This is a genomic window from Gilliamella sp. B14384G12, assembly GCF_016101825.1.
Taxonomy (GTDB): Bacteria; Pseudomonadota; Gammaproteobacteria; order Enterobacterales; family Orbaceae; genus Gilliamella; species Gilliamella apicola_N.
This window is the reverse complement of sequence record NZ_JACFPU010000015.1, coordinates 1-57,671: the sequence shown is the minus strand read 5'-3', so window position 1 is coordinate 57,671 and position 57,671 is coordinate 1. Positions and strand designations below refer to the sequence as shown.

Sequence of the window (57,671 nt, the reverse complement as noted above, 5' to 3'; positions counted from 1 at the left end):
CGGGATATATTTCCTTGGGAAAAAACCGATAAAGCAGCACTACTTCGCGATGCAGCAGGATTATAAACGCATACCAATTTATTTACATAATCAGGTAATGGCTTGTTTAAGAGGATACTTACTTCAAGCCAATCGCCTGCTACACACTGAATATAAAGAACCAAAAATTAGTTATAAATCAAAAGGCAGCATTGCAGGTAGTGCAGTATTAAATTGTTGGGAAATTCAACTTAACATCACAATGCTTTGTGAAAATGGGGAAAATTTTATTGAGGAGGTTGTTCCTCATGAATTAGCTCATCTTATTACCTTTCAAATCTATGGAAAAGTAAAACCTCATGGTAAAGAATGGCAATATATCATGTCAGAAATAATGAAGAAGCCCCCTAAAGTTACCCATAATTTTAATTTTAAACGTTACGAGTATGTATATATATGTGATTGCCAAGAACATTATTTATCACCAATAAGACATAATAAAATTAAAAAGAATAAAACTAGTTATCAATGTCGTAAATGCGGTACTATACTTAAACTTAAAAATATTATTTAATTATTAAAATAAATTATGCCTAAATTTGATACACACTTTTACAAAAGTTCTATGTTTATTGTGATTCTGAGCATTTTTCTATATATTACAGGTAACTTTTGGCTTCCGTTATACAATAACTTAACTGTTAGCTTAGTTGAACATTTACAGTCATTATTCTTATTATTTATGTGTTGTTACACATATCATTATGCTAAAAGCGTTAAGAATCATACAACCCTTTTTAAATTCTGGATTTGGACAATATTTTGGTGGTTTATGCTTTTTGGTCGAGGCATTAGCTGGGGACGGGATTTTTTCCCTGATGTTCCCCGTATTTATTATAAAATTATTGCCAGTATTATCATTGCAATCCCATTATTAACTATATTTTTGCCAACTATTCGTCAAGAAATAGTTCGTCGATATAAATATGAGACAATTCCCGTTTGGCATTTATTTTTTGCATTTCTTTTTTTAGGTATTGCTGACGTTGCTGAACATAGACGTTTAGGATATGAATTTTTAGTTTTAGAACCTACTCGAAAAGATCTAATTGAAGAGTTGATGGAAATACCATGTCTTTTAAGTTTAGCATTAACAACTTTCTATATGCAGAAAAATGAACAAAAGAGGTTAAATAAGTCATGTTAAGCTATCGGCATAGCTATCACGCAGGAAATCATGCAGATGTATTAAAACATATTGTATTAACATTATGCATCAACGCATTAAAAGAAAAAGAAAAACCTTTTTTATATTTAGATACACATTCTGGCGCTGGTAGATATTTGTTGAAAAGTGAGCATTCGGAAAAAACTGGAGAATATTTATCAGGGATTAATCTGCTATGGCAACAACCTAATATACCGGAATTGCTTAACACTTATCTATCTGTAATAAAAAGGTATAATCCTTTTAGTGAGTTAAAATATTATCCAGGATCACCTTTAATTGCTAAACAATTATTACGACAACAAGACAAGCTTAATTTAACAGAATTACATCCTACAGATTATCCATTATTACGTCAGGAATTTAGTAAAGATAAAAGAGCAAAAGTGTTACGTGAAGATGGTTTTGCACAATTAAAATCTAAGCTACCACATCAGTTTCGTCGTGGGATTATTTTAATTGATCCGTCTTATGAAATTAAAGACGATTATCAAATAATACCTAAAGCATTATTTGAAGCTTATAAACGTTTTGCAACGGGTGTTTATCTAATTTGGTATCCAGTTGTATCACGAACACAAACTCAAAAAATGATTGATAGTATTATTAAATTAGGAATTAGACGAATTTCACAATTTGAATTAGCAATAAAACCAGATAATAATCAGAAAGGTATGACTGCTTCAGGAATGCTAGTGATTAATCCACCATGGAAATTACATGAACAAATGCAAACAATATTACCATGGCTAAAAAATACCTTAGATGTTGAGAAAACTGGTAGTTTTATTGCGAAAGAGCTGGTTTCGGAATAATATCAATTTTATTAAAAATGCGAGTAACGATCTCGCATTTTTAATATGAATGTCTATAGTAAATTTACTTTTTGTCTAGATGTTTCAAGAAAACACCACGTTTAAGTAATATTAAGAGAAAAAATGACAAGAAAATAGATAAATCCATAAAATAACAGTCAATAACAGAGACATAAATACTGCCGCAGAACCATAGTCCTTTGCTCGTCCAGATAATTCATGTCTTTCGCTACCGATTCGATCGACAACGCATTCAATAGCACTGTTAAGTAATTCTACAATCATAACAAAACCTATTGAGCCAAGTAATAAAATTCGCTCATAGATGGTAAAATCAATTAACATAACTATAATATAAGCTACCAATAACAAAATTAATTCTTGTCGAAATGCCGTTTCATATTTAATTGCAGATTTAAAACCTTTTAGAGAATACTTTGTGGCATTAACAATGCGCTGTAATCCTGTCGATTTTTCCATTATAAATTATCTCACATAACCATAATTCATTAATCGTTGAAATCTTCTTTCAAGTAAAGCCGATAAATCCATATTTTCAAGTTCATCAAGATCACTAAGCAATTGTTTTTTTAATGATGCAGCTACTTTTGCATAATCACGATGCGCCCCACCAAGTGGCTCCGGTACAATTGCATCAATAAGATTTAGTTTAAGTAATTTATCAGCGGTCATGTTCATTGCTTCAGCCGCTACAGATGCTTTATCAGCACTTTTCCATAAAATAGATGCACAACCTTCAGGCGAAATAACTGAATAAGTACTATATTGCATCATATTAACTTTATCTGATACGCCAATAGCAAGTGCACCTCCAGACCCACCTTCACCAATAACAGTACAAATTGTAGGTACTTTAAGACGTGACATTTCTCGCAAATTTCTGGCAATAGCCTCAGCTTGGCCGCGTTCTTCCGCTCCAATTCCAGGATATGCGCCAGGAGTATCAATAAAAGTAATAATAGGTAATTTAAAACGCTCCGCTAATTGCATTAGCCTTAATGCTTTGCGATAACCTTCTGGAGCAGGCATACCAAAGTTACGATATATCTTCTGTTTGGTTTCTCGTCCCTTTTGATGTCCGATAACCATAACTGTACGTTCATCAATACGAGCGATACCACCAACTATTGCTTTATCATCGGCATATGCACGATCACCAGCCAACTCATCAAAATCAGTGAAAATCTCTTTTATGTAATCTAGTGTATAGGGTCTATTGGGGTGTCTAGCTAATTGTGCTACATCCCAGGGCGATAGGTTTGCAAATATTTTTTTTGTTAACTCACGGCTTTTTCGATTTAATTGTTTAATCTCTTTATCTAAATTTAGATCTAATTCAACTTGTTGAGAATCAATATTCTTTAAGGAATTAATTTTTGCTTCTAATTCCGCTATCGGCTTTTCAAATTCCAAAAAATTGTTCATAACGCTTATGATTGCCTCTTATTTTATTTGTATTTCCTAAAAAATACATCATTAACTACAGTATACTGACTATTTCTTAAGATAAAATTAAGTCAATTCTACTATGTAATACTTATTGAAGTCACCAATATTTATATCAATTTACTTCAATTATCTAAAAATAAAGTCACTAATTTTTAATAATAGTGACTTTAATTGATCTGATCTTTTAAATCAATAACACTCAATTGATAGGTAATTATTTAGTTATTATTTGTCAAACTCAAATTCAATGCGATCGTTACCAAGTAATGTTTTTAATTCTACAATTAAAGCATCTTCTGGTATTATTCGCCATGTAGTACCAAATTGAATACGAACTACAGAATCATCACGATGATAATATAAATTAACTGGTACACTTCCATGACGATAAGGTTCAAAAATTTGTTGTAATCGTTGTAATATTGAACGATTAGCTTCAATTTCAGTTAATGTAATAGCAAGACCTTTTACATATTTTGCTCGAGCATCTTTTAAATCTACAATATCTCGTACTGACATTTTGAGTCCACCATTAAAATCATCGTGACTAACTTGTCCTGACACAATGAGAATTTTATCTTTTACGAGTAGATGCCCGAATTTTTCCAAAGAATCGGCAAACAGCATGCCATCAATACGACCAGAACGGTCATCTAGAGTAAACAAACCAATCTTATTACCTTTTTTAGTTATCCTAACTCTAGCATCAGCAACTATACCTGCAAAAGTTGCAAGTTTTCCCCAACCAGTAGGAGAAGCCTCGCTTATTCGTAACCCTCCGGAATAACGATTCAATTCCTTTAAATACTGAGTTACTGGATGGCCTGTTAAATATAGTCCTAATGCTTCTCGCTCACCATCTAATAATACTTGAGCAGGTAATTCGGGAACTGCAGCATAAGCATGTTCAACTTGCTCTGGCTCCTCGGCTAAAACACCGAACATATCTTCTTGTCCGATATCTTGGGCTTTGGCATATTGATCTGCGGCTTGCATCGCATCATTAATACTATGTAAAATTGCTGCTCGATGTGGTCCTAATTTGTCAAAAGCACCAGCCATAGTTAGCTTTTCAAGTATCCGGCGATTGATTTTCTTCATGTCTGTTCTGGCACAAAGTTCAAAGATATTTTTAAAATATCCTCCACTGTTACGAGCTTCAACAATAGCTTCAATTGGTCCTTCACCAACCCCTTTTATAGCACCTATACCGTAAACAATCTCACCCTTATCATTCACATGAAAATGGTAAAGACCACTATTAATATCAGGAGGATTAACTTTTAATCCCATTCTTAAACATTCATCAACTAAACCAACGATTTTGTCAGTATTATCCATATCAGCCGTCATCACTGCTGCCATAAATTCAGCCGGATAGTGTGTTTTTAACCACAATGTTTGATAAGAAACAAGTGCATAAGCAGCAGAATGAGATTTATTAAATCCATAACCAGCAAACTTTTCAACTAAATCGAATATACGCATCGCAAGTTCGCCATCAACACCTTGTTTTTCTGCTCCTTCTTTGAACACAGAGCGCTGTTTTGCCATTTCTTCAGGTTTTTTCTTACCCATAGCTCGACGCAATAAATCGGCCCCACCTAACGTGTAACCAGATAAGGTTTGAGCGATCTGCATAACTTGTTCTTGATATAAAATAATACCATAGGTTGGATCTAATATTGGTTTTAATGACTCATGTTGGTATTTTATATCGGGATAAGAAACATCTTCCCGACCGTGTTTACGATCGATAAAATTATCTACCATGCCAGATTGTAGTGGACCAGGACGAAACAGTGCTACTAACGCTATCATATCCTCAAAACAGTCTGGTTTTAAACGCCGAATCAAATCTTTCATTCCTCTAGATTCCAGCTGGAATACAGCTGTTGTTTCGGCTTTTAACAACAACTCAAAAGAATCTTTATCATCAAGTTCTATACGATTGATATCAACTGGCGGCTGACCATTTCTCAACTGACGTTCATTAATCATTTTAATTGCCCAATTAATAATGGTTAATGTACGTAGTCCTAAAAAGTCAAACTTTACCAGTCCAGCATATTCAACATCATTTTTATCAAACTGAGTTACAGGATGATTTCCCTCTGGATCACAATAAATTGGTGCGAAATCCGTAATCTTAGTCGGTGAAATCACCACCCCACCAGCATGTTTACCCGCATTTCGTGTGACCCCTTCTAATTGACGTGCAATGTCAATTAATGATTTAATCTCTTCATTATTATCGTATAAATCTTGGAGTTGAGGTTCAACTTCAAAAGCTTTTGCTAGAGTCATTCCTGGATCAAGTGGAATTAATTTAGAAATACGATCAACAAATCCATAAGGATGTCCTAGTACTCGACCGACATCACGTATTACCGCTTTAGCTGCCATCGTACCAAAAGTGATAATTTGTGAAACAGCATCCCGACCGTACATATCAGCAACATGGTCGATAACCAGATCGCGTTTTTCCATACAAAAGTCGACATCAAAGTCAGGCATTGAAACACGTTCGGGATTCAAGAAACGTTCAAACAGCAAATCAAAAGCTAACGGATCTAAATCAGTAATTTTTAAAGCATAAGCAACGAGAGAGCCCGCACCAGATCCACGTCCAGGTCCGACAGGAATATCATTATCCTTTGACCATTGAATAAACTCCATAACTATCAGGAAATAGCCAGGAAAGCCCATCTGATTAATGACGTTTAATTCTGTTTCCAAGCGTTCGTCATATTCCGATCTTCTTTGTTTTCTTGTTTCAGGATCGGGAAATAAAAATTCAAGTCTTTCTTCTAAACCGATTTTTGATTTATATACTAAAAAATCTTCAGTTGACATATCTCCAGTTGGAAATTTAGGTAAAAAGTATTCACCAAGTCGAATTGTAACATTACATCGTTTTGCTATTTCAACGCTATTTGCCAAAGCTTCAGGAATATCCGAAAATAGGTCACACATTTCTTGTTCACTACGAAGATACTGTTGAGACGAGTAGTTTTTAGGGCGATTAGGATCTTCAAGTGTATTACCATCATGAATGGCCACACGAATTTCATGAGCTTCAAAATCTGAGGATTTTAAAAATCTAACATCATTGGTAGCAACAACAGGTAATTGATGTTGTTCGGCAAGTTTTACGGCCGTATGAATGAATAATTCTTCATTAGTACGACCCGTTCGTACCAGTTCAAAATAAAAATGATTAGGAAAATTTTCAAAATAAAAATTAATTCCATTATCAATTATTGCCTGATTATTACGAGTAATGCCAATACCAATATCACTTTCTCTTCCAGCTAAAACAATTAATCCTGCTCTATGCTCAACCAGCCATTGTTGATCTACTACAGGCATATCACCAATATAGCCACGCTGATAAGCTTTAGAAATTAATAAAGTAAGATTTTGATATCCCTCATTTGTTGCAGCTAATAATGTTAACTGATAGATATCATCTGATAGTTGAGGATTTTTAATAACTAAATCGGCACCAATAATAGGTTTAATTCCTTTGGACATTGCAGAACCATAAAATTTAACCAGTCCGCAAAGATTTGTAAAATCAGTGATCGCAAAAGCTGGCATCTGTAATTTGCTCACTTCACTAACTAATGTACCGACTTTAGCAATTCCATCAATCATGGAAAAATCGCTATGTAGATGAAGATGAATAAATTTGGGTTCTGCCATAATTACCAGAAATAAAAATGATATAAAAATTGGTTTGCATTATAACACAAGCAAGATGAATATTCTTATTCTGTTTACATGCACAAATTTATATAAAGTCGTAATAATAGAAATTCCCGTACGCAATATCAACGAGAACTTTTTAACTGTAGATAACATAATCTAAATAGAGTTTTTAATGTTTTTTACGACGTAATCGTTCTGCATTTAATACTTTTATTGCGGAAAATACTTTTTTTGGGTTAACTTCAGCAGGTGAGTTATAGATCGATTCACCTTCAGCACAAGATAATAAAACTGCTTTTATCAAGTCATCATAATTAACATCAATTAAATCTATTTCTGAAAGAGTTGTTGGTAATCCAACTGATTCACAAAATGTATAAACAGTATCAATCATATCTGGATCGCTGTCTATCAACATTAAAATTGCTAAGGTACCTATCGCGATTTTTTCACCATGCCAATAATCACGCGTTGATTCTAATGCAGTAAAACCATTATGGATTGCATGAGCCTCAGATAGCCTATACTTTCAAATCTAAAGCCAGAAAATATTTTAAAATTAGACACATTGACCTTTTTATCTAGATAATTTTAACCATTATTAAGCAGTAATATAGAAAGGAATTTCTCACTCCCATCACTTTTTATAGTGATGGGAAAGCAAAATAGAATTACATTTTTTTAAATAACACTGAACCATTGGTTCCACCGAAACCAAAGGAGTTACAAAGTGCATATTCTAAATTCTTAACTTGACGAGCGGTATGAGGTACATAATCAAGATCACAACCGTCAGCTGGGTTATCCAGATTAATAGTTGGTGGAATAGATTGATCATGTAATGCCTGCACAGTAAAAATTGACTCAACAGCACCTGCTGCACCAAGTAAATGACCAATCATTGACTTAGTTGAGCTAACCATTACTTTATTAGCATTTTCTTTAAAAATACTTTTAACCGCTTGCGTTTCAGCTATATCACCAGCTGGTGTAGATGTACCATGAGCATTAATATATCCCACTTGTTCAGGAGTTATTCCTGCATCACGAAGTGCGCATTTCATAGCTAACGCCGCACCACTGCCATCTGGTGGTGGTGAGGTCATATGATATGCATCACTACTCATACCAAATCCAACTAATTCAGCGTAAATTTTAGCGCCACGTTTTTTTGCATGTTCATATTCTTCTAAGAACATAATACCCGCACCATCACCAAGCACAAAACCATCTCGATCTTTGTCCCATGGTCGACTTGCACCTTTAGGATTATCATTATTTGTAGATAATGCACGAGCCGCGCCAAACCCGCCAATACCAAGTGGAGTACTTCCTTTTTCTGCACCACCAGCTAGCATTGCATCAGCATCACCATAAGCAATCATGCGCGCAGCATTCCCTATATTATGAACACCTGAAGAACAAGCTGTAGCAATAGCAATACTTGGTCCTTTTAATCCATAAATAATGGATAGATGTCCTGCAATCATATTAACAATTGTAGATGGCACAAAAAACGGGCTAATTTTCCTTGGTCCACCATTAACTAATGCACTGTGATTTTCTTCAATTAATCCAAGTCCACCAATACCAGAACCAATAGCACAACCAATACGTTCTGCATTTTCTTCCGTTATTTCAATACCAGCATCTTGCATTGCTTGTATACCTGCGGCAATACCATATTGGATAAAATAATCCATTTTACGCGCATCTTTACGTGAAATATTATAATTTTCGCCATCAAAGTTCTTAACCATAGCGGCGAAGTGCGTTGCGAAAGGGGCAGTATCAAAGTGTTCTATGAGTTCAACACCACTTTGACCAGCTAGAAGTGCTTGCCAAGTGGATTCAACTGTATTACCGACTGGAGATATCATGCCCATTCCTGTGACAACAACTCTGCGTTTAGACACATTGTCCTCCAGAAAAGGATTGAAATGAAATTTGAATCATTGAAAATTTATTTTAAGTTTTCGTTCAATATTCTCAAATTATAAAATTAAAGATAAGTATACGAACTAGGCGATCACTTGACCGCCTATTAAAAAACTCTGCAACCTTACTGATTTGCAGTAATATAATCAATTGCTGATTGTACAGTTGTAATTTTTTCAGCTTCTTCATCAGGAATTTCAGTATCAAATTCTTCTTCCAAAGCCATAACTAGCTCAACTGTATCAAGTGAGTCAGCACCAAGATCTTCAACGAAAGAAGATTCATTTTTAACTTCTTCCTCTTTCACACCAAGTTGCTCAACAATAATTTTCTTAACTCGCTCTTCAATAGTACTCATACTCTTTTTTTTCCTATAAAAATCGCCAAAGTGGCGGTGAATGTAAGTTTATAAAATGTTGAAAAAGATGCAAATCATTTTTCAACCCAATTGCTTATTTTTTAAGCTTAATGTTAAAATATTGGCTTATTTTACACTATTCTAATCAATTACACCATATACATGCCACCATTGACATGTAAAGTTTCACCAGTAATATAAGATGCTTCATCTGATGCTAAAAATGCTACTGCATTTGCAATTTCAGTTGGTTCACCTAAACGCCCTGCTGGAACTTGTGCCAATGTTAATGCTTTTTGTTCATCTGTTAAAGCTGCTGTCATATCTGTTGCAATAAAGCCGGGCGCAACAACATTAACGGTAATACCTCTTGAAGCTACCTCACGGGCAAGTGATTTACTAAAGCCAATTAGTCCAGCTTTAGCTGCGGCATAATTAGCCTGCCCTGCATTACCCATAGTACCAACTACTGAACCAATAGTTATAATTCTGCCATAACGCTTTTTCATCATTGTACGCATTAATACTTTAGATAAACGGAAAACAGAAGTTAAATTTGTATCTAAAATATCCTGCCATTCATCATTTTTCATTCGCATTAACAAATTATCACGAGTAATGCCAGCATTATTAACCAAAATATCAATATCACCAAATTCAGCTTTGATTGTACTAATTACCGATTCAATTGATGCTTCATCAGTAACATTTAAGGCTAATCCTTTACCATTTTGGCCTAAGTATTGGCTAATAGCCTCAGCACCATTTTCTGTTGTCGCTGTTCCAATGACTGTTGCGCCACAGGCAACAAGTTTTTCTGCAATTGCTTTACCAATGCCACGACTAGCGCCAGTGACTAAAGCAATTTTTCCTGATAGGTTCATATTTACCTCTTTTTATCTTTTATTTAGTAATTTCCAATGCGGCATCTAATGAAGCTTTATCATTGACAGCACAACCAGACAGCGTGTCGACAATACGTTTAGTTAGACCTGTTAATACTTTACCAGGCCCCATTTCCACTAACAATGTTACACCTTGATTAGCCATTTCTTCAACTGTTTCAGTCCAGCGTACTGGGCTATAAAGCTGAGCAATTAAAGCTCCTTTAATATTGTCAGCTGCAGATTCAACTTTGACATTAACGTTGTTAATTACGGCAAATTTTGGTGCGTTAAACGTGATGCTATTTAGGGTTGATGCTAATTTATCCGCCGCAGGCTTCATTAAAGCACAGTGTGAAGGTACGCTCACTGCAAGAGGTAATGCTCGTTTAGCTCCCGCCTCTTTACATAAAGCACCTGCTCGCTCAACCGCTTCTTTATTACCTGCAATAACAACTTGACCAGGAGAATTAAAATTCACCGGTGCAACAACTTGTCCGTGCGCCGCTTGTTCGCATGCAAGACGAATTGAGTCATTATCTAATCCAATAATTGCATACATAGCACCTGTACCATTTGGTACGGCTTCTTGCATTAATTTTCCCCGCAACTCAACAAGTTTAATCGCATCTTTAAAATCAATCACACCCGCACAAACTAAAGCTGAATACTCACCTAAACTGTGTCCTGCCATAAAATCGGGTTCAGAACCATTTTCGCTTTGCCATACTCTATATATAGCTACAGATGAGGCAAGTAATGCTGGTTGCGTTTGCCATGTTTTATTTAATTCTTCTGCCGGGCCAGTTTGTATTAAGGCCCATAAATCATAACCGAGTACTTCAGAGGCTTCCGCAAAAGTTGATTTCACAATTGGATAATTATCAGCAAGATCTTTTAACATGCCGACAGTTTGTGAACCTTGTCCTGGAAATACCATTGCAAATTTGGTCATTATTAAATCCTTGATCATTAAAAATAGAGCATAAATTAAAATCTAATTAGTGCAGAACCCCAAACAAAGCCACCACCAAAAGCTTCTAACAGAATTAGTTGACCTCGTTGAATTCGCCCATCTCGCACACCTGTATCTAAAGCACAAGGAACAGAAGCAGCGGAAGTATTACCCTGTTTATCTAATGTGACAATAACTTTACTCATATCCATATCTAAACGTTTAGCTGTTGCTGAAATAATTCTTAAATTAGCTTGATGTGGCACCAGCCAATCTAGATCTGCTTTATTAAATGAGTTTTCCATTAAAAGCTCATCAACTAAATTTGAAAGTTCTTTAACAGCAACTTTAAACACTTCGTTACCATGCATAGTCATATAAACAGGATCATTCATATTACGACGATCAACATATGGATACTTCAACAAGTCACCATAACGCCCATCAGCATGAAGATGTGAAGCAATAATACCAGGTTCATCTGATGCCCCAACAACAACCGCACCTGCACCATCACCAAAAATTATAATAGTACCACGGTCATTTGGATCAACACCTCGTGTTAACATATCTGAACCAACGACTAATGCATATTTAACAGCACCACTTTTAATGTATTTATCTGCGATATCAAGCGCATAAACAAATCCTGAGCAGGCAGCCGACACATCAAACGCAACGACATCATCAATATCTAGTTTAGCTTGTAATTCTGTTGCAGAACTAGGAAAAGCATTGGCTGAAGTTGCTGTTGCAACAATAATCATGCCAATATCATTTTTGTTGATATTTGCCATATCTATTGCATTTATAGCTGCCTCATAAGCCATACTTGTAACAGTTTCGTTTGGTTCAGCAATGCGTCTTTCCTTGATACCTGTTCGCGTTGTAATCCATTCATCGCTAGTATCGACCATTTTTTCAAGATCAGTATTAGTTCTTATCTGTTTTGGAAGATAACTCCCTGTTCCTAAAATCTTTGTATACATCTAATTATTCGCTCTTGGGTAATGCGGAAGAAAGGCTCATTGCAATCTTCTCTGGTATATTTGTTTGTATTGCCAAAATAGCTTGTTCAATTGCTGCAAAAAATGATTTTTGATTGGCACTACCGTGACTTTTAATCACAATACTTCGGAGTCCAAGCAAACAAGCTCCATTATAACGCCCAGGATCTAAATAACCAAAATTTTTTGTAATCATCCTTTGTAGCCATTTGCTTAATAATTTTATGAAAAATGAATGGCGACCTAAAGATAATTTAAATGAAGACATAAAAATTTTAATTAATCCTTCAACAGTTTTCAGTGTCACATTACCGACAAAACCATCACATACTAATACATCTGTTTTACCAGTTAAAAGTTCATTACCTTCCAAATAACCAATATAATTAATTTGATCATTAGATTTTAAGACCTCTGCTGCTGCTCGGATTTTATCCAAACCTTTAATATCTTCTTCACCAATATTAAGTAATGCAACTCGAGGATGTTCTATCTTAAGCACAGTTTTTGCTAGGATTTCGCCCATTATTGCAAATTGTACCAACATATCACTATCACACTGAGCATTAGCACCGAGATCTAATACTACGGTATTTTGATTATTTAAAGCGGGAATTGTAGCCACTAAAGCAGGACGATCAATTCCTGTTAATGAGTGTAATAACAGCTTTGATAGTCCCATTAATGCCCCTGTATTACCTGCACTCACACATGCTTGAGCCTTGTTATCTTTCACCAATTCAAGCGCTATTCGCATTGATGAGCCTTGGCTATGACGAATTGCATAAGAAGGTTTTATGTCATTAGCAATTACTGAACTTGATTCAATCAAATTTAATCTACTCTTTGATTGATATTGAGTGACAAGTTGGGAATTTTCTTTAGACAAAAAGAAATTGATTTCTGTTGGATCGCCGACCAGAAATAAAGAAAGGTTAGGATAACAATTTAGTGCTTGTATTGCTGCAGGTACAACAATACGAGGACCGAAGTCCCCGCTCATAGCATCTAACGCAATGGTTAGATTATCCAAAATGTCACCTGAAGATTTCTAATTAAATAGTTATTATTTAGAAATCACTTTACGACCACGATAATAACCATCAGCGGTTACGTGATGACGCAAATGAGTTTTACCTGATTCATCAACTGAGATATTAGAAACAGTTAATGCATCATGAGAACGACGCATACCACGTTTTGCACGAGTTTTACGATTCTGTTGAACAGCCATGGATTTACCCCTTATTCTTTAAACTAACTAAAATTGCAAATGGATTTGGTTTTTCATTCTCAGCAGGAATTTCACCAAATACCATATCTGCCTCAGACACTTCGCAGTGTTTACTATCATGTACCGGCGCAATTGGCAACGAAAGAATAATTTCGTCCTCAAGTAACGCTAATATCTCTACTTCGCCGAACTCGTTCATCAGAACAGGCTCATAATGTTCCGGTAGAGTCTCTGCTTGAGCATCGCTCTTAACAGGACTGAATTTATTCATCACATGAACTTCAGTGATAAAAGGTTTAAAACAACGTTGACAAATCAACTCTAACGTCATTTTTGCATCAATTGTGATAACACAAAGTTTTTGCTCATCATAATCAAAAGATAAGCTACATGTAATATCACTTTTTGGACAATCAACCCTAGTTATAGCTTGAATAGGATAATATCCAACATAATCAAGCCGTTTTTGCGCTGCTTTAATCGGGTCAATTGTTAATGGCAATTTATTTAGCATAAGATATGTTTATCTACCTTAAAATTTTATTCAGTATAGTTAAAAACTACACAATGCCGTAAGGCGCGCATATTACCTTTAAATCATGATTTCGTCAATGGGCGTAAACAAGATAATTTGTTTTAGTTATTGATTATTACCTTAATATTTATTCTGATTATATAATTTAGTTCATAACAAAAATATAATCGCTAAATTTGATTTTATATTAAATATCAAATTTACGTTAACTATTATTTATCCAAAAAATAGAATATAGGAAGGAAAAACTTGATTACTGTTAAAAACGAATAATAAGAATTAATTAAAAAATAAGGCAAATAAAACATCCCATTTATTATTACCAACCTCCGGATGCTCCACCACCGCCACTGCGTCCGCCACCTCCGCCACCAAAACCGCCGAATGAACCTCCACCAAAACCACCACCTTTACCACCACCTTTACCACCACCGAAACCACCTCCTCGACCTCGACCACTGCTACTACTCATAGTTAAAATTCCACTTAAAATTGTACTAGCCACAAATGCTAAAAATATTAATGGCAAGACAATATGTAATGAATAACCATTGAACAAAGTAAAACTGCCAACGGATATCCCATTTAACAAACCAGTGCCTAAACTTCTGGTGGCTCTACGTTTAGTGGAACTAATCGAAAATAAGCTTGCAGCAGCAAAACATATAAAAAAGGATGCTAACCCATAGTTAAATAAATTAGCACCAAATTCACTAGCAAGTACCGTTTTGAGATCAGTATCATTATTAGTTTCTGGTACTTGTTGAGGATCATTCAATTTACTAATTAAAACTGAAAGCGCATCATGTATACCTTGATAATAGTTATTTTTCTTAAATTGTGGAGCTAATTGTTCACGAATAATATGGCTGGCAATTAAGTCAGTAATAGTTCCTTCAAACCCATAACCAACTTCAATTCGCATCAATTTATCATCTTTAACAATTAATAATAAAATGCCATTATCTTGCTCTTTTTTACCTATTTTCCACTGAATAAACACCCGATCGGCATACTGCTCAATCGTTTCATTATCGAGTTTATTAATCATCAATACAGCGATCTGTGCACCATCAGTTCTCGTCTTTTCAAAATCAATCAAGTTTGATTCTAAATCATCTATTTGCGAAGATTCTAAAGTATGTGATGTATCAATAACACGATGATCAAATGTTGGAATTTCAGTTAATGCATAGCTTACAATACTAAAAAACAGTAAACAAAAGATCAGATAATATTTTTTCATTATGCTTATTGCCCAAAATTGACAGATGGAGCATTAGATATCTGTTGTTCATTTTCAACAGTAAATTGTTGTTTTGGTTGTTGCCCTATTATGTCAGCAACCCATTTAGTCGGTAATTTGCGAATATAACTATTAAAACTCTGGACGGTTTGAATGTATCTTCCCCTCGCCACAGTAATACGATTTTCCGTACCTTCAAGTTGGCTCATTAAATCTTGATAAAGGGTATTAGCTTTAAGATCAGGATAGTTTTCACTCACTGCTATTAATCGGCTTAATGCAGAACTTAATTCAGATTGTGCTTGTTGGAATTTAGAAAATAAAGCAGGATCACTAAGTTGATCTGCATTAATTTGAATTGAACCGACTTTAGCTCTAGCATCGGTGACTTGAGTTAATACGTCTTTTTCATGAGAAGCATAACCTTTTACGGTATTGACTAAATTAGGAACCAAATCAGCTCGACGTTTATATTGATTAACAACTTCAGACCATGAAGCGGCTACAGCTTCATCTTGGTTTTGAATATTGTTATAGTCTTTAAAAAAGATAAAAGCCCCAATAATAAGTAATACAATAATAATTAATAAAGATTTTGATTTCATTGTAAGTCCCTATATAATTGAATTAATCGATAACTCAACAAATTATGAACAGTAAATAAAATAACCTATTTGAAAACTATATATCCCGCCGTTTTACTTAGTATTAAAACTTGCTTTTAAAACAACAAACAAATACAGCCTAGTATGGAAAAATAATAAGGATAGCGAAAAATTGTAAAGAAAAGACTTCAAGAAAAAGTAATTTTGCGTTAACTATTTAAGTAAATCGGATAATGTTATTTACTAACTAAATCTACATTACTTAACATAGTTTATAAATATTATATCTTTTTTTATCAAATTTGCGAAGTATAATCCTAATTACTTATAAAATATACATCGCAATATCATTTATTATTACTTACAAAATTTATTAACAAAAATTCAGATAAATTGGTTAACTTATTTTATCTTTTATAATTATTTTGATTATAGAATTGTTTCAAAACACTCTAATTGTGCTGGTTCAAAATAAATATCTTTATTATTTGATCGATTGTTAGTGTTACGATGGGTATGTTGAAAATATTCGGAATTAACCCAAGCGTCAAAATCTGCTTTAGATTCCCACTCAGTATACGATGAGAATAGCGTGTATTCTTCCTCACTTTTTCCACGTAATAAATAAAAACGATTAAATCCGTTCATGTCTTTTAAATGACTATCTCGGTTACGCCATATTTCAATAAATGTATCTTCACTCCCACATTTAATCTTAAAACGATTCATTACTATATACATCCAAATCTCCTTTTGTATTTCAAGTAGTTGACAAAAAAATAGCACGCATATGCGTGCTATTTATATTCTAGCCTTTTTACAGGCTATTGTTGTTGTTCTTCTGCTGAGTTAAGTAATTCAGCTAAGTTAGCTGTTGCTTCTTCTGCAGAAATTGTTGTTTGAATATCATCCGTCGATGGCATTGCTCGTTTACGCATACGCTCTTTATGGTAAGCATAACCTGTACCTGCTGGAATTAATCGACCAACAATTACGTTTTCTTTTAAACCACGTAATTCGTCATTTTTACCAGCAACTGCTGCTTCGGTTAATACGCGTGTTGTTTCTTGGAACGACGCTGCAGATATAAACGATTCAGTAGTTAGTGATGCTTTAGTAATACCAAGCAGATCATGTAAGTAAACAATAGGTTCTTTACCTTGCGCTTCAAGTTCACGGTTAATAATCTTCAAGCGTGAAACCTCAAGTTGTTCTCCATCAAGTAGACGAGAACTACCTGGATGAATAACCGTTGCTTTACGTAACATTTGACGAACGATGACTTCAATGTGTTTATCGTTGATTTTTACACCTTGTAAACGATAAACTTCTTGAACTTCGTTAACAATGTAACGTGTTACCGCATTTACACCACGTAGACGTAAAATATCGTGCGCCGATTCAGGACCATCCGAAATCACATCACCGCGACCAACTTGTTCCCCTTCAAATACGTTAAGCTGACGCCATTTAGGGATCATCTCTTCGTATGGTTCACTACCATCTAATGGTGTGATAATTAAGCGACGTTTACCTTTAGTTTCTTTACCGAATGAGATAATACCATCAATTTCAGCAAGTATAGCTGGTTCTTTCGGTTTACGAGCTTCAAACAAGTCAGCAACTCGTGGTAAACCACCTGTAATATCTTTGGTACCAACAGATGCCTGTGGAATACGAGCAAGTGTGTCACCAATATTGATTTCAGCACCATCTTCTAATTGAACTAAAGCTTTACCTGGTAAGAAGTATTGCGCAAGCATTTCTGTACCAGCGACATAAATATCATCGCCTTTAGCATCCACAATTTTGATTGCTGGACGCAAATCTTTACCTACACCAGTACGCTCAGCTACATCTAATATCGCGATAGATGATAAACCGGTTAACTCATCAGTTTGACGAGTAATGGTTTGACCATCAACCATATCAACAAAACGTACAAAACCTTTTGCTTCAGAGATAACTGGCATAGTATGCGGATCCCAGTTAGCAATCGTTTCACCAGCTTCAACCGCTGAACCATTACCTTTAGCTAGAATCGAACCGTAAGGAACTTTGTAGGTTTCTTTCATTCGACCTAATTCATCGATAATTGTTAATTCAGCATTACGTGAAGTAATTACTAATTTCTTATCTGGGTTAGTTACAAACTTCGCATTTGTTAATTTAATGCTACCCTTATTTTTAACTTGAACGCTTGATTCTGCTGCTGCTCGCGATGCAGCACCACCGATGTGGAATGTACGCATGGTTAACTGTGTACCCGGTTCACCGATTGACTGAGCCGCGATAACACCAATTGCTTCACCCTTGTTAACTAAGTGACCACGAGCTAGGTCACGACCATAACATTTTGCACACACACCGAAATCAGTATCACATGAAACCACAGAACGTACTTTCACGCTATCAACAGATTCAGCTTCTAACAAATCACAGTAGCTTTCATCAAGTAGTGTATTACGAGGAATTAAAATATCCGCGCTACCTGGTTTTAATACATCTTCAGCTGTTACACGACCTAGTACACGTTCACGTAGTGGCTCTTTAACATCACCACCCTCAATTACTGGTGTCATTACTACACCTTCTAACGTGCCACAATCATCTTCAATAACAACTAGGTCTTGAGCTACGTCAACTAAACGACGAGTTAAGTAACCTGAGTTCGCAGTTTTCAAGGCAGTATCAGCAAGACCTTTACGCGCACCATGGGTAGAAATAAAGTACTGAAGTACGTTTAATCCTTCACGGAAGTTTGCAGTAATTGGTGTTTCAATAATTGAACCATCTGGTTTTGCCATCAAACCACGCATACCCGCTAACTGACGAATCTGTGCTGCGGAACCACGAGCACCAGAGTCAGCCATCATATAGATACTATTGAAAGAAGATTGAACCTCTTCTTCACCATCACGGTTGATGACTTTTTCAGTTGATAAGTTATCCATCATTGCTTTAGCAACACGCTCATTAGCTGCGGCCCAGATATCGATAACTTTGTTATAACGTTCACCAGCAGTAACTAAACCTGATTGGAACTGTTCTTGAATTTCAGCAACTTCAATTTCAGCTTCGTTGATGATTTGTAATTTCTTCGCAGGAATTTCCATATCATCAATACCAACTGAAACACCAGAACGAGCTGCATAAGCAAAACCGGTATACATCACTTGGTCAGCTAAAATAACAGTTTCTTTCATACCTAATTGGCGATAACAAATATTTAAAATTCGTGAAATCGCTTTTTTACCGAGTGGTTGATTAATTACTGAGAAGCTCATACCTTTAGGCATAATTAACCACAAAATAGCACGACCAACAGTTGTATCTACAACTGATGTACTATCTTCCCACTCTCCAACACTATTACGCTGACTTTCAGTGATACGTACTTTCACTTTTGCATGTAATTCTACCAGCCCTAAGCGATACAGTTTTTCTGCCTCTTTAGGACCAGTTAATATCATGCCTTCGCCCTTAGCATTCACTTTATCACGAGTCATGTAATAAAGACCTAATACCACGTCCTGAGAAGGAACGATGATAGGTTCACCACTTGCCGGTGAAAGGATGTTGTTGGTTGACATCATCAACGCACGAGCTTCTAACTGTGCTTCTAGTGTTAAAGGAACATGAACAGCCATTTGGTCACCATCGAAGTCAGCATTGAATGCCGCACAAACTAATGGATGTAACTGAATCGCTTTACCTTCAATTAAGATAGGTTCAAATGCTTGAATACCTAATCTATGCAATGTAGGTGCACGGTTTAGTAATACTGGGTGTTCACGAATAACTTCATCTAAGATATCCCAAACAATTGCATCTTCACGCTCAACCATTTTCTTGGCTGCTTTAATGGTAGTGGCATAACCACGGCGTTCTAGTTTTCCGTAAATAAATGGTTTAAATAATTCAAGTGCCATTTTTTTCGGTAAACCACATTGATGTAAACGTAAGTATGGACCTACAGTAATTACTGAACGGCCTGAATAGTCAACACGTTTACCTAATAGGTTTTGACGGAAACGACCTTGCTTACCTTTAATCATATCAGCAAGTGATTTTAAAGGACGTTTGTTTGAACCTGTAATTGCACGACCACGACGACCATTATCTAATAATGCATCAACCGATTCTTGTAGCATACGTTTTTCGTTTCGTACGATAATATCTGGCGCAGCTAAATCTAATAAACGTTTTAAACGGTTATTACGGTTAATTACACGACGATAAAGATCATTTAAATCTGATGTTGCAAAACGTCCGCCATCAAGTGGTACTAGTGGGCGTAAATCAGGTGGCAATACTGGTAATACATTTAAAATCATCCATTCAGGTTTATTTTCTGATTGGATAAATGCTTCAATAATCTTAATACGTTTAGTTAATTTTTTACGTTTAGTTTCAGAATTTGTTGTTGCTAGTTCGTCACGTAGTGCTTCGCATTCAGCTTGCACATCAATATTACGTAACAATTCTTGGATAGCTTCTGCACCCATACGTGCATCGAATTCATCACCAAATTCTTCTAACGCATCTAAATATTGTTCTTCAGTTAAAATCTGACCTCGTTCTAAGTTCGTCATGCCTCCATCAAGAACCATGAATGATTCAAAATAAAGCACACGTTCAATATCGCGCAGTGGCATATCAAGCAATAAACCAATACGAGATGGTAATGATTTTAAAAACCAGATATGAGCAGTTGGAGAAGCAAGCTCAATGTGCCCCATACGTTCACGACGCACTTTAGCTTGAGTGACTTCTACACCACATTTTTCACAGATCACACCACGGTGTTTTAAACGTTTATATTTTCCACATAAACATTCATAATCTTTCACAGGTCCAAAAATACGCGCACAAAACAATCCATCACGTTCAGGCTTGAACGTACGATAATTAATTGTTTCAGGTTTTTTGACTTCACCAAAAGACCATGAACGGATCATATCAGGAGAGGCAAGACCTATCTTGATAGCGTCAAAATCTTCAGTTTTAGTTTGTGCTTTTAGAAACTTTAGTAAGTCTTTCACAATTGACTCCTATGGAGTTAAATCAATTAGATAACTTATTATGACTAATAAGTTATCCCTATAAATAGAAATCATTTGAACTAGAGAAGATTACTCTTCGTCTAACTCTATATTAATACCTAACGAACGAATCTCTTTTAACAATACATTAAATGATTCTGGTATCGCAGGTTCCATACGATGATCACCATCTACAATATTTTTGTACATCTTAGTACGACCGTTCACGTCATCTGACTTAACAGTTAACATTTCTTGTAAGGTATAAGCTGCACCATATGCCTCTAGTGCCCATACTTCCATCTCACCGAAACGCTGACCACCGAATTGAGCTTTACCACCCAATGGTTGCTGAGTAACCAGACTGTATGAACCTGTAGAACGAGCATGCATTTTGTCATCAACCAAGTGGTTCAATTTGAGCATATACATGTAACCAACAGTTACAGGACGTTCAAATTGTTCACCTGTACGACCATCATACAACGTAATTTGTCCAGAAGTTGGTAGATCACCAAGTTCAAGTAATGCCTTAATTTCTTGCTCTTTAGCACCATCAAAGACAGGTGTAGCAAGTGGCATACCATTACGTAAATTCTGTGCCAGTGTCATGACTTCTTGATCAGTAAATTCAGCAACATTAACTTTTTGTGCTGCACCTAAACCAAGGTCATACGCTTTTTGGATAAATTCGCGTAATTTAGCTAATTCTTGCTGTTCTTTCAGCATAGTATCAATCTTCTGACCTATACCTTTAGCCGCCATACCTAAGTGAGTTTCTAGAATCTGCCCGATATTCATACGTGATGGAACCCCCAGTGGGTTTAATACGATATCAACCGGACGGCCTTTGTCATCATATGGCATATCTTCAATTGGGTTAATTTTAGAGATAACCCCTTTGTTACCATGACGACCAGCCATTTTATCCCCAGGCTGGATTTGACGTTTAACAGCTAAATAAACTTTAACAATTTTTAACACACCAGGTTGTAAATCATCACCTTGGGTGATCTTCATGCGTTTAGCTTCAAGTTTTTTGTTAAATTCAGCTTTGATTTCTTCGTGCTGTTCTGCAAGTTGCTCTAATTGAGCTTGTTTATCTTCGTTCGCAATACCGATTGTTAACCATTTTTCACGTGGTAAAGCATCTAATTTGTCAGCTTTAATTCCACCAGCAATTAACACATCACGAATACGAGCAAACAAAGCAGCTTCTAAAATGTTAAGTTCTTCAGTTAAATCTTTACGTGCTTGTTTTAATTGCATGTCTTCAATTTCAAGTGCACGTTTATCTTTTTGTACACCATCACGCGTAAAGACTTGAACATCAATTACTGTACCAGAAACACCATTTGGCACACGTAAAGAAGTATCTTTAACATCAGACGCTTTCTCACCAAAAATCGCACGCAGTAGTTTTTCTTCTGGGGTTAATTGAGTTTCACCTTTTGGTGTCACTTTACCAACCAGAATATCACCGCCTTTAACTTCAGCTCCGATATAAACAATACCTGATTCATCAAGTTTAGAAAGTGCAGCTTCACCTACATTTGGAATGTCGGCTGTGATTTCTTCAGCACCTAATTTAGTATCTCGTGAGATACAAGATAGTTCTTGAATATGAATCGAAGTAAAGCGGTCATCTTGTACAACTTTTTCAGAGACTAAAATTGAATCCTCAAAGTTATAACCATTCCATGGCATGAAAGCCACGCGCATGTTTTGACCTAATGCTAATTCACCTAAATCAGTTGATGGACCGTCAGCAAGAACATCGCCTCGTTCAACTTTTTCACCTAATTTCACACATGGAATTTGATTGATACAAGTATTTTGGTTAGAACGGGTATATTTAGTTAAGTTATAAATATCAATACCTGTTTCACCTGCGTACATTTCATCATCATTAACGTTAATTACAATGCGTGATGCATCAACATATTGAACAGTACCACCACGACGAGCTACTGCAGTTACACCTGAGTCAACTGCTACAGCCCTTTCCATACCAGTTCCAACAAATGGTTTTTCCGCTTTTAATGTCGGTACTGCTTGACGTTGCATGTTCGCACCCATTAGGGCACGGTTCGCATCATCATGCTCTAAGAATGGAATTAATGAAGCACCAACCGATACGATTTGCTGAGTTGATACGTCCATATAGTGAACTTGTTCAGGACTATATAAACCTGACTCACCATTTAAACGACAAGTAACTAAGTCTTCTTTAAAGCGTCCGTCTTCATCAAGGTTTGAGTTAGCCTGAGCAATAACAAATTCGCTTTCATCAATCGCTGATAAATAATTAATTTCATCAGTTACAATACCATCGATAACTCGACGATATGGCGTTTCTAAGAAACCATACTCATTAGTACGAGAATAAACTGCTAATGAGTTAATCAAACCAATGTTCGGACCTTCAGGTGTCTCAATCGGACATACACGACCATAATGAGTAGGATGTACGTCACGCACTTCAAATCCTGCTCGTTCACGAGTTAAACCACCAGGACCTAATGCTGAAATACGACGTTTGTGAGTAATTTCAGATAATGGATTGTTTTGATCCATAAACTGAGATAATTGGCTAGAACCAAAGAACTCACGGATTGCAGCTGAAATCGGTTTAGCATTGATCATATCTTGTGGCATCAGTGAATCTAAATCACCTAAAGATAAACGTTCTTTAACAGCTCGCTCTACACGAACTAAACCAATACGGAATTGGTTTTCTGCCATTTCACCAACGCTACGAATACGACGATTACCTAAATGGTCAATATCATCAACTTCACCATGACCATTACGAATGCTGATTAATTTCTTCATTACGTCAACGATATCATCTTTTGTTAAGACGCTTTCGCCTTCGATATCTTCACGACCTAAAGAACGATTAAATTTCATTCGACCAACAGCGGACAAATCATAACGCTCGTCAGAGAAGAATAAATTATCAAATAACGCTTCAGCAGCCTCTTTTGTTGGTGGTTCACCAGGGCGCATCATACGATAAATTTCAACTAATGCACCTAATCGATCACGGGTTGAATCAACATTTAGAGTTTCAGAAATAAATGGACCATGATCAAGATCATTAGTAAATAATGTTTCTATTTTTCTATGGCCCGCATTAGTTAATTCAAGCAATAGCTCTAATGAAATTGGTGTATTTGCAAAAGCAATAACTTCGCCTGTCGCTTCATTGACATAATTTTTAGCTAACACTTTATTAACTATATATTCAACAGGTACATCAATTTTAGTAACGTTATCTTTATCTAATTCACGGATGTGGCGAGCCGTAATACGACGACCTTTTTCAGCATAAACTTTGCCTTTTGATTCGATATCAAAAAGAGCTGTTTCGCCACGTAAACGTTCTGGAACAAGATCCATTTTCAGTTTGGATTTGCCCACTTCAAAAATAGTTTTCTCGAAGAAAATATCTAAAATTTCTTCTGTTTCATAACCTAAAGCACGTAAAATTATTGTTGCTGGAAGTTTACGACGACGGTCAATACGGGCAAAAAGATTATCTTTTGGATCAAATTCAAAATCAAGCCAAGAGCCACGATAAGGAATAATCCGAGCATTATATAAAACTTTACCAGAAGAGTGTGTTTTACCTTTATCACTATCAAAGAACACACCAGGACTACGATGTAATTGTGATACGATTACACGTTCAGTACCGTTGATCACAAACGTACCATTGTCCGTCATTAAAGGGATTTCGCCCATGTAGACGTCTTGCTCTTTAATATCTTTTACTGTTCCTTCTGGCGCATCTTTATCATAAATAACTAAACGTAATTTTACGCGCAACGGTGCTGAGTAAGTGATCCCCCTAATTTGACATTCTTTAACATCAAACACAGGTTCGCCCATTTTAAAGCTCACGTATTGTAACTCAGCGTTACCACTATAACTTTTTATCGGAAATATTGAACGAAATGCGGCTTCTAAGCCATATTGACCTTCTGGATCTTGTTCAATAAATTTCTGGAACGAATCAAGTTGAATAGAAAGAAGATACGGTATATCCAAGACTTGTGGACGCTTACCAAAATTCTTACGAATTCGTTTTTTCTCGGTATAAGAGTAAACCATTAGTTCCTCAACTTGCTTATCTGCTATTTTAGCATGATTAAATATTCATCAGGGGGTACTACCTTCAAATAATAACGCCTGACACCTCATCGAAAATATCTTTAAATATCAATTGATTAGGCTTAGTAAATATACTATTTCTTTATTACTTTTTATTGATAATCTTCAAATAAAATTCTTTGACTTTTTACAGCGCAAAAAGGCTGGAGGTAAAAAACCCCCAGCCATTTAGGTTGCTATCGATAAACTTATTTAAGTTCGACAACTGCACCAGATTCTTCAAGTGCCTTTTTAAGTTCATCTGCATCAGCTTTGCTAACGCCTTCTTTAACTGTTGCTGGAGCTGATTCAACAAGATCTTTAGCTTCTTTCAAGCCTAAACCTGTTGCACCACGAACTGCTTTGATAACAGCTACTTTGTTCGCACCAACTTCTTTTAAGATTACATCAAATTCAGTTTTTTCTTCTGCTGCTTCAGCTGGACCAGCTGCTGCAACTGCTACAGCTGCTGCTGCAGAAACGCCAAATTTTTCTTCCATCATTGATACAAGTTCAACAACGTCCATTACAGACATTTCGGCAACTGCATCTAAAATTTGTTCTTTAGTGATAGACATAATATAGTTTCCCAAATTTACAATTTTTATTAATTAATAACGTTCACAATCATACTGACAATTAAGCAGCTTCTTTTTGATCGCGAACAGCTGCAAGAGTACGAACCAATTTGCCAGCTGCGGCTTCTTTCATGGTTGACATCAAGCGTGCTAATGCTTCTTCATAAGTAGGTAATGTTGCTAAGCGATCAATATTCGCTGCAGTAATCAACTCACCTTCAAAGGCTGCGGCTTTAATCTCAAATTTATCATTTTCTTTAGCAAACGCTTTAAAAATACGCGCTGCAGCACCTGGGTGCTCATTTGAAAATGCAATTAGAGTTGGACCAACAAACGTATCTTTTAAACACTCGTATTGAGTTCCCTCAACAACACGGCGTAATAGCGTATTACGAACAACACGCATATAAACACCAGCTTCACGAGCAGACTTACGTAATGCAGTCATTTTTTCTACAGTTACGCCACGAGAATCAGCAACAACTGCAGAAAGCGCACCTTTGGCGATTTCGTTAACTTCAGCAACAATTTCTTGTTTATTTTGAAGATTTAGTGCCATTGGTATTGCTCCTGGATTAAACTAGGCAAAGCCTAGACTGATTTTAACTAGCTACACATGTAGCTAGCATAACCACGATGAGCAGAATCCCTCTATTATATCTATCAGGTTCTGTCACCGTCTACGTAGGAAAATTAAGTAGTTAAACTTCAACTACACCTACGGTCTTGGACGGGGTCTGGTTAAGGCCAGACACCAACCGATTCTTATTGTTTAATCAACAAAAGTAATTAAACACTTGCATTTAATGTTGCTTGATCAATAGCAACACCAGCACCCATTGTGGTAGAAAGGCTAACTTTCTTCACAAATACACCTTTAGAAGAGGCTGGTTTTGCACGTTTTAACGCAACAAGTAATGCTTCTAAATTCTCTTTAAGTTTCGCTGCATCAAAATCAGCTTTACCGATAGTGGTATGGATAATACCATTTTTATCATTACGATAACGGATCTGACCAGCTTTAGCATTTTTAACTGCTTCTGCAACATTAGGCGTTACAGTACCAACTTTAGGATTTGGCATTAAACCACGTGGTCCTAAAATTTGACCTAATTGACCAACAACACGCATAGCGTCTGGTGATGCAATAACAACATCAAAATCCATTTCGCCTTTTTTGATTTGATCAGCTAGATCATCCATACCGACTAGTTCCGCGCCAGCTTCTTTAGCTGCTTCTGCATTTGCACCTTGAGTAAATACAGCAACGCGAACACTACGACCAGTACCATGTGGAAGTACAATTGCTCCACGCACATTTTGATCTGATTTACGTGAATCAATACCTAAATTAACAGCAACATCAACACTTTCTGTAAATTTAGCAGTTGCGAATTCTTTTAATAAAGCAATAGCTTCATTAATTTCATATTGTTTAGTCGCATTCACTTTTTCGCGGATAAGTTTAGCTTTCTTAGATAATTTAGCCATTGATTAACCCTCCACTTCCAAGCCCATTGAACGAGCCGTTCCTTCAATAGAACGCATCATTGTTTCAATGGTAGCGCCATTCATATCTGCAGCTTTTAATTCAGCAATTTCGCGAATCTGAGCACTTGTAATTTTACCTACTTTTTTCTTGTTAGGTTCGCCAGAACCAGACTTGATTTTAGCAGCTTTCTTTAATAAAACCGCAGCAGGAGGAGTTTTAGTTACAAATGTAAATGAACGGTCAGAATATACTGTAATAACAACAGGAATAGGTAAACCTTTTTCCATGCTTTCTGTTTTTGCATTAAATGCTTTACAGAATTCCATAATGTTAACACCATGTTGACCTAGTGCAGGACCAACTGGCGGACTAGGATTCGCTGCACCAGCCGCAACTTGCAACTTGATGTAAGCTTGTACTTTTTTTGCCATTTTTGATTTTCCTTTTCTCGGGTGCAAACGCCTCTATTAATAACAGCTATTAATAAATAGACAGCTCCCCTAAGTTAAATGAGGGCAGAATTATCCTACAACTTTATACAAAAAGCAAGATTTATTTAAAACAGGATAAAAATGAAAAGCAGAACCAAAGATTCTGCTTTTTTTGCCTTCAAATTATAGAACGTTAATTGCGTTAAGTTCTTTAAATGCGAGTTCTAAACGTGCAACTAAAGAATCTTGACCTTTACGTAACCATACACGAGGATCGTAATATTTTTTATTTGGTGCATCAGGACCTTCAGGATTACCTAATTGTCCTTGTAAATAAGCTTCATTCGCTTTGTAATAATCTAAAACACCAGCCCAGTTAGCCCACTGTGTATCAGTATCAATATTCATTTTGATAACACCATAGCTTACTGCTTCTGCAATTTCTTCTGGTGTAGAGCCAGAACCACCATGGAACACGAAGTTCAATGATTTTTCAGGTAAATTAAATTTTTCTGATACATATTTTTGTGAGTTATCTAGAATTTTTGGCGTCAACTTAACGTTACCTGGTTTATAAACACCATGCACATTACCAAATGATGCAGCAATAGTGAAACGAGGGCTAATCGCGCTCAAACGTTCATAAGCATAAGCAACATCTTCTGGTTGTGTATAAAGTGCTGAACTATCCATATGGCTATTATCAACACCATCTTCTTCACCACCAGTACAACCTAATTCTAATTCTAATGTCATTTTCATTGCCGACATACGAGCAAGATATTGACAACAAATATCAATGTTATCTTTTAATGTTTCTTCTGAAAGATCGATCATATGAGAAGAAAACAATGGTTTACCTGTTTTAGCAAAATGAGTTTCGCCAGCATCAAGTAATCCATCAACCCAAGGCAATAATTTTTTCGCACAATGGTCGGTATGTACAATAACTGGTACGCCATATTTTTCTGCCATAAGATGAACATGTTTAGCGCCAGATACTGCACCTAACACAGCACACTCTTGCCCTTCAAGTTTTAAACCTTTACCTGCAATAAATTGTGCACCACCATTAGAAAATTGAACAATAACAGGAGAACCTACTTTAGCTGCCGTTTCAATAACTGCATTAATTGTATTTGTATCAACACAGTTTACCGCTGGTAGGGCAAAATTATTTTCACGTGCAATTTGGAACACCTTTTGAACATCATCACCAGTTACCACACCAGGTTTAACGACATCAGAAATTTTTGTAACCATTTTATTACCTATAAATTTATTAATATAAAAAGTAGTAAGGATGAGTAATTAGCTCATCCTTACTTTTAAACTAAAATGTTATGCTTTTGCTCTTTCTTCTAACATTGCAACAGCTGGAAGTTTTTTACCTTCAACAAATTCAAGGAAAGCACCACCACCAGTTGAAATATAAGAGATTTTATCTTCAATACCAAATAAATCAATTGCAGCTAATGTATCTCCACCACCGGCAATTGAAAAACCTTGGCTATCAGCAATTGCTTTAGCAACAATTTCAGTACCACGACGGAAATTAGGGAATTCAAATACACCTACAGGACCATTCCACAGTATAGTTTTTGCATTCTTAATAATATTTGCTAATACTTCTGCTGATTTATCGCCTAAATCAAGAATTTGCTCATTTTCTTTAACATCTTTTACTGATTTTTCAGTTGCCGTAGCTGTTTCACTAAATTCAGTGGCAACGCGTACATCAGTAGGCACAGGAATTTCACAGTTAGCCATTAGTTTTTTAGCTTCTGGAATTAAATCGGCTTCATAAAGTGATTTACCAACATTATAACCTTCTGCTGCAATGAAAGTATTAGCAATACCACCACCAACAATAATTTGGTCAGCAATTTTTGAAAGTGAATCAAGAACAGTTAACTTAGTTGATACTTTAGAACCAGCAACAATCGCAACCATTGGTCTTGCTGGATTATCAAGCGCTTTACCTAATGCATCTAATTCAGCCGCTAATAATGGACCTGCACAAGCAACAGGAGCAAATTTACCAGCACCATGAGTTGAAGCTTGCGCACGGTGAGCAGTACCAAAAGCATCCATTACATAGATGTCGCAAAGTGCAGCGTATTTTTTAGATAAAGTTTCATCATCTTTACCTTCACCAACATTGAAACGCACATTTTCAAGAACAACTAATTCACCCTCTTTAACATCCACACCATCAAGGTAATCTTTTACTAAACGAACAGGGAAAGATACATGTTCTTTCAAGTAATCAACAACGGGTTGTAATGAAAATTCAGGATTATACTCCCCTTCCGTTGGGCGACCAATATGAGAAGTAACCATTACTTTAGCACCTTTCTTGATCGCTTCTTCAATAGTCGGTAGTGATGCTTTAATTCGCGCATCAGAGGTTACTTTACCATTTTTAACTGGCACATTAAGATCTGAACGAATAAATAAACGTTTTCCTTTTAGATCAAGATCTTGCATTCTAATAATAGACATGTGACTTCCTCTTATAAATATCAATATAATAAAATTATGACTATTCTAACATAAAATTTTCTTTTAGGTTACAACCATTATTGTTCACATACTGAACATCTGATAGAAATAAAAAATTTGTTATCAAGGTAAAAAATTTTATATAACAGCATTGACAATAGAGAGAAAATCAGGCATATTTTGCCGCCTTATTAATATGTAATTTTTATCTAAACTTGGGAGTTGACTTTGGCTAATATCAAATCAGCTAAGAAACGTGCGGTTCAATCCGAAAAACGCCGTAAACATAATGCTAGTAACCGTTCAATGATGCGTACTTATATTAAAAAAGTTTACGCAGCTGTTGCAGCTGGTGATAAACAAACAGCTGAAGTAGCATTCAAAGACATGCAGGCAGTTGTTGATCGTCAAGCGGCTCGTGGCTTAATCCACAAAAACAAAGCTGCACGTCATAAAGCGAATTTAATTAAGCAGATTAAAGCATTGGCTTAATGCTGTTATCTATTAACTATTATAGTTAGAAGGAATAATAAAAAGTGGTGTAAGCCACTTTTTTTATTTGTATACTAATCCGTTATTCGATATTAATAAGAGAGTATATTGTGGTTCAGCGTGATTATGTAAGAAAAAAGAGCCGATCAAAAAAAAATAATTCACGAAATAAGCCTAATTTAATGATATTTTTGGCCATTATTATCATTATTCTATTTTCTACTATTCTCTATTACGTTGCGAATAACAAACCAACTCAACCAGTTAAACCCCCAAAAGTAAAAACCCAACCTCCGGCAATAACATTACCAGAACGACCGCAAGAACGTTGGACTTATCTTAAAGAACTTGAAACTCCAAATGCTAGTTATGATTCAAGAGCAAGTGAACGGCAACAAATTTTAGATAGCTTTGTCAATAACTCACGTCCTGTCACGCCGCCGACTAAAAATAATAGTGTGACCAAACAAGAAACCACTTCATCTATAACTACGCAAAATGTTGGTACTGCAAATAAATGGATATTGAAATGCGGAGCATTCAAAGATAAAGCTAACGCCGAAACCCTTAAAGCAAGAATTGCAATGATTGGCATCAGTGGTAGTATATCTTCTGGTCAATTATATCGAGTCACTGCAGGACAATATACTAATAAAAATGAGGCAGATAAGGCATTAAACTCATTAAAAAATAATGGGATTAATGATTGTATTATTTCTAACTAAAAAGAAAAATATGAAATCATTCAAAAAGATACAGTTGTTTACTAAAATGTTATGGTTGCGTATAAATCAAGACCGTTTAACAACATCTGCTGCTGGGTTAGCTTATACAACAATCCTTGCTTTAGTGCCACTTATTACTGTTATATTTTCTCTACTCTCTGCTTTTCCTATGTTTGATGAGGTCAGTCTTTCATTAAAAAAAATAATTTATAACAACTTGGTTCCAACGGCTAGTGACACTATCGAGAATTATTTAGAACAATTTATTGGCAATACTAAAAAAATGACCTTTATGGGGGTAATCGGTTTAATTGTTACATCGCTTCTATTAATTAATTCAATTAATACTGCGCTAAATCACATATGGAAAACCAAGCGTAAGCGATCATTCATGTACAATCTAACGATGTATTGGACCATATTAACTTTAGGCCCTATTTTAGCTGGTTCAAGTGTTGCAATAAGTTCTTATGTGTTTTCACTAAAATGGCTTTCTACTGCGACCACAGGTAACTTTCTATTCAGTTCTTTACCATTTTTTATATCTGTAGCTGGTTTCTGGTTGCTTTATAGTATTATTCCTACTGAATCAGTACCTTTTAAAGAATCCATAGTTGGAGCCATTGTCGCAGCAATATTATTTGAATTAGGAAAACGAGCATTTGCGCTGTATATAACTTCTTTCCCAACTTATCAACTTATTTATGGAGTTGTATCATCAATTCCCATTATGTTAGTTTGGATCTATTTTTCTTGGTGCATTGTTTTGTTTGGCGCTGAGTTTGCAGCAACTTTAACGGACTTTAATCGCAAAAAGCACGCAGTTGAAAATCAATCATTACCAGAGTAATTATTTTATGATCGCCTTAATCCAACGTGTTAAACAAGCTAGTGTTACTGTTGATAATCAAGTTATTGGACAGATTAATCATGGATTACTAGTATTATTAGGTGTAGAACAAGAAGATAATGAGCAAAAAGCAATACGCTTATGTGAAAAAGTTCTAGGGTACCGAATATTTAGTGATAATGAAGGCAAAATGAATTTAAATGTTAGTCAAACTAATGGTGAACTATTAGTTGTTTCTCAATTTACACTAGCAGCCGATACACAAAAGGGTATGCGCCCTAGTTTTACTAAAGGTGCAAAACCGGATGAAGCCAATAAACTATATCAATTTTTTGTTGAACAATGTAAAAAGAAAATTAATACACAAACAGGACAATTTGCAGCTGACATGCAGGTTTCTTTGATAAATGATGGACCAGTAACATTCTGGCTACAAGTCTAATATAATCGCAATATTGAATATTATGCCCTGATATAAGGACATAATATTTATAGTTGTTAATTTATTTTAGATTTTTTAACATCTCTATTGCTGACTGGTTCTCATCTAAATCTAATTTATTCAGTTTATTAACATAAAATTGTTTTACATCATTCCATCGATAATAAGGGTAACTATCGGTTTTAATAGGTAAATGTACCTCTCGCTCATTTAGTAATACTTTGATTAAAATCGGTTGATGAGTTTGCTTACTTTTATAAAAAATCCATTGAATGTTCGCCCCCATAGGGATAATTTTATCTGCTCGCCATACAGTAGGATAATTAAACAGTGTTTTAGTAACATTAGCAGAGCCTTCAATTTCAAGTAAAGTGGCTAATGGTGAAACCGTTTCAGCATGCGCAAAGCGCAAATTAGCATCCACATTATTATCAACTATTGCCTTATCAGCAGAGTGAATCATATCCCATAATAATGGTGCAGCAATTTTAATTTGAATACCTGTAGCATCAAAGGCAGGGCCTATTTGCAAATAATTTTTTGTAGTAACAACTGTATTAAGCCATGTCTTTTGTTCTGCTGAAAAATAACGATCTAAATCAAGATGATTGTCCGTTAAAACTTGTGGCGAAAAAGCCTGCAATTCTTGATACAATTGGTATACTGCAATAACAAAATCCGATGTTTTTACTAATGTATCCTCAGATTCATCCAATCCCTTTTTTAACTTAATTAAAAAAGATTTTTTAAAAATGCCTTTGGCAACTTGTTTACTCATCTGTTTAGTTTGAGAAGCATACTCAATAGATTTCACGGCATCTTTCACTGCTTTACTTTTTTTATATTCACTATAAGCAGGAGAATACTCAAAAAAGCGCAATAATGTTTGTTCATTGTCTGGTTGTTGAGCCACATGAATATTAGGGTATTTAGCTTTAAAAGAATCAATAAAAATTTCTGCCGTTTCTTTTGCTCTTGGAGAACTGCTTGAAATAACTTCAATTTTTTGTCCTTTAAATACTGTTGGATTATTTTCCAGCATTCGGTTACTTATCAAACTAATGTCTTTGCGACCCAGATTGGTAAGCTGACCATAGTGGTTCTGATTTAATTGCTTAAGGATAGTGACTTGCCTAAGAAGATCTTTTCCTGAATCAGTCAATTGTTGTTGACTGTCAGCCAATGATAGAATGTGATAAGCAAGATCTTCATGCTTTGATTTACTTATATACCGCGAACCATGGCGCCCAATATGATCAATATAAAAAGCTTGATAGTTTGTTGGAGCAGAAGTAAGAGTTTGGTTAGAATTGTATTGGTAAGCTGTTTTGGAACCAGCAATCACATTGGTTTGAGCAAAACTTAATGAAGTAAAAGTAAATAGAAAAACAGTCAATAAGTTACGCGAACCGAGCATAATCATATTTTTATCTCCATTTAAATACTAATATAAACGCAATTAGGATTAAGATGAAAAAGTGGTCAATAGATGCCACAAAAATCAACATTCTTTTCGTATATTAACACAGCCGCTTCTCTAAACTTGATTTATAGTAAAATTTTACAAAAAGAAGATGATTATTTTCATAACGCTCTTTTATTTTTTGTAAAAAAGATTATCTTATTAAGCATTCAAGATAACTTGCATTTAATTAATCAAAAATAATGAAATTATATGGCCTTTCTGGCACCAAAATTAGCTGTGCATTTATTTCAGCATGTATAACTACCCCTTATAACACAACGCGCTTTATCAAAGATTTAATAGCGGGGATAACCGTTGGTATTATCGCTATACCACTAGCAATGGCTCTTGCAATTGCCAGTGGCGTTCCACCACAACATGGACTTTATACCGCAATTATAGCCGGTTTTGTTATTGCTCTAACGGGAGGATCTAGTTTTAGTGTTTCTGGACCTACCGCCGCATTTGTCGTTATCTTATATCCAGTATCATTACAATATGGTTTATCTGGATTATTAATTGCAACATTATTATCGGGCGTTTTTCTAATATTGATGGGCATGATTCGATTAGGAAGATTAATTGAATATATTCCATTACCTGTAGTATTAGGTTTTACCTCAGGCATAGCAATTACCATTGCTACTATGCAAATCAAAGATTTCTTCGGTTTGACTCTTGAACATATGCCTGAAAGTTATATAAGCAAAGTTATTGAATTAGCTAAGACTTTACCATCCATTAATATTGCAGACACAATTGTCGGAATGGTAACGCTAATTGTATTAATTGTATGGCCAAAATTTCGAGTGAAGATATCTGGTCACTTACCAGCATTAGTTGCAGGTATTATTGTCATGTTTATATTTAATCAATTCGGCTATCAGATTGAAACCATAGGCTCACGATTTACCTATACACTTGCTGATAATACTATTGGTCATGGTATTCCTTCGGTACTACCTGAATTTGTATTACCATGGGAAAATGCTGAATTTAATTGGGATTGGACGACACTTTCTGCTTTACTTCCGATTTCATTGACTATGGCAATGTTATGCGCTATTGAATCACTGCTTTGTGCTGTAGTGTTAGATGAGATGACCCACACAAAACATCACTCAAACAGTGAACTTATTGGTCAAGGTTTAGGCAATATTATTGCACCGTTTTTTGGTGGCATTTCGGCTACCGCCGCTATCGCACGATCAGCTGCGAATGTTAAGGCTGGTGCTACATCACCTATTGCAGCCGTATTACATTCATTAGTAGTATTACTTGCTCTTATTTGCTTTGCACCACTTTTATCTTATATTCCACTATCAGCAATGGCCGCTCTGCTATTAATAGTGGCTTGGAATATGAGTGCCGTGCAACGAGTGATATATATCATCAAATGCGCACCTAAAGATGATATTTTAATTATGTTAATCTGTATGTCACTTACCGTATTATTTGATATGGTTATAGCAATTACACTTGGCATAGTATTGGCTTCCATATTATTTATGCGCCGTATTGCTCGAATGACCCGCTTAGTTGAGTTAAATCGAAGTGATGATAAAACCTTAGTTTTACGTGTTAATGGCCCACTGTTTTTTGCTGCGGCAGAAAAAACTTTTGTTGAGCTTTATAAAAAAATTAACGGATATGAGCATATTATATTACAATGGGATGCCGTACCAATTCTGGACGCTGGTGGACTTAATGCCTTAATACATTTTATTGATGAATTGCCAGAACACGTTGATTTATCAATTTGTGAATTGCAATTTCAGCCATTAAAAACATTAGCTCGCGCCAAAATTGTACCTATCCCCAATAAACTAATGTTCTTCTCAACATTAGATGAAGCATTGAAAGATAAAGAGTAGTTTCATCGTAGTTTTTAAGTTATTCAATAAGTAGTAAGATCTGTGGTACACCTAAAGAATACCACAGATCAGTAGTAATCATTACCTCCGCGATCTTTCTTTTCTGCTGCTAACTATGATTAGCAACTCTATGATCAGAAAGATATTTTATTTAAATGTAAACTTAAATATAAAAGCAGGAAAATAATATGATATCTGATGAAAACAACGTTCAATATATAAAACAAAAATCAAATTGGTTAATCGTAGTTGGCTTTATTTTAATTGTATTAGGATGTTTAGCCTTAGGCTATCAGTTCATGGCTACTGTTTTTTCTGTCTATTTTATTGGTACATTAATTTTAATTGCAGGAATCGCACAAACAATAAATTCATTTAACCTTAAAGGCTTTAGTCAAACGGCATTATGGGCAATAATGGGAATTTTATACATTATTGTTGGCTTAATCTCTTTTTTCCGGCCGATTGCGGTTTCATCAGCTTTAACTTTAGTGATAGCAATATTGCTAATTATGAGTGGATTTACGCAAATTTTTGCCTCTTTTAGTAATCGAAATTTACCGCGTTGGGGATGGGTACTCACTTCTGGTATTATAACCCTAATTTTAGGTTTGATGATAATTACTGGCTGGCCATATGATAGTCTTTGGGTATTGGGAATGTTTTTAGGTATTGACCTTATATTCCAAGGTTTTGCATATTTAGCAATTGGTTTTGCTGTAAAAAACTGATGCTTTAATATTAAAGGGTTGCCCATAATTGCTATTTAAATAATGTAAGCAACCCTTACTTGTTGTAATAACAAAAACGTTTGAATCAATTAAAATTAACGATATTCAAATTCACCATAAACGGTTATTTATAACTTTTATTCGTTCTAGCTTTTACTTCTTTCATGGTCTGTAAAATTCGATGATAATTATCTAATCTTGAAAGTGCGATTTTGCCATCTCTTACAGCTTGTTGTAATAAGCAACCTGGTGTATCAAGATGATTACAATCACGGAATTGACATCCACCTAAATAGTCATCGAACTCTTTAAAACCACTAATTACCTGTTCTGGTTCTAGATGCCATAAACCAAATTCACGAATACCTGGTGAATCAATAATATCACCTCCGTTTGGCAAATGATAAAGTCTGGTTGAAGTAGTAGTATGTTGTCCAAGACCGGATAATTCAGAAATATTTCCAGTTATAGCCGATTGCAATTGATGTGGTAATAATAAATTAATAATACTTGATTTACCGACACCTGACTGCCCAACTAAAATGGATATTTTATCCTGCAAGACAGCCTGCAATGCAGCAATTCCTTGGTGATTCTGACAAGAAACATATAAAACTTGATAGCCAATATTTGTATAAATAGTTAATTGCTTCTCAACTTCTACTCGTTGTTCATCACTTAATAAATCAATTTTGTTTAAGACAATGATTGGCTCAATATCGGTTACTGCGCAAGCCACTAAATAACGATCAATAATATTAAGTGATAATTCAGGCAAAACCGCTGAAATAATCACTATTTGATCAACATTGGCGGCCACTGGTTTAACCCCGTCATAAAAATCAGGACGAACCAACTCAGAATGCCTTGCATGTACCGCCTCAATAATGCCATTGGTATTGGGCTCCAAACTTTCGCGCCACACGACTTTGTCGCCTGTCACTAACGATGGTAAAGTGCGCCGAATACTACAGCGATAAATGTTTCGAGCGTTATCTTCGACATCAGCCGACTTACCAAAACGACTTATTACCACACCATCACGGGGCGATGAAAAATTTGACAGATTTTCATTTTGTTTGGTTTCTAATCGTTGTTGGTGTTTAGCCGCCACGCGTCTTTTTTGATTTTTAGATAGTTGATTTTTTGCCACAGTCACTAATTTTTGCTAAAACAGTTTGACAGTTATGCTACACTACTCGGCATCAAAAAGAAAACTTCTATAACAAATTATGACCACACAATCACAAATTAACAGCAATAATCTTATTTGGATCGATCTTGAAATGACTGGGCTTAATCCAGCAACCGATCGTATTATTGAAATTGCAACTATTGTAACTGATTCTAATTTAAACATTTTAGCTGAAGGCCCTGTTATTGCCATTCATCAATCCGACGATCAATTAGCCTTAATGGATGATTGGAACAAAAATACCCACGGCAAATCTGGTTTAATTGAACGAGTACGTAAAAGTACCGTTAATGAACAACAAGCAGAACAACAAACTATCGAATTTTTAAAACAGTGGGTACCTGCAAACAGCTCACCAATTTGCGGTAACACTATTGGTCAAGACCGTCGTTTTCTATTTAACTATATGCCTAATTTAGAAAGTTATTTTCATTACCGCTATTTAGACGTCAGTACCATAAAAGAATTAGCTAAACGATGGAAACCTGAAATTTTAAAAGGAATTACAAAGCAAAGTACCCACCAAGCGCTTGATGATATTCGTGATTCAATTGCCGAGCTTATTTATTATCGCCAACATTTTTTTAAGCTTAAGAACTAATTGATATGCAATTACTTTATACCATTTTACTCTATCTTATTCAGCCATTGGTATGGATAAGATTACTTTGGCGCAGCCACAAAGCACCAGCATACCGTAAACGTTGGTTTGAACGGTATGGTTTTTGCAAAAATAAAGTGAAAGCAAATGGTATTTTAGTCCATGCGGTATCCGTGGGTGAAACCATTGCCGCTGTTCCACTTATTAAAGCATTGCAGCGACGATATCCCGCTTTGCCCATTACCGTTACAACCATGACACCAACAGGCTCTGAGCGAGTTAAATCATTATTAAAAGACAGTGTGAGCCATGTCTATTTACCATATGACCTACCGTGCGCTATCAAACGTTTTTTAAAAATAACCCAACCCAAATTAGTCATTATTATGGAAACCGAACTTTGGCCTAATTTTATTAGCCAATGCCATAAGAACGCTATCCCTTTGATTATTGCTAATGCTCGCTTGTCCGAACGCTCAGCAAATCGTTACAGTAAGCTAGGCACAACCATTAACCGATTATTAGCAAAAATCAGCATGGTTGCCGCACAAAATAAGCAAGATGGTGAACGCTTTACAGCATTAGGTTTACCCAGCGATCATCTAACCGTAACGGGCAGTATTAAGTTCGATATCAATTTAACAACTGAGCAACAACAAAAAATTGCTAATTTAAAACAACAATGGCAATTGAACCGTCCCGTTTTTATTGCGGCTAGTACCCATGATGGTGAAGATGAAATCATCTTAAAAGCATTTAAACAATTATTGTTACAGCATCCTGATTTATTATTAATCCTAGTGCCCCGTCATCCTGAACGTTTTAAAACAGTCGAAAAACTCATTAAAAATAATGAGCTTAATTATATAACCCGAAGTTCGAACCAAATTCCAACCAATCAAACACAAGTGGTCTTGGGTGATACCATGGGTGAACTGTTAGAACTTTATAGCATGGCAGATATTGCCTTTGTTGGTGGTAGCTTAGTCGACCATGGTGGACATAATCCTCTAGAACCAGCCTTACATCATATTCCAATTATTAGCGGTCAATATTTTTTCAATTTTAAAATCATCTGCGAACAGTTAATTGCTGCAAACGGAATGATAATTTGTGACAGCACAGCAGAAGCTTTATATTTAGTAGTAAACAACCTATTAAATAATAAAACAGATAGCCAACAAATTGGTGAAAATGCCTACCAAGTATTAAAGCAAAATCAAGGTGCATTAGATCGGCTTCTTGGTATTATAAACCATTATCTTTGTTCAAAATAAGGATTAGCTATGGATAAAAAACAAGGGTTATTACTGGTTAATCTCGGAACGCCAAGCGCTGTCACGCCTGATGCAATAAAACACTATTTAACCGAATTTTTACTAGATAGGCATGTAGTGGATTTGCCTGCTTTTTTTTGGTATCCAATTTTAAAGTATCGAGTGTTACCAAAACGAGTACCTTATATTATTAACCACTATAAAAAAATTTGGATAGATAATTCATCACCATTGATGCATTATAGCCAACAACTGTGTGACAAATTACAACAGGAATTACCTAATATTCATTGTCAATTAGCCATGACCTATGGCGAGCCGAATCTTCAATTTGCCTTAAATAAACTGCAATCGTGTAAGAAAATAACGGTATTACCATTATTTCCCCAATATTCGACCACAACAACATTAGCGGTGCTTGATAAACTAAAGACAATTAAATCATCTCAATCAATAACCAATAATATTCATTACATCCGCGATTATGCTGATCATCCAAGTTATATTAATGCTCTATATTTGCAAATTAAACAAGCATTTGAAGAGCAAGGAGAGCCCGAGATATTAGTACTATCTTATCACGGAATTCCTGAACGTTATATTCATAAACGTAAAGATGATTACATAGAGCGTTGCCAACTAACCACATTATTATTAATTGAGAAATGTGAAGCTAATGGCATTAATATTCCCATTGAAATGGCTTATCAATCTAAATTTGGTAAAGGAAAATGGGTTACGCCAAATACCAGTGATTTTTTGGAAAAGTTAGCACATGATGGCGTTAAATATCTTCATGTTATTTGTCCTGGATTTTCTGTGGATTGTATTGAAACCATTTACGAAATTAACGAAGAAAATCGAGAACTATTTTTACAGGCTGGAGGCAAAAAGTTTCATTATATTCATGCGTTAAATGATTCTAATTTACAAATTGATTTAATTAAAGATCTAATAAATTATACTCAAACGTATAGTTAACCTGAAACTTTTTGACAAAAATAGGGCTAAAAAGGAATTAATTATCGCTTTAGACCTTTAATATTTTGTTTTCAAATGTACGACTGATTAATATTCATAATAAGTCATTATCTGTCGCACACATATGTTATAACCTATGATAGGATTGTCATTATTGAGAATCTGAGCCCTAAGGAGAAAATTAGATGAAAATAATCATCATTGGCGCTCAAGCTGCAGGAGCGAGTGCTGCTGCTAAAGCCAAAAGAATGAACCCTAATGCTACCATTCGTATTTATGAAAAAACTGACATTGTATCGTTTGGAGCTTGTGGTTTACCTTATTTTATCGGTGATCATTTCACTGATGCTAATGAAATGATATCCCGTACACCACAACAATTCCAACAAGATGGTATTGAAATAAAAACACGTCACCAAGTTGTCGCTATTGATAGCATACAAAAAAAACTAACGATTAAAAATATTAATACAGATGAATGTTTTGATGATAATTATGACAAATTATTAATTGCCGTTGGTGCAAGCCCTATCATTCCAAATTTTACAAATTATAAATTGAAAAATATTTTTACTTTACGCGATCTCAATGATGGTTTAGCCATTAAACAAGCATTATCCGATCCAGCAGTAAAAAACGTCATTGTAGTTGGTGCAGGCTTTATAGGACTTGAAATTGCCGAGTCATTTGTTGCTTTAAATAAGCAAGTCAAATTAATTCAGTTAGATGATAGAGTACTGGTCGATGCATTCGATGCACAAATTACCGATGTAATTGCAAAGAACATTAAACAACATTGTGATTTACATCTACAAGAACAAGTACAAGGTTTTATAGGAGAACAGCATGTCACTCACGTAATTACCAATAAAGATACTTATCTTGCTGACATGGTTATTATCGCAACTGGAGTAAAACCTAACAGTGAAATTTATCAAAATATTGGTCTTAATATGCTACCAAATGGCGCTATTATTACCGATAGCTATGGACGGACAAACTTTCCAGATATTTATGCAGCAGGTGACTGCGCTGCATTGCAGCATAAAGTCAGCAAAGAGATGGTTTACATTCCTCTTGCCACAGGTGCGAACAAACTGGGCAAGATAGTTGGTGAAAATCTAGGAGGTGGACAGAGTCAATTCCCTGGAACCATCGGTACATCAGCATTTAAAGCGTTTGATATTGAGGCAGGACGAACAGGCTTAACCGAAAAAGAAGCTCAAAAAGCGGGTATTGCTTATAAAACAGTTATTGTTAAGGATAAAAATCACAGTAACTATGTTGCAGGGCAAACTGAGGTAACAGCCAAAGTAATTTATCACGCCGAGACCCGCACCATTTTAGGTGGACAAATTGTAGGTGGTAGTGGCGCTGTTTTACGAGTAAATACGTTAGCAACTGCCATTTGGGCAGAAATAAAAATTGATGAATTAGCAATGATGGACTTTCTTTATGCACCGCCATTTTCAAGACCATGGGACATTTTAAATATTGCAGGTTCAATAGCTAAATAATAATAGTTAAATTGTCATTGTTAATGACAACACCTAAATAATACAAATTATCTTACTTGATACAAAAATCAGTGCATCATAAATTAAGTAAGATTATTAATATGATTTTATTCGATGATTAAATTATCACAATAAAGGGGCAATTATGTCAGATCCCATTTTTCAAGGAACTTTTTTTGAAAAGTTCCTATCTATCACACACTATCAAACTTTAATTGGTATTGGACTACTGCTAGTTTGTTTTTTTGGAGTGATGAAACCGTTACAAGATAAAAAAATTAATTTTTCTCTTCGTATGTTAGTTGGGTTAATACTTGGTGCAGTGCTTGGTTTAGGTATACAAGCTGCAGCAGGATTCCCTGATACATCAAATGTTTGGATGCAAGAGACAGCTACATGGTATGGCCTTTTTGGACGTGCTTTTATTGCCTTTATTCGCATGCTAGTCATTCCTTTGATATTTGTCTCTATTGTTAAAGTCATTATTGATTTTTCTGGTAAAGAAAACCTACCACAAATCGCATTTAGAGGGATATTCTGGTTACTGTTTACCACTGCAATTGCTTGTATAGTTGGTATTGCTTTGGCTAATTTGTTTGAATTAGGAGAAATCAGCTCTACAACTGAGCATCATGCTCAAGCTAAACAATACACTAATATAATTGATACTTTTGTAAACCTTATTCCAAGTAATATCATTGCATCAATGGTTAAAGAAAATATTGTTGGATTAGTTATCTTTTCTGCTCTTATGGGGATTGCTGCCAATCGAATGGAAAAGAAAAATCCACAACCGATTGCTCTGTTTAAAACCTTTATTGAAGCACTTTATAAAATTGTGATGTCAATTGCCATGACCATCATTAAGTATATGCCATATGCAGTCATCGCCCTTCTAGCTAGAACCATTATTTCTAATGGTATACCTGCAATTGTTGAAGTATCAGGTTTTGTTGCAGCCATCTACATTGCCACATTGATCATGTTAATTGTGCATGTTTTAGTTGTTATGATTCACGGTATATCACCTGTCATGTTTATTAAAAAAGCAATGGGAACGTGGTTATTAGCTTTTACAAGCCGTTCGTCAGTTGGTACATTACCCATGACTATCTCAACTTTAACGGTACGTATGGGAGTCAATACAGGCACAGCAAATTTGGTCGGTTCACTTGGTAGTACTATGGGTATGAATGGCTGTGCTGGTTTCTTTCCTGCATTACTTGCTGTTATGGTTGCGCATATGGTGGGTATTGATACTAATTTCCAATTTTATATTATGTTGGTAATTGTAGTCGTCATTGGTTCAATTGGTATTGCTGGTATTCCTGGTACAGCAACAGTTGCTGCAACAGTGGTTTTATCTGGTATGGGCATGGCTGAATACTTCCCATTAATTGGTATGGTTCTGGCGGTCGATCCAATCATTGATATGGCACGTACACTAGCCAACGTATCTGGGGCAATGACTGCGGCAGTCGCTACCGATCGCGAAGTGGGACTTATGGATATGAATACTTTCTATGATCCAAATATTTCTCTTGAAAATGAACAGTCGGATGTTTAATTTAAGTAAAGAATACGCAGAATAAAAAAGGACGTTTAGAGCGTCCTTTTTTATTCAAAAATTAATGTTTAAATTGTTTTTAACCATGCAGTAACATCATCGCCTAAGCTTTTATGACGCATTGCGTATTGTACAAAGGTTTGTACATAACCCAATTTATTACCACAATCATGACTCCGGCCTTTAATACAATATGCATCAACGGAGTCCTCTTTAAGTAACATTGCAATTGCATCCGTGAGTTGAATTTCGCCACCTGCACCTAATGGTGTTTTAGCAAGTAAAGGCCAGATTTTTTCAGATAAAACATAACGCCCAACAACCGATTGATTGGATGGAGCTTCTTCAACTGATGGTTTTTCAACGACACTATACATTTGTGTAACAGCACCAGCAGACAATTCTTGACCATGGCAGTCGACAATCCCATAAGAAGAAACTAACTCTTTCGGTACTGGCTCAACCATAATTTGACTATGCTTGGTCTCATGATAATTATTAATCATTGCCGCTAAATTATCTTTTGTTAGATCGCTTTCATACTCATCAATAATCACATCTGGTAGCACAACCGCGAAAGGTTCATCGCCAACCAAAGGATAAGCACACAATACGGCATGACCAAGTCCTTTGGCTAAACCTTGTCGAACACTCGTTATTGTTACATTTTTAGGTAAAATACTTTGTACTTCTTGTAACAGTTGACGTTTAACACGCGCTTCTAACATTGCTTCTAATTCAAAACTAGTATCGAAGTGGTTTTCAATTGAATTTTTTGATGAGTGGGTAACAAAAATGATCTCAGTAATGCCTGCCGCAATACACTCTTTTACTACATACTGAATAAGTGGTTTATCAACCACAGGTAACATTTCCTTAGGAATGGCTTTAGTAGCAGGTAACATTCGAGTACCAAGACCGGCAACAGGGATAACGGCCTTTTTGACGTTTCCATTCAAAGTTGATTCAAAACTTGATGACATTTTATTTCCTTAAAAAAATTAGCAGATAACACAACTATTATAATAGTCTCTATTATCTCTATGCCATATTAACAATATGTATTTTCAACCCATAATGACATTAACATATAGGGAATCAAAGTACATGTATGAATAATTGCCCTTGTAAAATTTCATATATTACGTTGATTCGATATCAAATTGTAATAAACGATAAAAAAAGCTAAATCTAACATATTAAACGTAGCATTGATAATCTTTACAATATAAAAACAATTCTAAAGAATAATTATCAAAAATTAAATAAGAAAGAGAAATAAATTTTGTTAATAAACTCGATACTATAAATATCAATTCAACCAATAATACTATTAGTTATTTGTCTTTATATAATATCTTATCTATTTATTGATAAATCGTTAGATTCAATTAATGCAGGATTATCCCTATCTTTTGCCAAAGAATCAATAGCAATATAAATAAGCTGGCAGTTTTGCAAAATCGCTTGTCTTACTACAAATTTCGCTTTACGGTCACGAGCTTCTTTTTGCGTGGGACTTATATAGAGATCATCATAGCCATCATCATATAATGTAGCCCTATCAAATAAGGATTGCGCTCGCCAAAATGTTTGTTTAGGATAATCGCGACCCTCAATATTACCCGTCAGTTTTCCTTTCATGCCGGCATAACTTGCTGGTAAATGTTTACTTTGTCGACTTTGAGCAATATAAATATGTGGATAACTTAATACATTTGACGGCAAAGGATTTAATACAAATTCCGTATTAATCATACTTGAATAATGACAGTTTTCAACAGTTAAAGGTGCAGTTCGAAAATTTAACGAACCGCACCCAGTAAGTAAAAAAAATATAACTACTATAATATGTCGCATTTTACTTTTTATAATCTATAAATGATTAATATATATTAATCATCCTTATTATAATTTATCACTAACATTTTCAGCCGTTTTCGAAATGGCTTTACCACCAGATTGAACATCTTTGCCTACACCATTAACTGTATTACATCCAACAATGAGAGTTGTCATTGCAATACCGAATACTAGAATTAACATCTTGCGTAACATAAATATTCTCCTTTTTGTGACTTGATTATTTTAATGTAGCAAATGCTTCCGCCACACGATGAATATTATGGTGATTTAAGCCCGCCACACACATTCTTCCACTGCCCACCAAATAAACAGCAAAATTATCTTTTAATTGTGTGACTTGTTGTTTACTAAAACCAGTATAACTAAACATACCACGCTGCTTAACTAAATAATCAAAATTATGATCTGGCGCTTGTGTTTTTAACAAACTAACTAAAGTAGAACGCATCAATACAATACGATTTCGCATTGATTCAACTTCTTTAACCCAACAGGCTTTCAATTCAGAATTATTTAAAACATAACTGACTAATTGGGCACCATAAGCAGCTGGGCTAGAATAGTTTCGACGAACCGTTGCCTGAAGTTGGCCTAATACACGACGAGCAGCTTCATCATTTTCACACAACACAGATAACCCCCCAACACGTTCCCCATAAAGTGAAAATGTTTTGGAAAACGAGTTACTTATAAAACCACAAAGCCCCACTTCAGCTGCTTTTTTAATTGCGTAACTGTCACTTTCAATACTTTCACCAAATCCTTGATAAGCAATATCCATAAATGGAATGAGATCACGTGTTTGTAATACAGCAATTACTTTATCCCACTGTGATGGTGTTAAATCTGCGCCCGTTGGGTTATGACAACAAGGATGCAGTAATACAATGCTTTTGGCAGGCAATTGTTCCAATGTTTCAAGCATTGAGTCAAATTTAACTCCACATGTTTGTGAATCAAAATAGGGATAGGTATTAACTTTAAAACCTGCGCCACCAAAAATAGCAATATGATTTTCCCATGTTGGATCACTGACCCAGACTTGTGAATTAGGAAAATAACGATATAAAAAATCAGCACCGATTTTTAGTGCTCCTGATCCGCCTAATGTTTGTATAGTTGCAATACGTTTATCTTTATAGGCTGAATGCTCTTCACCAAATAGCAATGACTGAATTGCTTGGCAATAAGAGGGTAAACCGCTCATTGGTAAATAAAGTTGTGCATCTTGTTGATTATGATAAATATAATCACGAGCGATTTTAATACACTCCAATTGAGGGACAACACTATTTTCATCATAATAATAACCAATACTTAAATTAGTTTTACTTTCACGATGATCATTATTAAATTCAGCAACTAAAGATAAAATTGGATCCCCTGCATAGGACTCTACTTTTTCAAACATATTACAACCTAATTGACACAATAACTCATAACTGTAGATTATTGCATCAACTCAATTGGCAATCAATCACTAAATACAAGTTCAACTGTAAATAATTCAATTGAATTTTCATTAGGAATTTCAATCATTTTTGATAAGAATAATCAACGATATATTAAATGAAAAAATTATTCAATTTAAGTTCAATTTTATACTAAAACGTAGGGTTTACCTGAAACTTTTTGACAAAGATTAGCACTTTTTAGTGCTAATCAAACTAGTTAAAATTATTTAGCAGCAATGACTTCAATTTCAACTTTTGCATCTTTAGGAATACGAGCAACTTGTACACAAGAACGTGCAGGGAATCCGGCATTATTTTCGATAAAAAATGCTTCATAAACCGCATTAACAGCAGCAAAATCATTCATATCAGCTAAAAAAATAGTTGTTTTAACGATATTACTCACTTGATAACCTGCCGATGTGATTATTGCTTTAACATTGGCTAAACTTTGTTTTGCTTGTTCTTTAACACAATCTGGCATTTCACCCGTTTCAGGGACTAAAGGAATCTGCCCTGATGCAAATAGCATATTGCCTAAATCGAGTGCCTGAACATATGGTCCGATTGCTGCTGGGGCTTTTTCGGTTTGAATCACTTTTGCCATATTCAATTTTTCTCCTTTTGTATTTATTCTATCTCTTCATTACTTTTTATAAGTAATACACCTTTGTTTATCTATCTTCATTTGAACAGGAAGATAATTTGGTGTCAAGTCAATACACAATTATGATCATGGGACTTCTTAAAATTTTCTGATATGATAATCAAAATTTTTTTATTTATTGAGAGTTAACATGTTTGAGAATTTAACCGACCGTTTATCACAGACATTTCGCAATATTAGTGGTCGTGGACGACTGTCTGAAGATAATATTAAAGAAGCACTGCGCGATGTCCGAATGGCTCTACTTGAAGCCGATGTTGCGCTACCTGTTGTTCGTGAATTTATTAATCAAGTTAAAGAAAAAGCTGTAGGTTTAGATGTCAATAAAAGCCTAACACCAGGCCAAGAGTTTATTAAAATAGTTCAAGCCGAACTGACGGCTGCAATGGGAGAAGTTAACAGTTCACTCAATTTAGCAACCCAGCCACCCGCAGTAATCTTAATGGCTGGTTTACAAGGTGCAGGTAAAACCACCAGTGTTGCAAAACTGGCCAAATTCTTAAAAGAAAAACAGAAGAAAAAAGTACTGGTTGTATCTGCCGATGTTTATCGACCAGCGGCAATTAAGCAGTTAGAAACACTAGCTAAAGCCATTGATGTCGAATTTTTTCCATCTGATGTTAATGAAAAACCAGTTAATATTGTAAATAAAGCCATTTCACACGCTAAACTACAATTTTTTGACGTACTTATTGTCGATACCGCAGGTCGTTTACATGTCGATAATGACATGATGGACGAAATCAAGGCTCTTCATCAAGCAATAAACCCAATTGAAACCCTGTTTGTTGTGGATGCCATGACCGGACAAGATGCAGCCAATACCGCGAAAGCTTTCAATGATGCATTACCACTCACTGGTGTGATTTTAACTAAAGTTGATGGGGATGCTCGTGGTGGTGCAGCGCTTTCTATTCGCAATATTACTGGCAAACCAATTAAATTTTTGGGGATGGGTGAAAAGACCGATGCTTTAGAACCATTCTATCCTGATCGTATTGCCTCTCGTATTTTGGGTATGGGTGATGTTATTTCGTTAATTGAAGAATTACAAAGTAATGTCGATCGCGAGAAAGCAGAAAAAATCGCCAAAAAATTGAAAAAAGGCGATAAATTTGATTTTAATGATTTTCAAGATCAACTTAAACAGATGCGCAATATGGGCGGTATGGGTGCAATGCTGGCAAAATTACCTGGTGTAGGCCAACTGCCGGATCATATCAAAGCACAAATGGATGATAAAATCACTATCAAAATGGAAGCAATTATTGGCTCAATGACGCTCAAAGAGCGTGCAAATCCTGAAATCATTAAAGGTTCACGTAAGCGTCGAATTGCAATGGGTTCAGGAACCCAAGTACAAGATGTGAATAAACTCTTAAAACAGTTTGACGATATGCAAAAAATGATGAAGAAAATGAAAGGTGGTGGCATGATGAAGATGATGCGCCAGATGAAAGGTTTAATGGGCGGTGGAATGGGATTCCCTCCACGTTAAATCTACGCTTAATTTCTTCCTTGTAAAAGGGTCATAATTGAACATTAGACTATCAAAAAAATCGCGCCTTCAACAGCGCGATAATTTTTTTTAATTACCTGATTTAACCGATTCAATCTTTGTTGGGCGATTCATGGTGAGTACGGTACCTATTGATGAAACAATAATAAACACAATTGCTAACCACTGATAACTCGATAATTGTTCGTGCAACACAATTAAACCAGAAAGCGCAGCAAAAACGGGTGATAAACTCATTAAAGTACTAAATGTTTGCGCAGGCAATTTTGGTAGAGCAATCATATCTAATCCATAAGGAATAGCTGAGGCCAATAAAGAGACAACAAACACCAAAGGGAGCAGATCTAACGAAAACATAGCACTACCACTTTGCCATACACCAATTGGAAATAAAAAGCACGAAGCAATTACCGACCCAATAGCGACGCTTGAAGATCCATAAATAGCACCAGCTTTACGCCCAAATAAAATGTAACATGCCCAACAACTGCCTGCTAATAAAGCAAATAAAATACCGACAGGATCTAAATTCCCTGACGCTTGATGAATAGGCAGTAACATAGCTAATCCGATCACGGCAATACCTAGCCAAATAAAATCAAACAATTGACGTGATGAACACATGGCTACCATTATTGGTCCTGTCAATTCGATAGCTACAGCAATGCCTAAAGGAATTCTAGCGATAGCACTATAAAAAGCTAAATTCATACAACCAATTGAAATACCGTATAAAAATATAAATTTTAATGCCGGTTTAGGTATTGGTTTTCGCCAAGGTTTAAAAATGATAATTAAAATTATAGCCGAAAAACACAATCGCCAAGCGGTCATACCTTCAGGTCCTAACACTGGAAAAAGATATTTGGCGATTGAAGCACTACCTTGAATGGAGATCATCGAAACAAAAATCAAAAAAACCGGCCAAGATCTTTTAAACATAAAAATACCTTACTTTAATATATTGAACTTATTGTCTATTTAATTAATGCCAAAAAGTTTGAGATAAACGATACATTTGAGTATAAAATAGACGCTTAAATAACTTACTTAACATTTACCGATTAATTAATTTTCTCTTTTTACTGACAATAAGGCTAGATCTTGTAATGCTTGTTTATAAGGTGAGTCAGGTAAAATAGCAATAACATCCGATGCTTTACGGGCTTCCGCCTGAGCAGCTTGCAAGGTAAACTCAAGTGAACCACATTCATCCATAATATGTAAAATGCGATTTAATAAATGTCGACCATTGCCTTGTTCTATAGCTCGACGAATTAATGCAGCATCCTCAGCATTTTTAGTGTGATGCATGGCGTGTAGGAGCGGTAAGGTTGGCTTGCCTTCATTAAGATCATCTCCTAAATTTTTTCCTAATTTTTGATTATTATCGGCATTGTAATCCAATAGGTCATCAATAATTTGAAAGGCTGTACCTAAATATTTACCGTACTCTTGTAAGGCAAACTCTTGCTGTTCATTTGCACCAGCTAACACCGCAGCAGAATGTGAAGTTGCCTCAAATAAACGGGCTGTTTTGCGATAAATAACTTCTAAATATTGTTCTTTGGTAATATCAGGATCATTACAATTAATTAATTGCTGTACTTCCCCTTCAGCAATAACATTAGTTGCTGCCGACATGATAGTCAAAACCTTAAACGATTCTGTACGCACCATCATTTGAAAAGAACGTGTATAAATATAATCACCGACTAATACACTAGCAGCATTACCAAATAAAGCATTCGCGGTCGATTTACCACGCCTTAAATCAGACTCGTCTACTACATCATCATGCAATAAGGTGGCGGTATGAATAAATTCAATAAAAGCGGCCGTAATAATATGTTTGTCACCTTGATAATTAAGTGCTTTAGCAATTAATAAAGCAATAACAGGACGAATACGCTTTCCTCCACTGCTAATAATATAATTGCCCAACTGATTAATCAAAGCCACATCTGAACTTAGTTCAGCTTGTATAGCTTGGTTCACTTTAACTAAATCATCTTTTACCAGATCGAGTATTTGATTCATTGATGGATTATTCATCAGTTTAACCGCTAGAAATAATAGATATTAATCTTGCTATTATCTGATAAATATTTTTATGCAACAAGAGTTGCGGATCATATTTTAAAAAAAACTACAAATGATAAGCATTTTCATTTAAAATACCCACCTTAAGTTAGAAATGTTTATTAGTATGAAGATTAACTTTGATATAGATATCAGTGATGAAAAGATCCCTCAATCCATTGCTAAGAAAGAGGAAAGAGGTGTTTATTTATATGCATTTATTGCTGTAATGTCACATTTGTGTATACTTACTTTATTGTTTTGTTCTACGCTATTTGTAAAAGACATCGTTGCAGATGAGGGCGATAATTCAATTAAAGCCATAATGATTGATTTTTCTCTTGCTGCTCCAGAACAATCATTAGTTGAAAATACACCTGATATTCAAGGTGCTCAAGACAGTGAAATTATTGATAACAAACCAATTGAAGAGACACCAATTGTTGAACCTGAACCTATTGAAGAAACAATACCTGACAAACCTGCAGTAATAACTGAAAAAGATATTATTGTAAAACAAAAAGATAAGCCTAAGAAAAAGCGCCGCCCTGTGCAAAAAGCATCACGTCAACAAGTAAGGCAAGAAGTCATTGCTGAAAATATCTCTAATACTTCAGTTGCCCCACAAATATCTGATAGTCGTCGATACTCAGGTAATCCCTCACCGATTAGTCGCAATCAACCCGAGTATCCTCGCCGAGCACTTGATATGCGTTTAGAAGGTTATGTGATAGCACTGTTTGATATAAACAGTAATGGACGTATTGAAAATATTCGGATTATAGAAGCAAAACCCAATAATATCTTTAATCGATCAGTAATTAGTGCAATGAAAATGTGGAAGTATCAACCTATTGCAGCGAAAGATCAGAAAATAAAAATTATCTTTAATCGAGATAAATCCATTAGTTTGGACTAATTATTCACATAATCGTTTTAAGTGACAACAACAAAGCCATAACCTATATCTCGAAAGTGTTATGGCAATAGATATCTATACTCTACAAGTGATTGACCATCAATTGTTCAATTTGTTCAGGCTCTTTAGGAACATCCGCGGTCAAAACTTCATTACCAGATTCGGTAATTAAAATATTATCCTCAATACGAATGCCAATACCTTTATAGCGATCTGGTACATCAGCATCTTTATTAATATACAATCCTGGCTCTACAGTTAACACCATTCCTGGTTCTAAAATTCGATCTCGTCCACTACCAACATCATGCACATCAATACCAAGCCAATGCCCTAAACCATGCATATAAAACGCCAAATAGGCTTTATTAGCAATTAGACTGTCTACATCACCTTGCATAATGCCTAACTTAACTAAACCTATCACCATCGTTCGTACAACTTGGTCATTAACGTCTTTAATGGATGTGCCAGGTTTGAGAAGATGAATTGCCTGATATTGAGAAGCCAAAACGATATCATAAATCTCACGTTGTGCTTGGTTAAATTTGCCATTAATTGGAAATGTTCGAGTAATATCTCCTGCGTAGTATTGATACTCACACCCCGCATCTATCAAAACCAAATCCCCATCTTTCAATTGCTCACTATTATTTTCATAATGCAAAATACAACCATTATTGCCACCACCAACAATGGTGTTATAAGATGGAAAGCGTGCACCGTGCCAAGCAAATTCGTGTAAAATCTCAGCTTCTAATTGATATTCATACATTAAAGGCGCACATTTTTGCATTGCTCTAACATGTGCCACTGCACTAATTTTACAAGCCTTACGTAATAGTTGCATCTCGAAATCGGACTTAAACATCCGCATTTCATGCACGATTGGTCGCCAATCAATGATAGAGCTTGGCGCCACTAAATTTAATCTACTCCCTTGTCTTAAAGTCGCCTGTACTTGGTTAACAATTTTATCGGCATATTGATAAAGTTGATCAGCATGATAAATTGCAGTTTTACCATTTAATAAATCGGGTAGTATGGTATCAATTTCATCAAAAAGATAAGCTTCATCAACGAAAATTGATGCCAATGCAGCTTGCTGACCTAAACGATATCCCGTCCATGTCTCTGCCAAAGGATCCTTTTTTCGATTGAATAATACATACCGCGCACTATTATCTTGTTGTTTAATCACAGCCAACACTGACTCTGGCTCAGCAAAATGGGTAAAATACCAAAAATCACTATTTTGTCGATATGGATAATGAGTATCGTTACTTCGTGTTACTTCAGGAGCAGCGAAAAAAAGAGCAACACTATTGGGCACCATCTGTGCAAGCAACTTTTCACGACGCAAAATAATTTCTGTTTTAATATCTGTTTTCATCATTATGACGACCTTAATTAAGATTAATTACTAGTTAATCTTAATGAATTGTTGGTGTTATTTCAGTTTCATTGAATTCGTCAAAACATAACATTGATGTTATGCGTACATATTCTTTAATTTCTTCAAACGCAAACTCAAGTTCTTGTTGATCTTCTTGCTCATCATAGCCCAAATTAATAATTTGACGTAAATCATAAATAGCTTCTCCCACATCACCTTTAATCCGATTAATTTTGGGTTGTACCAGCCCTATACCAAGTAAAAAATGATTTACCCAACCAACTAAATCATCAATTTGTGCATACAAATCTTTGTCACTAAGAAATAATTGAAATTCAAAATCTTCATCTAAGAGTTGTTGCTTAGTTAACTGATAAAGTTTAGTAATTTGTTCATTCAGAGGTGCAACAACAGTTTGACCATTATTTAACATATCTTCAACTAAAGGACGCCAACTCTCATCATGGTTACCTCCAGCTAAAATACCTACGATAAAACCATGCAACTCAGCTGCTGTAATCCCTACTTTATATTGGACTAATTGACGATTAAGTTCGTCATAATTAATAGTTTCCGCCATTACGCCACCTTGATGTTGTCATATCACAAAAAATGCATTTCTGCACTTTCCACAATTTTAGTATATAATTCTAAACTTGCTATAAATAATAAACAGGTTACTGAGCTTTATAAAGGAATTATTTTGAAGTTATTAAGATTAATGGTTAAATTGCCTCTACTACTATCTTTTTATGCAGTTTTAGCTATATCATTAACCGCTTGTGGTACATTAGTTTCAAATAATGGCGTGATTATCCTTAATGTGCAAGATAAGATACACACTTATGTAACCGGTCAAAATTTACCTAAAACTTATAAATTAGGTAATGGCGAGCAAGAACTGCAACGATTTGAAACATTCTGTCGTAAAGAAATTAGAGCTTCACAACTTGATGGCAGTGAAGAAGTCGTTTTTGAGAATATCAAACATGGTATTCATGGGCAGGTAGAATTTAGAAAATGTAGTGATAAAATCACTCGAATTTACCGATACTGATAAAATCTAGCTATCTCTATAAATTATGGCTAATAATATTCAATGAATGTCAAAGATCTATGAAATCTTACTAGCCTTTCATGCAGTTTTTATTTATATTGGTTGCTGAAAAGAAAATATTTTTAGGAGCAAAAATAATATGTATAAACAAGATGTAACAATTACGGCATCAAATGGTCTTCATACCCGTCCAGCGGCGCAATTTGTCAAAGAAGCCAAAAATTTTAATGCTGAAATTACCGTTACTTCAAATGGTAAAAGTGCAAGTGCCAAAAGCTTATTTAAATTACAAACTTTAGGTTTAACACAAGGAACAACAATTACTATTTCAGCCGAAGGCGAAGATGAAAAAGAAGCAGTACAACATCTTGTAAAACTAATTCCAGAATTAGAATAATAACTCCAAATTAGCTATGAACAGTTTTAAAATTGAATAAGGATTAAATTTATGGTATCAGGTATACTTGTTTCCCCCGGTATCGCTTTTGCAAAAGCGCTATTATTAAAAGAAGAGCCTATTGTTATTAGTAATAGACAAATTCTTGATAACAAAATTGACGCTGAAATTGAACGCTTCAAAGAAGCTCGAGAAAAATCAAGTGAGCAATTACATGCAATCATGGAGCGAGCAAAATCTACATTAGGCGAAGATAAAGCAGCAATATTTGAAGGTCATATCATGCTTCTTGAAGATGAAGATCTTGAACAAGAAGTTATTTCACGTATTCAAACTAAACATTCTACCGCTGATGCCGCAGTTCAATCCGTTTTTGAAACTCAAGCTAAAGAACTGGAAAATTTAGATGATGAATATTTAAAAGAACGTGCAGCAGATATTCGCGACATCGGTAAACGCTTACTTAAAAATATCTTAGGTATTGAAATTGTTGATTTAAGTGCTATTAGCCAACCATGTATTTTAGTTGCAACAGATTTAACACCATCTGAAACCGCTCAATTAAATTTAGACATGGTATTAGGTTTTATTACTGATGCTGGTGGACGAACATCACATACATCAATTATGGCTCGTTCATTAGAAATTCCAGCCATTGTAGGCACATCTAACGCAACCCAAGAAATCAAACAAGGTGATTTTGTTATTTTAGATGCAATTAATAATGCTATCTATATCAATCCAGATCACACTACCCAAGAAAAATTAAAACAAGTTCAAGCAAAATTTATTAGCGATAAAGAAGAACTTTCAAAATTGAAAGACTTGCCAGCTGTAACGCTTGACGGACACCAAGTCGAAATTTGTGGCAACATAGGTACTGTGCGTGATATTGCTGGTGCAGAACGCAACGGTTATGAAGGTGTTGGTTTATACCGTACCGAATTCTTATTTATGGATCGCGATGCTTATCCTGATGAAGAAGAACAATTTAAAGCTTACAAAGAAGTAGCTGAATCAACTCATGGTTTATCCGTAATTGTACGTACAATGGATATTGGTGGCGATAAAGATGTACCTTATATGCATTTACCAAAAGAAGAGAATCCATTTTTAGGCTGGCGTGCAATTCGTATTTGTTTAGATCGTAAAGAAGTACTTCATGCCCAATTACGTGCAATCTTACGTGCATCTGCATTCGGTAAATTACGTATTATGTTCCCAATGATTATTTCAGTGGAAGAAATTCGCATATTAAAATCTGAAATCAATATTCTTAAAGAACAATTAACGACTGAAGGCAAAGCATTTGATAAAAATATCGAAATTGGTGTGATGATTGAGACCCCAGCAGCAGCAGTGATTGCGCATCACTTAGCCAAAGAAGTAGATTTCTTTAGTATCGGAACGAATGACTTAACTCAATATACACTTGCTGTTGACCGTGGTAATGAATTGATTTCTCATCTTTACAACCCATTATCACCTTCTGTATTAACATTGATTAAAAATGTTATTGATGCATCGCATAAAGAAGGTAAATGGACTGGAATGTGTGGTGAGCTTGCTGGTGATGAGCGCGCAACAATTTTATTATTAGGTATGGGGCTTGATGAATTTAGTATGAGTGCGGTATCAATTCCAAAAATTAAGAAATTGATTCGCAATACTAATTTTGAAGAGGCGAAAAAGTTTGCTGATACAGTATTACAAAAAGCTACAGCCAAAGAAATTATTGACTTAATTGAAAATTATACCGCTGAAAAGCAAATTTGTTAGGAGACAATGATGGGTCTATTCGATAAAATCAAGCAATTAGTATCCGATGATAATAAAAATAGCATCGAAATTATTGCACCTTTAAGTGGCGAAATAGTCAAAATCGAAGATGTACCAGATGTGGTTTTTGCTGAAAAAATCGTTGGTGATGGTGTTGCAATTAAACCTTCAGGTAATAAAATTGTTGCACCTTTAAACGGTAAAATTGGCAAAATCTTCGAAACCAATCACGCTTTTGCAATTGAGTCAGATGAAGGAATTGAGCTTTTTGTTCATTTTGGTATCGACACAGTAGAGTTAAAAGGTGAAGGCTTTAAGCGAATTGCTGAAGAAGGTCAACAAGTAAAAGTAGGCGATACGATCATTGAAATCGATCTGCCATTACTTGAAAGTAAAGCTAAATCAGTGTTAACACCAGTGGTTATTTCTAATATGGAAACAGTGGTAGAATTAACTAAACTTTCTGGTTCTGTTGAAGCAGGTAAAACACCGATAATGCGTGTGAAAAAATAATTTTTTCATTTAAGCTAATCATAAAAAAACCTTCAGCCTAATGAAGTGACCCCCAATAGTTGGACAACCAATTACAGGGGGTCTTTTTATGTCAAAATATAGTCGAGATTTAAAAATTATCATAGCTA

Annotated in this window: 55 protein-coding genes (1 of these 55 running past the window's edge); 21 read left to right on the top strand and 34 right to left on the bottom strand. The window is 35.3% G+C overall.

Annotated elements, in window-relative coordinates:
- The 4 genes from metK to H3S73_RS12535 form a co-directional block, all read left to right on the top strand.
- Positions 1-66 carry the 3' end of a methionine adenosyltransferase gene (gene metK / locus H3S73_RS12550; protein ID WP_198228863.1) on the top strand. The gene continues 1,086 nt to the left of window position 1, outside the view, so 66 of the gene's 1,152 nt are visible here — the last part of the coding sequence; the start codon falls outside the window, past its left edge; the stop codon is at positions 64-66.
- Entirely contained in the window at positions 50-553 is a 504-nt protein-coding gene (locus H3S73_RS12545; RefSeq protein WP_198228862.1) for a SprT family zinc-dependent metalloprotease, read from the top strand. The genes metK and H3S73_RS12545 overlap by 17 nt, the downstream gene beginning before the upstream one ends.
- 258 nt (positions 554-811) lie before the next feature.
- Positions 812-1,186: a hypothetical protein gene (locus tag H3S73_RS12540; RefSeq protein WP_065737865.1), complete on the top strand. Its 375-nt coding sequence runs from the start codon at positions 812-814 to the stop codon at positions 1,184-1,186.
- Positions 1,180-2,022 carry a 23S rRNA (adenine(2030)-N(6))-methyltransferase RlmJ gene (locus H3S73_RS12535; protein ID WP_198236803.1) on the top strand — a complete coding sequence of 281 codons (843 nt, stop codon included), beginning with the start codon at positions 1,180-1,182 and terminating at the stop codon, positions 2,020-2,022. Before H3S73_RS12540 ends, H3S73_RS12535 begins: the two co-directional genes overlap by 7 nt.
- A gap of 111 nt (positions 2,023-2,133) precedes the next feature.
- Here H3S73_RS12535 and H3S73_RS12530 read toward each other — a convergent pair whose 3' ends face one another.
- From H3S73_RS12530 to pgk, 23 genes are all read right to left on the bottom strand, one after another.
- Positions 2,134-2,502, bottom strand: a complete 369-nt coding sequence (locus tag H3S73_RS12530) for a diacylglycerol kinase (RefSeq protein ID WP_232352577.1) — start codon at positions 2,500-2,502, stop codon at positions 2,134-2,136.
- A gap of 6 nt (positions 2,503-2,508) precedes the next feature.
- On the bottom strand, positions 2,509-3,468 hold the full coding sequence (gene accA, locus H3S73_RS12525) for an acetyl-CoA carboxylase carboxyl transferase subunit alpha (RefSeq protein WP_198228860.1): 960 nt from the start codon (positions 3,466-3,468) through the stop codon (positions 2,509-2,511).
- A gap of 249 nt (positions 3,469-3,717) precedes the next feature.
- The gene (dnaE, locus tag H3S73_RS12520) at positions 3,718-7,200 is read right to left on the bottom strand and encodes a DNA polymerase III subunit alpha (protein ID WP_198236802.1); all 3,483 of its coding nucleotides are present in this window, start codon (positions 7,198-7,200) and stop codon (positions 3,718-3,720) included.
- A 175-nt stretch (positions 7,201-7,375) separates the two neighbouring features.
- Positions 7,376-7,624: a hypothetical protein gene (locus tag H3S73_RS12515; protein WP_198236801.1), complete on the bottom strand. Its 249-nt coding sequence runs from the start codon at positions 7,622-7,624 to the stop codon at positions 7,376-7,378.
- 253 nt (positions 7,625-7,877) lie between these two features.
- The gene (gene fabF / locus H3S73_RS12510; RefSeq protein WP_198228857.1) at positions 7,878-9,122 is read right to left on the bottom strand and encodes a beta-ketoacyl-ACP synthase II; all 1,245 of its coding nucleotides are present in this window, start codon (positions 9,120-9,122) and stop codon (positions 7,878-7,880) included.
- A gap of 146 nt (positions 9,123-9,268) precedes the next feature.
- Complete coding sequence (gene acpP / locus H3S73_RS12505) at positions 9,269-9,502, bottom strand: acyl carrier protein (RefSeq protein WP_034948180.1); 234 nt, start codon at positions 9,500-9,502, stop codon at positions 9,269-9,271.
- A gap of 149 nt (positions 9,503-9,651) precedes the next feature.
- Positions 9,652-10,386 carry a 3-oxoacyl-ACP reductase FabG gene (gene fabG, locus H3S73_RS12500; RefSeq protein ID WP_198228856.1) on the bottom strand — a complete coding sequence of 245 codons (735 nt, stop codon included), beginning with the start codon at positions 10,384-10,386 and terminating at the stop codon, positions 9,652-9,654.
- A gap of 19 nt (positions 10,387-10,405) precedes the next feature.
- Complete coding sequence (fabD, locus tag H3S73_RS12495; protein WP_198236800.1) at positions 10,406-11,341, bottom strand: ACP S-malonyltransferase; 936 nt, start codon at positions 11,339-11,341, stop codon at positions 10,406-10,408.
- Between the two features lie 35 nt (positions 11,342-11,376).
- Positions 11,377-12,330 carry a beta-ketoacyl-ACP synthase III gene (locus H3S73_RS12490; RefSeq protein WP_198228854.1) on the bottom strand — a complete coding sequence of 318 codons (954 nt, stop codon included), beginning with the start codon at positions 12,328-12,330 and terminating at the stop codon, positions 11,377-11,379.
- Between the two features lie 4 nt (positions 12,331-12,334).
- Positions 12,335-13,381 carry a phosphate acyltransferase PlsX gene (gene plsX, locus H3S73_RS12485; protein ID WP_198228853.1) on the bottom strand — a complete coding sequence of 349 codons (1,047 nt, stop codon included), beginning with the start codon at positions 13,379-13,381 and terminating at the stop codon, positions 12,335-12,337.
- Positions 13,382-13,414: 33 nt separating this feature from the next.
- Entirely contained in the window at positions 13,415-13,582 is a 168-nt protein-coding gene (gene rpmF / locus H3S73_RS12480; RefSeq protein WP_198228852.1) for a 50S ribosomal protein L32, read from the bottom strand.
- 4 nt (positions 13,583-13,586) lie between these two features.
- Positions 13,587-14,096 (bottom strand): 23S rRNA accumulation protein YceD, encoded by a 510-nt coding sequence (gene yceD / locus H3S73_RS12475; protein WP_198228851.1) that lies wholly within the window; start codon positions 14,094-14,096, stop codon positions 13,587-13,589.
- Between the two features lie 340 nt (positions 14,097-14,436).
- Positions 14,437-15,363 (bottom strand): YgcG family protein, encoded by a 927-nt coding sequence (locus tag H3S73_RS12470; protein ID WP_198236799.1) that lies wholly within the window; start codon positions 15,361-15,363, stop codon positions 14,437-14,439.
- A gap of 5 nt (positions 15,364-15,368) precedes the next feature.
- The gene (locus tag H3S73_RS12465; protein ID WP_198236798.1) at positions 15,369-15,968 is read right to left on the bottom strand and encodes a LemA family protein; all 600 of its coding nucleotides are present in this window, start codon (positions 15,966-15,968) and stop codon (positions 15,369-15,371) included.
- Between the two features lie 429 nt (positions 15,969-16,397).
- Complete coding sequence (locus tag H3S73_RS12460) at positions 16,398-16,709, bottom strand: antibiotic biosynthesis monooxygenase (protein ID WP_086308311.1); 312 nt, start codon at positions 16,707-16,709, stop codon at positions 16,398-16,400.
- Positions 16,710-16,792: 83 nt separating this feature from the next.
- A complete protein-coding gene (gene rpoC, locus H3S73_RS12455) occupies positions 16,793-21,013 on the bottom strand; it encodes a DNA-directed RNA polymerase subunit beta' (RefSeq protein ID WP_086326415.1) in 4,221 nt (1,406 codons plus the stop codon).
- Between the two features lie 90 nt (positions 21,014-21,103).
- The gene (gene rpoB, locus H3S73_RS12450) at positions 21,104-25,132 is read right to left on the bottom strand and encodes a DNA-directed RNA polymerase subunit beta (protein ID WP_198228848.1); all 4,029 of its coding nucleotides are present in this window, start codon (positions 25,130-25,132) and stop codon (positions 21,104-21,106) included.
- A 248-nt stretch (positions 25,133-25,380) separates the two neighbouring features.
- The gene (gene rplL, locus H3S73_RS12445; RefSeq protein WP_025316515.1) at positions 25,381-25,749 is read right to left on the bottom strand and encodes a 50S ribosomal protein L7/L12; all 369 of its coding nucleotides are present in this window, start codon (positions 25,747-25,749) and stop codon (positions 25,381-25,383) included.
- 61 nt (positions 25,750-25,810) lie between these two features.
- Positions 25,811-26,308 (bottom strand): 50S ribosomal protein L10, encoded by a 498-nt coding sequence (rplJ, locus tag H3S73_RS12440; protein WP_025316516.1) that lies wholly within the window; start codon positions 26,306-26,308, stop codon positions 25,811-25,813.
- A gap of 230 nt (positions 26,309-26,538) precedes the next feature.
- Complete coding sequence (gene rplA / locus H3S73_RS12435; RefSeq protein WP_198228847.1) at positions 26,539-27,240, bottom strand: 50S ribosomal protein L1; 702 nt, start codon at positions 27,238-27,240, stop codon at positions 26,539-26,541.
- A 3-nt stretch (positions 27,241-27,243) separates the two neighbouring features.
- Positions 27,244-27,672: a 50S ribosomal protein L11 gene (rplK, locus tag H3S73_RS12430; protein ID WP_025316518.1), complete on the bottom strand. Its 429-nt coding sequence runs from the start codon at positions 27,670-27,672 to the stop codon at positions 27,244-27,246.
- Positions 27,673-27,855: 183 nt separating this feature from the next.
- Positions 27,856-28,935, bottom strand: a complete 1,080-nt coding sequence (gene fbaA, locus H3S73_RS12425) for a class II fructose-bisphosphate aldolase (RefSeq protein ID WP_039127407.1) — start codon at positions 28,933-28,935, stop codon at positions 27,856-27,858.
- Between the two features lie 78 nt (positions 28,936-29,013).
- A complete protein-coding gene (pgk, locus tag H3S73_RS12420; protein WP_025316520.1) occupies positions 29,014-30,177 on the bottom strand; it encodes a phosphoglycerate kinase in 1,164 nt (387 codons plus the stop codon).
- Positions 30,178-30,405: 228 nt separating this feature from the next.
- Between pgk and rpsT the strand changes: the two genes are divergently transcribed.
- From rpsT to dtd, 4 genes are all read left to right on the top strand, one after another.
- Positions 30,406-30,669 (top strand): 30S ribosomal protein S20, encoded by a 264-nt coding sequence (gene rpsT / locus H3S73_RS12415; protein ID WP_025316521.1) that lies wholly within the window; start codon positions 30,406-30,408, stop codon positions 30,667-30,669.
- A gap of 110 nt (positions 30,670-30,779) precedes the next feature.
- The gene (locus H3S73_RS12410; RefSeq protein ID WP_039127401.1) at positions 30,780-31,394 is read left to right on the top strand and encodes an SPOR domain-containing protein; all 615 of its coding nucleotides are present in this window, start codon (positions 30,780-30,782) and stop codon (positions 31,392-31,394) included.
- A gap of 10 nt (positions 31,395-31,404) precedes the next feature.
- Positions 31,405-32,244, top strand: a complete 840-nt coding sequence (locus H3S73_RS12405) for a virulence factor BrkB family protein (protein ID WP_198236797.1) — start codon at positions 31,405-31,407, stop codon at positions 32,242-32,244.
- Between the two features lie 7 nt (positions 32,245-32,251).
- Positions 32,252-32,686 carry a D-aminoacyl-tRNA deacylase gene (gene dtd / locus H3S73_RS12400; RefSeq protein ID WP_039127398.1) on the top strand — a complete coding sequence of 145 codons (435 nt, stop codon included), beginning with the start codon at positions 32,252-32,254 and terminating at the stop codon, positions 32,684-32,686.
- Between the two features lie 61 nt (positions 32,687-32,747).
- Here the strand turns inward: dtd and H3S73_RS12395 are convergent, their stop codons facing one another.
- Complete coding sequence (locus H3S73_RS12395; RefSeq protein ID WP_198236796.1) at positions 32,748-34,109, bottom strand: histidine-type phosphatase; 1,362 nt, start codon at positions 34,107-34,109, stop codon at positions 32,748-32,750.
- 242 nt (positions 34,110-34,351) lie between these two features.
- On the opposite strand from H3S73_RS12395, the gene dauA reads away from it, so the two are divergent.
- Both dauA and H3S73_RS12385 read left to right on the top strand, forming a co-directional pair.
- Positions 34,352-36,025 carry a C4-dicarboxylic acid transporter DauA gene (gene dauA, locus H3S73_RS12390; protein WP_198236795.1) on the top strand — a complete coding sequence of 558 codons (1,674 nt, stop codon included), beginning with the start codon at positions 34,352-34,354 and terminating at the stop codon, positions 36,023-36,025.
- A 188-nt stretch (positions 36,026-36,213) separates the two neighbouring features.
- Positions 36,214-36,756, top strand: a complete 543-nt coding sequence (locus H3S73_RS12385; RefSeq protein WP_198236794.1) for an HdeD family acid-resistance protein — start codon at positions 36,214-36,216, stop codon at positions 36,754-36,756.
- 124 nt (positions 36,757-36,880) lie between these two features.
- On the opposite strand, the gene rsgA is transcribed toward H3S73_RS12385, so the two are convergent.
- Positions 36,881-37,909, bottom strand: a complete 1,029-nt coding sequence (gene rsgA / locus H3S73_RS12380; protein WP_198236793.1) for a small ribosomal subunit biogenesis GTPase RsgA — start codon at positions 37,907-37,909, stop codon at positions 36,881-36,883.
- 79 nt (positions 37,910-37,988) lie between these two features.
- Between rsgA and orn the strand changes: the two genes are divergently transcribed.
- The 5 genes from orn (at position 37,989) to H3S73_RS12355 (ending at position 43,894) form a co-directional block, all read left to right on the top strand.
- A complete protein-coding gene (gene orn / locus H3S73_RS12375) occupies positions 37,989-38,552 on the top strand; it encodes an oligoribonuclease (protein WP_198236792.1) in 564 nt (187 codons plus the stop codon).
- Between the two features lie 5 nt (positions 38,553-38,557).
- On the top strand, positions 38,558-39,829 hold the full coding sequence (gene waaA / locus H3S73_RS12370; protein WP_198236791.1) for a lipid IV(A) 3-deoxy-D-manno-octulosonic acid transferase: 1,272 nt from the start codon (positions 38,558-38,560) through the stop codon (positions 39,827-39,829).
- Positions 39,830-39,838: 9 nt separating this feature from the next.
- Entirely contained in the window at positions 39,839-40,810 is a 972-nt protein-coding gene (gene hemH / locus H3S73_RS12365) for a ferrochelatase (protein WP_198236790.1), read from the top strand.
- A 185-nt stretch (positions 40,811-40,995) separates the two neighbouring features.
- Positions 40,996-42,327: a CoA-disulfide reductase gene (locus H3S73_RS12360; protein WP_198236789.1), complete on the top strand. Its 1,332-nt coding sequence runs from the start codon at positions 40,996-40,998 to the stop codon at positions 42,325-42,327.
- A gap of 145 nt (positions 42,328-42,472) precedes the next feature.
- Complete coding sequence (locus tag H3S73_RS12355) at positions 42,473-43,894, top strand: cation:dicarboxylate symporter family transporter (protein ID WP_198236788.1); 1,422 nt, start codon at positions 42,473-42,475, stop codon at positions 43,892-43,894.
- 68 nt (positions 43,895-43,962) lie between these two features.
- On the opposite strand, the gene galU is transcribed toward H3S73_RS12355, so the two are convergent.
- The 5 genes from galU to H3S73_RS12330 all read right to left on the bottom strand — a co-directional run bounded on the left by galU (position 43,963) and on the right by H3S73_RS12330 (position 47,821).
- Complete coding sequence (galU, locus tag H3S73_RS12350; protein ID WP_198228839.1) at positions 43,963-44,877, bottom strand: UTP--glucose-1-phosphate uridylyltransferase GalU; 915 nt, start codon at positions 44,875-44,877, stop codon at positions 43,963-43,965.
- Positions 44,878-45,253: 376 nt separating this feature from the next.
- The gene (locus H3S73_RS12345) at positions 45,254-45,754 is read right to left on the bottom strand and encodes a hypothetical protein (RefSeq protein ID WP_198228838.1); all 501 of its coding nucleotides are present in this window, start codon (positions 45,752-45,754) and stop codon (positions 45,254-45,256) included.
- A 48-nt stretch (positions 45,755-45,802) separates the two neighbouring features.
- A complete protein-coding gene (locus H3S73_RS12340; protein WP_081301693.1) occupies positions 45,803-45,952 on the bottom strand; it encodes an entericidin A/B family lipoprotein in 150 nt (49 codons plus the stop codon).
- Positions 45,953-45,977: 25 nt separating this feature from the next.
- Positions 45,978-47,171, bottom strand: coding sequence for an amino acid aminotransferase (locus tag H3S73_RS12335; protein WP_198236787.1), 1,194 nt, complete (start codon positions 47,169-47,171; stop codon positions 45,978-45,980).
- A gap of 266 nt (positions 47,172-47,437) precedes the next feature.
- Entirely contained in the window at positions 47,438-47,821 is a 384-nt protein-coding gene (locus H3S73_RS12330) for a RidA family protein (RefSeq protein WP_198228836.1), read from the bottom strand.
- Positions 47,822-48,011: 190 nt separating this feature from the next.
- Here H3S73_RS12330 and ffh point away from each other — a divergent pair, with 190 nt between their 5' ends.
- Entirely contained in the window at positions 48,012-49,379 is a 1,368-nt protein-coding gene (gene ffh / locus H3S73_RS12325; protein WP_198228835.1) for a signal recognition particle protein, read from the top strand.
- Positions 49,380-49,469: 90 nt separating this feature from the next.
- On the opposite strand, the gene H3S73_RS12320 is transcribed toward ffh, so the two are convergent.
- A complete protein-coding gene (locus H3S73_RS12320) occupies positions 49,470-50,342 on the bottom strand; it encodes an EamA family transporter (protein WP_198228834.1) in 873 nt (290 codons plus the stop codon).
- Positions 50,343-50,468: 126 nt separating this feature from the next.
- Complete coding sequence (gene ispB, locus H3S73_RS12315; protein WP_232352578.1) at positions 50,469-51,455, bottom strand: octaprenyl diphosphate synthase; 987 nt, start codon at positions 51,453-51,455, stop codon at positions 50,469-50,471.
- A gap of 154 nt (positions 51,456-51,609) precedes the next feature.
- Between ispB and H3S73_RS12310 the strand changes: the two genes are divergently transcribed.
- Positions 51,610-52,401 (top strand): TonB family protein, encoded by a 792-nt coding sequence (locus H3S73_RS12310; protein WP_198236786.1) that lies wholly within the window; start codon positions 51,610-51,612, stop codon positions 52,399-52,401.
- An 82-nt stretch (positions 52,402-52,483) separates the two neighbouring features.
- On the opposite strand, the gene pepP is transcribed toward H3S73_RS12310, so the two are convergent.
- Positions 52,484-53,794, bottom strand: coding sequence for a Xaa-Pro aminopeptidase (gene pepP, locus H3S73_RS12305; protein WP_198236804.1), 1,311 nt, complete (start codon positions 53,792-53,794; stop codon positions 52,484-52,486).
- Between the two features lie 40 nt (positions 53,795-53,834).
- Positions 53,835-54,377 (bottom strand): UPF0149 family protein, encoded by a 543-nt coding sequence (locus H3S73_RS12300; protein WP_198236785.1) that lies wholly within the window; start codon positions 54,375-54,377, stop codon positions 53,835-53,837.
- Between the two features lie 123 nt (positions 54,378-54,500).
- Between H3S73_RS12300 and H3S73_RS12295 the strand changes: the two genes are divergently transcribed.
- The 4 genes from H3S73_RS12295 to crr all read left to right on the top strand — a co-directional run bounded on the left by H3S73_RS12295 (position 54,501) and on the right by crr (position 57,543).
- On the top strand, positions 54,501-54,854 hold the full coding sequence (locus H3S73_RS12295) for a hypothetical protein (RefSeq protein ID WP_144092884.1): 354 nt from the start codon (positions 54,501-54,503) through the stop codon (positions 54,852-54,854).
- 139 nt (positions 54,855-54,993) lie between these two features.
- Positions 54,994-55,251 carry a phosphocarrier protein Hpr gene (ptsH, locus tag H3S73_RS12290; protein WP_025316545.1) on the top strand — a complete coding sequence of 86 codons (258 nt, stop codon included), beginning with the start codon at positions 54,994-54,996 and terminating at the stop codon, positions 55,249-55,251.
- A gap of 51 nt (positions 55,252-55,302) precedes the next feature.
- Positions 55,303-57,030 (top strand): phosphoenolpyruvate-protein phosphotransferase PtsI, encoded by a 1,728-nt coding sequence (ptsI, locus tag H3S73_RS12285; RefSeq protein ID WP_232352580.1) that lies wholly within the window; start codon positions 55,303-55,305, stop codon positions 57,028-57,030.
- A 9-nt stretch (positions 57,031-57,039) separates the two neighbouring features.
- Positions 57,040-57,543: a PTS glucose transporter subunit IIA gene (crr, locus tag H3S73_RS12280; protein WP_025316547.1), complete on the top strand. Its 504-nt coding sequence runs from the start codon at positions 57,040-57,042 to the stop codon at positions 57,541-57,543.
- Positions 57,544-57,671: the final 128 nt, after the last annotated feature.

Bases quoted from the DNA above. Each gene is read 5' to 3' on its own strand.
- H3S73_RS12330 (WP_198228836.1), bottom strand. From the start codon at position 47,821: ATGGCAAAAGTGATTCAAACCGAAAAAGCCCCAGCAGCAATCGGACCA.
- ptsI (WP_232352580.1), top strand. From the start codon at position 55,303: ATGGTATCAGGTATACTTGTTTCCCCCGGTATCGCTTTTGCAAAAGCG.
- rplJ (WP_025316516.1), bottom strand. From the start codon at position 26,308: ATGGCACTAAATCTTCAAAATAAACAAGAAATTGTTGCTGAAGTTAAC.
- rplL (WP_025316515.1), bottom strand. From the start codon at position 25,749: ATGTCTATCACTAAAGAACAAATTTTAGATGCAGTTGCCGAAATGTCT.
- rplK (WP_025316518.1), bottom strand. From the start codon at position 27,672: ATGGCAAAAAAAGTACAAGCTTACATCAAGTTGCAAGTTGCGGCTGGT.
- crr (WP_025316547.1), top strand. From the start codon at position 57,040: ATGGGTCTATTCGATAAAATCAAGCAATTAGTATCCGATGATAATAAA.
- galU (WP_198228839.1), bottom strand. From the start codon at position 44,877: ATGTCATCAAGTTTTGAATCAACTTTGAATGGAAACGTCAAAAAGGCC.
- rplA (WP_198228847.1), bottom strand. From the start codon at position 27,240: ATGGCTAAATTATCTAAGAAAGCTAAACTTATCCGCGAAAAAGTGAAT.
- hemH (WP_198236790.1), top strand. From the start codon at position 39,839: ATGGATAAAAAACAAGGGTTATTACTGGTTAATCTCGGAACGCCAAGC.
- dauA (WP_198236795.1), top strand. From the start codon at position 34,352: ATGAAATTATATGGCCTTTCTGGCACCAAAATTAGCTGTGCATTTATT.
- H3S73_RS12515 (WP_198236801.1), bottom strand. From the start codon at position 7,624: ATGTTGATAGACAGCGATCCAGATATGATTGATACTGTTTATACATTT.
- pgk (WP_025316520.1), bottom strand. From the start codon at position 30,177: ATGTCTATTATTAGAATGCAAGATCTTGATCTAAAAGGAAAACGTTTA.
- ptsH (WP_025316545.1), top strand. From the start codon at position 54,994: ATGTATAAACAAGATGTAACAATTACGGCATCAAATGGTCTTCATACC.
- dnaE (WP_198236802.1), bottom strand. From the start codon at position 7,200: ATGGCAGAACCCAAATTTATTCATCTTCATCTACATAGCGATTTTTCC.
- H3S73_RS12490 (WP_198228854.1), bottom strand. From the start codon at position 12,330: ATGTATACAAAGATTTTAGGAACAGGGAGTTATCTTCCAAAACAGATA.
- H3S73_RS12530 (WP_232352577.1), bottom strand. From the start codon at position 2,502: ATGGAAAAATCGACAGGATTACAGCGCATTGTTAATGCCACAAAGTAT.
- fbaA (WP_039127407.1), bottom strand. From the start codon at position 28,935: ATGGTTACAAAAATTTCTGATGTCGTTAAACCTGGTGTGGTAACTGGT.
- waaA (WP_198236791.1), top strand. From the start codon at position 38,558: ATGCAATTACTTTATACCATTTTACTCTATCTTATTCAGCCATTGGTA.
- H3S73_RS12385 (WP_198236794.1), top strand. From the start codon at position 36,214: ATGATATCTGATGAAAACAACGTTCAATATATAAAACAAAAATCAAAT.
- H3S73_RS12360 (WP_198236789.1), top strand. From the start codon at position 40,996: ATGAAAATAATCATCATTGGCGCTCAAGCTGCAGGAGCGAGTGCTGCT.
- fabG (WP_198228856.1), bottom strand. From the start codon at position 10,386: ATGAACCTATCAGGAAAAATTGCTTTAGTCACTGGCGCTAGTCGTGGC.
- H3S73_RS12335 (WP_198236787.1), bottom strand. From the start codon at position 47,171: ATGTTTGAAAAAGTAGAGTCCTATGCAGGGGATCCAATTTTATCTTTA.
- rpoB (WP_198228848.1), bottom strand. From the start codon at position 25,132: ATGGTTTACTCTTATACCGAGAAAAAACGAATTCGTAAGAATTTTGGT.
- H3S73_RS12395 (WP_198236796.1), bottom strand. From the start codon at position 34,109: ATGATTATGCTCGGTTCGCGTAACTTATTGACTGTTTTTCTATTTACT.
- ispB (WP_232352578.1), bottom strand. From the start codon at position 51,455: ATGAATAATCCATCAATGAATCAAATACTCGATCTGGTAAAAGATGAT.
- H3S73_RS12405 (WP_198236797.1), top strand. From the start codon at position 31,405: ATGAAATCATTCAAAAAGATACAGTTGTTTACTAAAATGTTATGGTTG.
- H3S73_RS12355 (WP_198236788.1), top strand. From the start codon at position 42,473: ATGTCAGATCCCATTTTTCAAGGAACTTTTTTTGAAAAGTTCCTATCT.
- ffh (WP_198228835.1), top strand. From the start codon at position 48,012: ATGTTTGAGAATTTAACCGACCGTTTATCACAGACATTTCGCAATATT.
- H3S73_RS12310 (WP_198236786.1), top strand. From the start codon at position 51,610: ATGAAGATTAACTTTGATATAGATATCAGTGATGAAAAGATCCCTCAA.
- pepP (WP_198236804.1), bottom strand. From the start codon at position 53,794: ATGAAAACAGATATTAAAACAGAAATTATTTTGCGTCGTGAAAAGTTG.
- H3S73_RS12345 (WP_198228838.1), bottom strand. From the start codon at position 45,754: ATGCGACATATTATAGTAGTTATATTTTTTTTACTTACTGGGTGCGGT.
- dtd (WP_039127398.1), top strand. From the start codon at position 32,252: ATGATCGCCTTAATCCAACGTGTTAAACAAGCTAGTGTTACTGTTGAT.
- H3S73_RS12460 (WP_086308311.1), bottom strand. From the start codon at position 16,709: ATGTATATAGTAATGAATCGTTTTAAGATTAAATGTGGGAGTGAAGAT.
- accA (WP_198228860.1), bottom strand. From the start codon at position 3,468: ATGAACAATTTTTTGGAATTTGAAAAGCCGATAGCGGAATTAGAAGCA.
- H3S73_RS12535 (WP_198236803.1), top strand. From the start codon at position 1,180: ATGTTAAGCTATCGGCATAGCTATCACGCAGGAAATCATGCAGATGTA.
- yceD (WP_198228851.1), bottom strand. From the start codon at position 14,096: ATGCTAAATAAATTGCCATTAACAATTGACCCGATTAAAGCAGCGCAA.
- acpP (WP_034948180.1), bottom strand. From the start codon at position 9,502: ATGAGTACTATTGAAGAGCGAGTTAAGAAAATTATTGTTGAGCAACTT.
- H3S73_RS12340 (WP_081301693.1), bottom strand. From the start codon at position 45,952: ATGTTACGCAAGATGTTAATTCTAGTATTCGGTATTGCAATGACAACT.
- H3S73_RS12470 (WP_198236799.1), bottom strand. From the start codon at position 15,363: ATGAAAAAATATTATCTGATCTTTTGTTTACTGTTTTTTAGTATTGTA.
- orn (WP_198236792.1), top strand. From the start codon at position 37,989: ATGACCACACAATCACAAATTAACAGCAATAATCTTATTTGGATCGAT.
- H3S73_RS12545 (WP_198228862.1), top strand. From the start codon at position 50: ATGCAGCAGGATTATAAACGCATACCAATTTATTTACATAATCAGGTA.
- H3S73_RS12320 (WP_198228834.1), bottom strand. From the start codon at position 50,342: ATGTTTAAAAGATCTTGGCCGGTTTTTTTGATTTTTGTTTCGATGATC.
- H3S73_RS12540 (WP_065737865.1), top strand. From the start codon at position 812: ATGCTTTTTGGTCGAGGCATTAGCTGGGGACGGGATTTTTTCCCTGAT.
- H3S73_RS12465 (WP_198236798.1), bottom strand. From the start codon at position 15,968: ATGAAATCAAAATCTTTATTAATTATTATTGTATTACTTATTATTGGG.
- fabD (WP_198236800.1), bottom strand. From the start codon at position 11,341: ATGACCAAATTTGCAATGGTATTTCCAGGACAAGGTTCACAAACTGTC.
- H3S73_RS12300 (WP_198236785.1), bottom strand. From the start codon at position 54,377: ATGGCGGAAACTATTAATTATGACGAACTTAATCGTCAATTAGTCCAA.
- rpmF (WP_198228852.1), bottom strand. From the start codon at position 13,582: ATGGCTGTTCAACAGAATCGTAAAACTCGTGCAAAACGTGGTATGCGT.